58 protein-coding genes and 1 tRNA gene (2 of these 59 running past the window's edge) are annotated in these 55,524 nt (G+C 63.3%); 17 read left to right on the top strand and 42 right to left on the bottom strand.

Features of this window, described 5'->3' with window-relative positions; genetic code table 11:
• The 17 genes from DZK26_RS01715 to DZK26_RS01635 form a co-directional block, all read right to left on the bottom strand.
• A protein-coding gene (locus tag DZK26_RS01715; protein WP_116897185.1) for an NADH-quinone oxidoreductase subunit M crosses the window boundary here: on the bottom strand, positions 1 to 352 show its 5' end (the start). 1,160 nt of this gene lie to the left of the window's left edge; the window shows 352 of its 1,512 coding nt (coding positions 1–352); its start codon is at positions 350 to 352; its stop codon lies beyond the left edge, outside the window.
• 11 nt (positions 353 to 363) lie between these two features.
• A complete protein-coding gene (nuoL, locus tag DZK26_RS01710) occupies positions 364 to 2,325 on the bottom strand; it encodes an NADH-quinone oxidoreductase subunit L (RefSeq protein WP_116897298.1) in 1,962 nt (653 codons plus the stop codon).
• Positions 2,326 to 2,434: 109 nt separating this feature from the next.
• Positions 2,435 to 2,740 carry an NADH-quinone oxidoreductase subunit NuoK gene (gene nuoK / locus DZK26_RS01705; RefSeq protein WP_116897184.1) on the bottom strand — a complete coding sequence of 102 codons (306 nt, stop codon included), beginning with the start codon at positions 2,738 to 2,740 and terminating at the stop codon, positions 2,435 to 2,437.
• Positions 2,740 to 3,342, bottom strand: coding sequence for an NADH-quinone oxidoreductase subunit J (locus DZK26_RS01700; protein WP_116897183.1), 603 nt, complete (start codon positions 3,340 to 3,342; stop codon positions 2,740 to 2,742). Before DZK26_RS01700 ends, nuoK begins: the two co-directional genes overlap by 1 nt.
• Positions 3,343 to 3,355: 13 nt before the next feature.
• A complete protein-coding gene (nuoI, locus tag DZK26_RS01695; protein WP_116897182.1) occupies positions 3,356 to 3,844 on the bottom strand; it encodes an NADH-quinone oxidoreductase subunit NuoI in 489 nt (162 codons plus the stop codon).
• Positions 3,845 to 3,855: 11 nt separating this feature from the next.
• Complete coding sequence (nuoH, locus tag DZK26_RS01690) at positions 3,856 to 4,875, bottom strand: NADH-quinone oxidoreductase subunit NuoH (RefSeq protein ID WP_116897181.1); 1,020 nt, start codon at positions 4,873 to 4,875, stop codon at positions 3,856 to 3,858.
• Positions 4,872 to 7,235, bottom strand: coding sequence for an NADH-quinone oxidoreductase subunit NuoG (gene nuoG, locus DZK26_RS01685; protein WP_116897180.1), 2,364 nt, complete (start codon positions 7,233 to 7,235; stop codon positions 4,872 to 4,874). Before nuoG ends, nuoH begins: the two co-directional genes overlap by 4 nt.
• Before the next feature lie 53 nt (positions 7,236 to 7,288).
• Entirely contained in the window at positions 7,289 to 8,584 is a 1,296-nt protein-coding gene (gene nuoF / locus DZK26_RS01680) for an NADH-quinone oxidoreductase subunit NuoF (RefSeq protein ID WP_116897179.1), read from the bottom strand.
• A 174-nt stretch (positions 8,585 to 8,758) separates the two neighbouring features.
• On the bottom strand, positions 8,759 to 9,286 hold the full coding sequence (gene nuoE / locus DZK26_RS01675; protein WP_116897178.1) for an NADH-quinone oxidoreductase subunit NuoE: 528 nt from the start codon (positions 9,284 to 9,286) through the stop codon (positions 8,759 to 8,761).
• Positions 9,283 to 10,536: an NADH-quinone oxidoreductase subunit D gene (locus DZK26_RS01670; RefSeq protein ID WP_116897177.1), complete on the bottom strand. Its 1,254-nt coding sequence runs from the start codon at positions 10,534 to 10,536 to the stop codon at positions 9,283 to 9,285. Before DZK26_RS01670 ends, nuoE begins: the two co-directional genes overlap by 4 nt.
• Positions 10,533 to 11,258: an NADH-quinone oxidoreductase subunit C gene (locus DZK26_RS01665; protein WP_116897176.1), complete on the bottom strand. Its 726-nt coding sequence runs from the start codon at positions 11,256 to 11,258 to the stop codon at positions 10,533 to 10,535. The genes DZK26_RS01670 and DZK26_RS01665 overlap by 4 nt, the downstream gene beginning before the upstream one ends.
• A complete protein-coding gene (locus DZK26_RS01660) occupies positions 11,255 to 11,800 on the bottom strand; it encodes an NADH-quinone oxidoreductase subunit B family protein (RefSeq protein WP_220337005.1) in 546 nt (181 codons plus the stop codon). The genes DZK26_RS01665 and DZK26_RS01660 overlap by 4 nt, the downstream gene beginning before the upstream one ends.
• Positions 11,791 to 12,147, bottom strand: coding sequence for an NADH-quinone oxidoreductase subunit A (locus DZK26_RS01655; protein WP_116897174.1), 357 nt, complete (start codon positions 12,145 to 12,147; stop codon positions 11,791 to 11,793). The genes DZK26_RS01660 and DZK26_RS01655 overlap by 10 nt, the downstream gene beginning before the upstream one ends.
• A 93-nt stretch (positions 12,148 to 12,240) precedes the next feature.
• Positions 12,241 to 12,327, bottom strand: a tRNA-Leu gene (locus DZK26_RS01650).
• A 34-nt stretch (positions 12,328 to 12,361) separates the two neighbouring features.
• Complete coding sequence (gene secG / locus DZK26_RS01645; protein ID WP_116897173.1) at positions 12,362 to 12,793, bottom strand: preprotein translocase subunit SecG; 432 nt, start codon at positions 12,791 to 12,793, stop codon at positions 12,362 to 12,364.
• A 28-nt stretch (positions 12,794 to 12,821) separates the two neighbouring features.
• The gene (gene tpiA / locus DZK26_RS01640) at positions 12,822 to 13,571 is read right to left on the bottom strand and encodes a triose-phosphate isomerase (protein ID WP_116897172.1); all 750 of its coding nucleotides are present in this window, start codon (positions 13,569 to 13,571) and stop codon (positions 12,822 to 12,824) included.
• Positions 13,572 to 13,656: 85 nt separating this feature from the next.
• Positions 13,657 to 14,229 (bottom strand): DUF2845 domain-containing protein, encoded by a 573-nt coding sequence (locus tag DZK26_RS01635; RefSeq protein WP_116897171.1) that lies wholly within the window; start codon positions 14,227 to 14,229, stop codon positions 13,657 to 13,659.
• Positions 14,230 to 14,365: 136 nt separating this feature from the next.
• Here DZK26_RS01635 and DZK26_RS01630 point away from each other — a divergent pair, with 136 nt between their 5' ends.
• Entirely contained in the window at positions 14,366 to 14,947 is a 582-nt protein-coding gene (locus DZK26_RS01630) for a YceI family protein (RefSeq protein ID WP_116897170.1), read from the top strand.
• Positions 14,948 to 15,052: 105 nt separating this feature from the next.
• On the opposite strand, the gene pmbA is transcribed toward DZK26_RS01630, so the two are convergent.
• From pmbA to DZK26_RS01560, 14 genes are all read right to left on the bottom strand, one after another.
• Positions 15,053 to 16,438 (bottom strand): metalloprotease PmbA, encoded by a 1,386-nt coding sequence (pmbA, locus tag DZK26_RS01625; RefSeq protein ID WP_116897169.1) that lies wholly within the window; start codon positions 16,436 to 16,438, stop codon positions 15,053 to 15,055.
• Positions 16,435 to 17,865, bottom strand: coding sequence for a metalloprotease TldD (tldD, locus tag DZK26_RS01620; protein ID WP_116897168.1), 1,431 nt, complete (start codon positions 17,863 to 17,865; stop codon positions 16,435 to 16,437). Before tldD ends, pmbA begins: the two co-directional genes overlap by 4 nt.
• A gap of 34 nt (positions 17,866 to 17,899) precedes the next feature.
• Complete coding sequence (locus DZK26_RS01615; protein ID WP_116897167.1) at positions 17,900 to 21,682, bottom strand: YhdP family protein; 3,783 nt, start codon at positions 21,680 to 21,682, stop codon at positions 17,900 to 17,902.
• Positions 21,679 to 23,151, bottom strand: a complete 1,473-nt coding sequence (gene rng / locus DZK26_RS01610) for a ribonuclease G (RefSeq protein WP_116897166.1) — start codon at positions 23,149 to 23,151, stop codon at positions 21,679 to 21,681. The genes DZK26_RS01615 and rng overlap by 4 nt, the downstream gene beginning before the upstream one ends.
• A gap of 84 nt (positions 23,152 to 23,235) precedes the next feature.
• Complete coding sequence (locus DZK26_RS01605; RefSeq protein ID WP_116897165.1) at positions 23,236 to 23,826, bottom strand: nucleoside triphosphate pyrophosphatase; 591 nt, start codon at positions 23,824 to 23,826, stop codon at positions 23,236 to 23,238.
• Between the two features lie 314 nt (positions 23,827 to 24,140).
• The gene (rlmH, locus tag DZK26_RS01600; protein ID WP_116897164.1) at positions 24,141 to 24,602 is read right to left on the bottom strand and encodes a 23S rRNA (pseudouridine(1915)-N(3))-methyltransferase RlmH; all 462 of its coding nucleotides are present in this window, start codon (positions 24,600 to 24,602) and stop codon (positions 24,141 to 24,143) included.
• Between the two features lie 3 nt (positions 24,603 to 24,605).
• Positions 24,606 to 24,980, bottom strand: a complete 375-nt coding sequence (gene rsfS, locus DZK26_RS01595) for a ribosome silencing factor (RefSeq protein WP_116897163.1) — start codon at positions 24,978 to 24,980, stop codon at positions 24,606 to 24,608.
• A gap of 60 nt (positions 24,981 to 25,040) precedes the next feature.
• Complete coding sequence (nadD, locus tag DZK26_RS01590; RefSeq protein WP_116897162.1) at positions 25,041 to 25,676, bottom strand: nicotinate-nucleotide adenylyltransferase; 636 nt, start codon at positions 25,674 to 25,676, stop codon at positions 25,041 to 25,043.
• Positions 25,673 to 26,692: a DNA polymerase III subunit delta gene (holA, locus tag DZK26_RS01585; protein WP_116897161.1), complete on the bottom strand. Its 1,020-nt coding sequence runs from the start codon at positions 26,690 to 26,692 to the stop codon at positions 25,673 to 25,675. The genes nadD and holA overlap by 4 nt, the downstream gene beginning before the upstream one ends.
• Entirely contained in the window at positions 26,689 to 27,186 is a 498-nt protein-coding gene (gene lptE, locus DZK26_RS01580) for an LPS assembly lipoprotein LptE (protein ID WP_116897160.1), read from the bottom strand. The genes holA and lptE overlap by 4 nt, the downstream gene beginning before the upstream one ends.
• Positions 27,186 to 29,774: a leucine--tRNA ligase gene (gene leuS / locus DZK26_RS01575; RefSeq protein WP_116897159.1), complete on the bottom strand. Its 2,589-nt coding sequence runs from the start codon at positions 29,772 to 29,774 to the stop codon at positions 27,186 to 27,188. The genes lptE and leuS overlap by 1 nt, the downstream gene beginning before the upstream one ends.
• Positions 29,775 to 29,859: 85 nt before the next feature.
• Complete coding sequence (locus DZK26_RS01570) at positions 29,860 to 30,390, bottom strand: hypothetical protein (RefSeq protein ID WP_116897158.1); 531 nt, start codon at positions 30,388 to 30,390, stop codon at positions 29,860 to 29,862.
• A gap of 141 nt (positions 30,391 to 30,531) precedes the next feature.
• Positions 30,532 to 31,890 (bottom strand): M17 family metallopeptidase, encoded by a 1,359-nt coding sequence (locus DZK26_RS01565; protein WP_116897157.1) that lies wholly within the window; start codon positions 31,888 to 31,890, stop codon positions 30,532 to 30,534.
• 73 nt (positions 31,891 to 31,963) lie between these two features.
• A complete protein-coding gene (locus DZK26_RS01560; RefSeq protein WP_116897156.1) occupies positions 31,964 to 32,443 on the bottom strand; it encodes a DUF2937 family protein in 480 nt (159 codons plus the stop codon).
• Positions 32,444 to 32,647: 204 nt separating this feature from the next.
• On the opposite strand from DZK26_RS01560, the gene DZK26_RS01555 reads away from it, so the two are divergent.
• Positions 32,648 to 33,757 carry a response regulator gene (locus tag DZK26_RS01555; protein WP_181918262.1) on the top strand — a complete coding sequence of 370 codons (1,110 nt, stop codon included), beginning with the start codon at positions 32,648 to 32,650 and terminating at the stop codon, positions 33,755 to 33,757.
• A 333-nt stretch (positions 33,758 to 34,090) separates the two neighbouring features.
• Here DZK26_RS01555 and DZK26_RS01550 read toward each other — a convergent pair whose 3' ends face one another.
• From DZK26_RS01550 to DZK26_RS01535, 4 genes are read right to left on the bottom strand one after another with little or no spacing between them, the layout of a single operon-like run.
• Positions 34,091 to 34,720 (bottom strand): ABC-type transport auxiliary lipoprotein family protein, encoded by a 630-nt coding sequence (locus DZK26_RS01550; protein WP_116897154.1) that lies wholly within the window; start codon positions 34,718 to 34,720, stop codon positions 34,091 to 34,093.
• Positions 34,717 to 35,685 (bottom strand): MlaD family protein, encoded by a 969-nt coding sequence (locus DZK26_RS01545; RefSeq protein WP_116897153.1) that lies wholly within the window; start codon positions 35,683 to 35,685, stop codon positions 34,717 to 34,719. The genes DZK26_RS01550 and DZK26_RS01545 overlap by 4 nt, the downstream gene beginning before the upstream one ends.
• Position 35,686: 1 nt before the next feature.
• Positions 35,687 to 36,481: an ABC transporter ATP-binding protein gene (locus DZK26_RS01540; RefSeq protein ID WP_258870813.1), complete on the bottom strand. Its 795-nt coding sequence runs from the start codon at positions 36,479 to 36,481 to the stop codon at positions 35,687 to 35,689.
• Between the two features lie 2 nt (positions 36,482 to 36,483).
• On the bottom strand, positions 36,484 to 37,596 hold the full coding sequence (locus tag DZK26_RS01535; protein WP_116897151.1) for an MlaE family lipid ABC transporter permease subunit: 1,113 nt from the start codon (positions 37,594 to 37,596) through the stop codon (positions 36,484 to 36,486).
• Between the two features lie 136 nt (positions 37,597 to 37,732).
• Between DZK26_RS01535 and DZK26_RS01530 the strand changes: the two genes are divergently transcribed.
• Both DZK26_RS01530 and DZK26_RS01525 read left to right on the top strand, forming a co-directional pair.
• Positions 37,733 to 38,245, top strand: coding sequence for a hypothetical protein (locus tag DZK26_RS01530; protein ID WP_147306591.1), 513 nt, complete (start codon positions 37,733 to 37,735; stop codon positions 38,243 to 38,245).
• Positions 38,242 to 39,255: a hypothetical protein gene (locus tag DZK26_RS01525; protein WP_147306590.1), complete on the top strand. Its 1,014-nt coding sequence runs from the start codon at positions 38,242 to 38,244 to the stop codon at positions 39,253 to 39,255. The genes DZK26_RS01530 and DZK26_RS01525 overlap by 4 nt, the downstream gene beginning before the upstream one ends.
• A gap of 4 nt (positions 39,256 to 39,259) precedes the next feature.
• Here DZK26_RS01525 and DZK26_RS01520 read toward each other — a convergent pair whose 3' ends face one another.
• Positions 39,260 to 40,615 carry a Do family serine endopeptidase gene (locus tag DZK26_RS01520; RefSeq protein WP_116897148.1) on the bottom strand — a complete coding sequence of 452 codons (1,356 nt, stop codon included), beginning with the start codon at positions 40,613 to 40,615 and terminating at the stop codon, positions 39,260 to 39,262.
• A 227-nt stretch (positions 40,616 to 40,842) separates the two neighbouring features.
• On the opposite strand from DZK26_RS01520, the gene DZK26_RS01515 reads away from it, so the two are divergent.
• Positions 40,843 to 41,442: an HNH endonuclease gene (locus tag DZK26_RS01515; RefSeq protein ID WP_116897147.1), complete on the top strand. Its 600-nt coding sequence runs from the start codon at positions 40,843 to 40,845 to the stop codon at positions 41,440 to 41,442.
• On the top strand, positions 41,442 to 42,356 hold the full coding sequence (locus tag DZK26_RS01510; protein ID WP_116897146.1) for a 5'-3' exonuclease H3TH domain-containing protein: 915 nt from the start codon (positions 41,442 to 41,444) through the stop codon (positions 42,354 to 42,356). The genes DZK26_RS01515 and DZK26_RS01510 overlap by 1 nt, the downstream gene beginning before the upstream one ends.
• Before the next feature lie 37 nt (positions 42,357 to 42,393).
• On the opposite strand, the gene DZK26_RS01505 is transcribed toward DZK26_RS01510, so the two are convergent.
• Positions 42,394 to 43,836: an SMP-30/gluconolactonase/LRE family protein gene (locus tag DZK26_RS01505; protein WP_116897145.1), complete on the bottom strand. Its 1,443-nt coding sequence runs from the start codon at positions 43,834 to 43,836 to the stop codon at positions 42,394 to 42,396.
• 86 nt (positions 43,837 to 43,922) lie between these two features.
• Between DZK26_RS01505 and DZK26_RS01500 the strand changes: the two genes are divergently transcribed.
• Positions 43,923 to 44,450, top strand: a complete 528-nt coding sequence (locus DZK26_RS01500) for an NUDIX hydrolase (RefSeq protein WP_116897297.1) — start codon at positions 43,923 to 43,925, stop codon at positions 44,448 to 44,450.
• Positions 44,451 to 44,848: 398 nt separating this feature from the next.
• On the opposite strand, the gene DZK26_RS01495 is transcribed toward DZK26_RS01500, so the two are convergent.
• On the bottom strand, positions 44,849 to 45,256 hold the full coding sequence (locus tag DZK26_RS01495; RefSeq protein ID WP_116897144.1) for an MAPEG family protein: 408 nt from the start codon (positions 45,254 to 45,256) through the stop codon (positions 44,849 to 44,851).
• 100 nt (positions 45,257 to 45,356) lie between these two features.
• Between DZK26_RS01495 and DZK26_RS01490 the strand changes: the two genes are divergently transcribed.
• From DZK26_RS01490 to DZK26_RS01480, 3 genes are all read left to right on the top strand, one after another.
• Positions 45,357 to 46,349, top strand: a complete 993-nt coding sequence (locus DZK26_RS01490; protein WP_116897143.1) for an isoaspartyl peptidase/L-asparaginase family protein — start codon at positions 45,357 to 45,359, stop codon at positions 46,347 to 46,349.
• 84 nt (positions 46,350 to 46,433) lie between these two features.
• Positions 46,434 to 47,135 (top strand): alanyl-tRNA editing protein, encoded by a 702-nt coding sequence (locus tag DZK26_RS01485; protein WP_116897142.1) that lies wholly within the window; start codon positions 46,434 to 46,436, stop codon positions 47,133 to 47,135.
• 23 nt (positions 47,136 to 47,158) lie between these two features.
• The gene (locus DZK26_RS01480) at positions 47,159 to 47,350 is read left to right on the top strand and encodes a CPXCG motif-containing cysteine-rich protein (protein WP_116897141.1); all 192 of its coding nucleotides are present in this window, start codon (positions 47,159 to 47,161) and stop codon (positions 47,348 to 47,350) included.
• A gap of 28 nt (positions 47,351 to 47,378) precedes the next feature.
• Here DZK26_RS01480 and metF read toward each other — a convergent pair whose 3' ends face one another.
• The 4 genes from metF to metK all read right to left on the bottom strand — a co-directional run bounded on the left by metF (position 47,379) and on the right by metK (position 51,675).
• On the bottom strand, positions 47,379 to 48,260 hold the full coding sequence (gene metF, locus DZK26_RS01475) for a methylenetetrahydrofolate reductase [NAD(P)H] (RefSeq protein WP_116897140.1): 882 nt from the start codon (positions 48,258 to 48,260) through the stop codon (positions 47,379 to 47,381).
• An 82-nt stretch (positions 48,261 to 48,342) separates the two neighbouring features.
• Positions 48,343 to 48,738 carry a four helix bundle protein gene (locus DZK26_RS01470; RefSeq protein ID WP_258870812.1) on the bottom strand — a complete coding sequence of 132 codons (396 nt, stop codon included), beginning with the start codon at positions 48,736 to 48,738 and terminating at the stop codon, positions 48,343 to 48,345.
• A gap of 98 nt (positions 48,739 to 48,836) precedes the next feature.
• Positions 48,837 to 50,297, bottom strand: coding sequence for an adenosylhomocysteinase (gene ahcY, locus DZK26_RS01465; RefSeq protein WP_116897138.1), 1,461 nt, complete (start codon positions 50,295 to 50,297; stop codon positions 48,837 to 48,839).
• A 160-nt stretch (positions 50,298 to 50,457) separates the two neighbouring features.
• Positions 50,458 to 51,675: a methionine adenosyltransferase gene (gene metK / locus DZK26_RS01460; RefSeq protein WP_116897137.1), complete on the bottom strand. Its 1,218-nt coding sequence runs from the start codon at positions 51,673 to 51,675 to the stop codon at positions 50,458 to 50,460.
• Positions 51,676 to 51,903: 228 nt separating this feature from the next.
• On the opposite strand from metK, the gene DZK26_RS01455 reads away from it, so the two are divergent.
• The 7 genes in view from DZK26_RS01455 to DZK26_RS01425 are tightly spaced (at most 49 nt apart) and all read left to right on the top strand, a layout consistent with a single transcriptional unit that may run on beyond the window.
• Complete coding sequence (locus DZK26_RS01455; RefSeq protein WP_404976173.1) at positions 51,904 to 53,286, top strand: phospholipase D-like domain-containing protein; 1,383 nt, start codon at positions 51,904 to 51,906, stop codon at positions 53,284 to 53,286.
• A gap of 49 nt (positions 53,287 to 53,335) precedes the next feature.
• On the top strand, positions 53,336 to 53,818 hold the full coding sequence (locus tag DZK26_RS01450; protein ID WP_116897135.1) for a Na+/H+ antiporter subunit E: 483 nt from the start codon (positions 53,336 to 53,338) through the stop codon (positions 53,816 to 53,818).
• Complete coding sequence (locus tag DZK26_RS01445) at positions 53,819 to 54,112, top strand: monovalent cation/H+ antiporter complex subunit F (RefSeq protein ID WP_116897134.1); 294 nt, start codon at positions 53,819 to 53,821, stop codon at positions 54,110 to 54,112.
• Entirely contained in the window at positions 54,105 to 54,434 is a 330-nt protein-coding gene (mnhG, locus tag DZK26_RS01440) for a monovalent cation/H(+) antiporter subunit G (RefSeq protein WP_116897133.1), read from the top strand. The genes DZK26_RS01445 and mnhG overlap by 8 nt, the downstream gene beginning before the upstream one ends.
• 29 nt (positions 54,435 to 54,463) lie before the next feature.
• Positions 54,464 to 54,988 carry a DUF4040 domain-containing protein gene (locus DZK26_RS01435; RefSeq protein ID WP_309545066.1) on the top strand — a complete coding sequence of 175 codons (525 nt, stop codon included), beginning with the start codon at positions 54,464 to 54,466 and terminating at the stop codon, positions 54,986 to 54,988.
• Complete coding sequence (locus tag DZK26_RS01430) at positions 54,985 to 55,431, top strand: Na(+)/H(+) antiporter subunit B (RefSeq protein WP_116897132.1); 447 nt, start codon at positions 54,985 to 54,987, stop codon at positions 55,429 to 55,431. Before DZK26_RS01435 ends, DZK26_RS01430 begins: the two co-directional genes overlap by 4 nt.
• Positions 55,431 to 55,524, top strand: the 5' portion of a protein-coding gene (locus DZK26_RS01425; RefSeq protein WP_181918261.1) for a cation:proton antiporter subunit C. The gene runs 278 nt beyond the window's last position; 94 of the gene's 372 nt are visible here — the first part of the coding sequence; its start codon is at positions 55,431 to 55,433; its stop codon lies off the right edge, out of view. The genes DZK26_RS01430 and DZK26_RS01425 overlap by 1 nt, the downstream gene beginning before the upstream one ends.

Here is a 55,524-nt window from a genome sequence, read left to right as displayed (position 1 = left end):
GGAATGCGGCCATGTACTGATGCGGCCGATCCTTGATACCCCAGCCGCCGACGATCACCAGCACGCAGATCAAGGTATTGAGCAGGATCAGCGGTAGTGAAAGACCGTCGATACCAAGGTGATAGTGAATATTGAAGGCCTCGATCCAGACCGTCTTCTCGACGAACTGCATCTGGGCGGTCGAGGCATCGAAACCGACATACAGTAGCAGCGACAGACCGAAGGTGACCAGCGCGACGATCAGCGCCAGCGGGCGAACCATGTCGGGCGAACGCTGGCCCAGCGCGGCCACGACGACGGCGCCGGCGATCGGAATCCAGGTCAGCAGACTCAGCAGTGGCCAATCCAACATCGAATCAATCCTTACCGGAGCAGAACGAACGACGCCACGAGCGCGACCAGCGCGACCACCATGACGAAGGCGTAGTGGAAGAGGAAACCGGACTGCAGCTGGCGTAGCGCGCCGGACATGCGGCCGACCATTCGGGCCGAGCCATTGACCAGCCAGCCGTCGATCACCGTGCGGTCACCGCCCTTCGAAAGGCCCGAAGCGATACCCAGGCCGGCCCCGGTCAATGTCTTCTGGTACAGCGTATCGAAGCCGTACTTGTTGTCGAGAATTTTCCAAATGGCGTGGAAACGCCGCTTGAGTGTATCGGCCAGGCCCGGGTTGAACAGATAGATATACGTGGAGATACCGACACCCAGCATCGCCAGCCAGAACACCGGCGTCAGAAAGCCGTGCAGAGCAAAGGCGAGCACACCGTGATCGAACTTGCCGGCCAGGTCGTTGGCGACCACGTCGTTGGCCGAACGCACCACGATCGAATCCGACAGGGCGCCGCCGAACAACAACGGCTCGACCGTGAAGTAGCCGATGGCCAGGGACGGGATGGCCAGAAGGATCAGCGGAATCGTGACCACCGCCGGTGTTTCATGCGCATGCGAACGGGTTTCCTCGTCCATACGCGTCGGCCCGTGGAAGGTCAGATACAGCATGCGGAAGGTATAGAGCGCGGTAATCAGCACGCCCGCCATGACCGCGAAATAGGCGAAGCCGGCACCGGGGCGATCGGCGTAGTGCACCGCCTCGATGATCAGATCCTTGGAGAAGAAACCCGAGAAGAACGGAAAACCGATCAGCGCCAGCGAGCCGACCCAGGCGGTCGCGGCCGTGATCGGCATGTATTTCCGAAGGCCGCCCATCTCGCGCATGTCCTGCTTGTGGTGAAGCGCGATGATGACCGAGCCGGCAGCCAGGAACAGCAGCGCCTTGAAGAAGGCGTGGGTCATCAGGTGGAAAATCGCCACCGAATAGGCCGACGCGCCCAGCGCGACGGTCATGTAGCCGAGCTGCGACAGGGTCGAGTAAGCCACGACACGTTTGATGTCGTTCTGGACAATGCCGACCAAGCCCATGAACAGGGCCGTGATCGCCCCGATGACCAGGATGAAGCTCAGTGCCACCTCCGAGGACTCGAAGATCGGCGACAGGCGCGCGACCATGAAAATGCCGGCGGTGACCATGGTGGCCGCGTGAATCAGCGCCGAAATCGGCGTCGGGCCTTCCATGGAATCCGGAAGCCACACGTGCAACGGCACCTGTGCCGACTTGCCCATCGCGCCGATAAACAGGCATATGCAAATGACCGTCATGAGCGACCACTGCGTGTCGCCGAACAGGCTGATGGTGGTGCCCTCCACGGCCGGCACCTGCGCGAACACCTCGGCGTAGTTGAGCGATCCCATGTAGGCCAGGATGGCGGCAATACCGAGCAGGAAACCGAAGTCGCCAACGCGGTTGACCAGAAAAGCCTTGAGGTTGGCCTTCACCGCCGTGTCCTTCTTGAACCAGAAGCCGATCAGCAGGTAAGAGACCAGGCCCACGGCTTCCCAGCCGAAAAACAGCTGCATGAAGTTGTTCGCCATCACCAGCATCAACATGGCGAAGGTGAACAGGTTGATGTATGAAAAGAATCGCTGGTAGCCGGGATCGTCGTGCATGTATCCGATGGTGTAGATGTGCACCATCAGCGACACGAATGTCACGACCGTCATCATCAGCGCGGTCAGGCTGTCGACCAGGAACCCGACCTCGAAACGGATACCGTCGGCCACAGCCCAGGTATAGACGGTGTAATCCATCGTCGGCAGGCCGTTGAAAAACACCTGCCAGGCCACCCAGGCCGACAGCAGGGCCGAACCGGCCACCGCGAGAATGGTGATCCAGTGTGCGCCCGCTCTACCGACCTGGTGACGCAACAACCCGGCCACGGCGCTGCCGACAAGCGGCAGCAGCGGTATCAGCAACAGTACGGTTTCAATGCTCACAGCCAGTTATTCCATTCTCTATTTTGAAACCTTCCACAGAATTTTTTCTTTTTCATCCGTGTGTATCTGTGTTCATCTGTGGACATATTGATTTTTTTCGGACTTATCCCTTCAGGTCGGCAATATCCTCGACGCTGATCGAACGGCGGTTTCTGAACAGCACCACCAGCAGCGCCAGGCCGATGGCGGCCTCGGCCGCGGCCACGGTCAGGATGAAGAACACGAACACCTGCCCGTCAAGCACATCGAGAAAACGCGCGAAGGCGATGAAGTTCATGTTCACCGCCAGCAGCATCAACTCGATGCACATCAAAAGGATGAGCACGTTCTTGCGGTTGAGGAAGATGCCGGCGACGGAAATGCAGAACAACACCGCGCCGAGGGTGATGAAGTGGGCCAGTGTCAGCATCAGCCTTCCTCCCCTTCGCTTTTCATCTTGATAATGCGCAGGCGCTCCTCGCGCTTGACGCGCACCTGGCGGCTGGGATCCTGGTACTTGGTTTCCGGACGGCGGCGATGCGTCAGCGAGATGGCGGCGATAATCGCCACCAGCAGCAGCACGGCCGCGATCTCGAAGGCGTAGAGATACTCGCTATAGAGTAATTCACCGATCGCGCTGGTATGACTGTAGTCTTCGCCCTCGGCCGCGGGCATCGGGACGGTTTCCATCCCGCGCGTCCAGATAACGAGAAAGAGTTGCACGGCCATCGCCAGTGAAACAAGCACGCCGGCCGGCAGGTATCGGGCAAAGCCTTCCTTGGCTGAGGTGACGTTGATGTCGAGCATCATCACCACGAAAAGGAACAGCACCATCACGGCGCCTACGTAGACGAGCACCAGCGTAATGGCCAGAAACTCGGCCTGCAGAAGTATCCAGATGCAGGCGGCCGAGAAAAAGCTGAGTATCAGGAACAGAACCGCGTGGATCGCGTTGCCCACCGTGATGACACTCAGGGCCGACAACACGAGAACGGTACTGAACAGGTAGAAGATGATTTCGATGATTGGCATACCAGTCAGACCCCTAGCGGTAACGAGCGTCTTGCGCGCGGTTGGCGGCGATGCTTTCCTCGAACCGATCACCGATGGCCAGTAGTTGCTGCTTGTCGACCACCTTCTCGGATTTGTCCTCCATGTGGTATTCGCCGATATCGGTCAGGACAATCGAGTCGACCGGGCATGACTCCTCGCAGAATCCGCAATAGATGCACTTGAACAGGTCGATGTCGTAGCGGGTGGTGCGCCGGGTGTTGTCGTCGCGGTTGTGCGACTCGATGGTAATCGCAAGCGCCGGGCAGACCGCCTCGCAAAGCTTGCAGGCAATGCAGCGTTCCTCGCCGTTGGGATAGCGGCGCAGGGCGTGCAGGCCGCGATAGCGCGGCGACGTGGGCGTCTTCTCCTCCGGATAGTTGAGCGTAATTTTCGGCGCGGTTCCGAAGCGCCAGGTCACCGCCAGGCCTTGGAACAACTCCAGCAGCATCAGTGAACGAAGATATCGGGTGACAGCTTGCATAAAAACCTCGATCAGCCTCCGAACCAGCCCATCACGCGGAAAACGCCGGCGACCATGATCCAGACGATGGTAATCGGGATGAACACCTTCCAGCCCAGGCGCATGATCTGGTCATAGCGATAGCGGGGGAAGGTCGCCCGGAACCACAGGAACAGGAAACAGAATACGACCGTCTTGAGCAGGAACCAGTGCACCCCGCCCTCGCCCAGGATGGTCTCGCCGACGACCGGAATGCCGGCGAACGGCGAAAGCCAGCCGCCCATGAACAGCAGGGCGGCGATTGCCGAAACCAGGATCATGTTGGCGTATTCGGCCAGGAAGAACACCGCGAAGCCGGCACCCGAGTACTCCACATGGAAGCCGGCGACGATCTCCGACTCGCCTTCGGCGACGTCGAAGGGCGCGCGATTGGTCTCGGCCACGCCGGAGACGAAATAGATCACGAACAGCGGCAGCAACGGCAGCCAGTACCAGGTGAAGATGTTACCCGCCTGGGCCTCGACGATGGCTGTTAGGTTGAGCGTGCCGGAGAGCACGATCACGCCGACCAGGGCAAACCCCATGGCGATCTCATAGGAGACCGTCTGCGCGGCCGCTCGCAGGCCACCGAGCAGCGCGTACTTGGAATTCGAGGCCCAGCCGCCGAGCAGGATGCCGTAGACGCCCAGGGAGGTCAGCGCCAGAATCATCAGGAGTCCGGCGTCGATATCGGCCAATACCAGCCAGTCATCGAAGGGCACGACCGCCCAGGCCGCCAGCGCCGGCGCCAGCGACAGTAACGGCGCAAGCAGAAACAGGAACTTGTTGGCGTTGGTCGGGACGATGACTTCCTTGAACAACATCTTGAAGACATCGGCAAACGGCTGCAGCAGACCCAGCGGCCCGATGCGGTTGGGGCCCCGGCGCGAGTGCATGTAACCGAGCACCTTGCGCTCGAAGTAGGTGAAGTAGGCCACACCGATGGTCACCGGCAGGACGATCATCGTGATCTTGGTCATGGTCCACAGCAAAGTGGTGAGCTGTTCGATCATGACAACACCTCCAGGCTGATCTCGCCGCCGCCGGGGCCCAGAGTCGACACCGGGCAAGTGGCCACCGGCAGCCCGACAGCGCCCGGCGCCACGCGGGCGTCAATGGCCAGCTCCAGCTCCGCGCTCGCCTCACCCTGGCGGACGCGAACCCGCTCTGCGTTCTCCAGGCCATGGCGACGGGCGGTCGCCGGATGGATTGCGCAGACTGTGGCCGCTGCATGCGTGGTCTGCTGCAAGGCGGGTGCGCGGCGCAGGACACTGTCGCCGGAATAGATCGGTACCTCGCCCGTGCGCCACAGCGTATCGCCCTCGGCAACGATGGGGTCGGCCGGGTCGTCGCAGGCGGCTTCGACGGCGTCGGCCGCCAGCGATTTTTCCGTAACGGCATCCAGGGTGGCGAAATCGAAACCTTCGGCTCCGACCAGTTCGCCGAGCTTGCGCAGAATCTTCCAGCCGGCATGCGCCTGTTCGGGCGGGCGCCCGATCGCTTGCAGCGACTCGCGATGACCGTCGGCGTTGATCCAGGTGCCGTCGACTTCCGGCACCGGGGCGAGCGGCAGCAGCACCTCGGCCGTTTCGCGCAAGACACTGTTGTCGTAGGTCGTGGCCGCCACGACCGAGGCGGCGCCGTCGAGTGCCCGGCGCGCAGCGGCCGGATCGGCCAGGTCGAAATCGGGTTCGATATCCCAGAGCAGGTAGGCCTGGCGCCCCTTGTCGATCATGCTGCGGGCATTGAGCCCGCCGGAACCGGGCACATTGCCGGCCTGCCAGGCACCCATGCTGTTGGCCGGCCCCGGCAACACCACGAGCGCGACCTCGAGCGTCTCGGCCAGCCATTCGGCGATATTCCGCAACCAACCGGCTTCCGGGTGATTGAGCGCCTGGTCGCCCAGCAGCAGCACGCCCGAATCGGCGTCCTTGAGCATGCTGGCGACCTGCTGGACTTCCTGCTCGGGCTGACGCTCGGCAATGAATTCACCCGGCTTGCCTTCGGGCAGGTTTGCGCCAGTCAGATCAGCAGCGGCCTTGGCCAGGCGAGCGAAGGTGTCGACCATCGCCTGCGGCGGCACGATCATTCGTTCGGCCAGCTCGAAATGGAATTCCCAGGCCACGCTGTTGAGATCGGCGATCTTCGCGCCGTTGAGACGCCAGGCCGTCCGGACGCGATGACCCAGGATCGGCTGTTCATGCCGGATATTGCTGCCAACCAGCAGAATGGCGTCGGATTCGGCAATTTTCGCTGTGGGCACGTCGAGCTGCCCTCGCCCGGCCTGCGGGTGAGAGAAATCGAGCAGGCGCAGTCGGTGATCGACGTTTTCACTGCCCAGCGCACGCGCCATGGACGCGGCGAGATAGTGTTCCTCGGTCGTCGCGCGCGGCGAGACCAGCACACCCAACTCGTTTCCGCCGTGCGTCTCGACGGCGCCCTTTAGTGCACCGGATGCGGCCGCCAGGGCGTCTTCCCAGCTTGCCTGCCGCCATTGACCGTCGACCTTGATCTGCGGTGCGGTCAAACGGTCGTCGGCGCGCAGGCCGAAATGGCTGTAACGGTCGCGGTCGGCGAGCCAGCATTCGTTGACCGCCTCGTTGTCGCGCGGAACGGCGCGCATGATCTTCGCGCCACGCGTGTGATAGAAGAGATGCGAGCCCAGGCAGTCGTGGGTGCCGATGTATTTCCTCGCACGCATTTCCCACGGCCGCGCGGTGTGGCGGAACGGCTTGTTGGTCAGCGCGCCGACCGGACAGAGGTCGATCACGTTGCCCGACAATTCGGAGTTGATATTGCGCTCGACGAAGGTGCCGATTTCAAGATGCTCACCGCGGCTCATGCCGCCGAGCTCGCAGGTGCCGGCAATCTCCTCGAGGAAACGGACACATCGCGTGCAGTGGATGCAGCGCGTCATGTCGGTTTCGATCAGCGGGCCGACGTTCTTGTCGCGCACCACGCGCTTGCGCTCGGTAAAGCGGGAAACCGAACGGCCGTAGCCCATGGCCAGGTCCTGTAGCTCGCATTCGCCGCCCTGGTCGCAGATCGGGCAGTCGAGCGGATGATTGATGAGGAGGAACTCCATCACTCCGCGTTGCGCATCGACGGTCCGGCGCGACTCGGTGAACACCTTCATGCCGTCGGCCACCGGCGTGGCACAAGCGGGCAGCGGCTTGGGCGCCTTCTCGACATCGACCAGGCACATGCGGCAGTTCGCCGCGATCGAGAGCTTGTGGTGATAGCAGAAACGCGGAATATCGATCCCGGCCCGGTCGGTGACCTGGATGATCATTTCGCCCTTCTTCGCCTCGAGCGCATGCCCGTCGACTTCGATCGTGACGGTGTCGTCCTGTTTGTTTTCGGCAGTAGCCATCAATCTATTCCGATGGAATGCTTGTGAAATTCGCCCACGGATGAACCATTCATTTAGGCCGCCTCGCCGATCTTGTCGGCCACCATCGAACGGCCGTGCTCGACGTAGTACTCGAACTCTTCCCGGAAGTGCTTGAGGAAGCCCTGCACCGGCCAGGCGGCGGCTTCGCCGAAGGCGCAGATGGTGTGGCCCTCGATCTGGGTGGTGACCGAAGCGAGCGTATCCAGGTCTTCCATCCTGCCCTGCCCGACCATGATGCGGTGCAGCATGCGGTGCATCCAGCCGGTGCCTTCGCGGCAGGGCGTGCACTGTCCACAGGATTCGGCATAGTAGAAACGCGCGATGCGCTTGCAGGCCGCGACCATGTCGGTGGTTTCGTCCATGACGATCACCGCTCCCGAGCCCAGCCCTGAACCGGCCTTCTGGAGATCGTCGTAATCCATGGTCAGTTCCATCATGGTGTCACCCGGCAGTACCGGCATCGACGAGCCGCCGGGAATCACGCCCTTGATCTTGTTGCCGTCACGCATGCCGCCGGCCATCTCCAGCAGTTCGGAAAACGGTGTGCCCAGCGGCACCTCGTAGTTGCCGGGCTTGTTGACGTGCCCGGAAACCGAAAAGATCTTCGAACCGCCATTGTTGGGCTTGCCCAGTTCGAGGAACCAGTCCCCGCCGTTGCGCATGATCGCCGGCACCGAGGCGAGGGTTTCGGTGTTATTGATCGTGGAGGGGCGGCCGTAGACACCAAAATTGGCCGGGAACGGCGGCTTGAACCGCGGCATGCCCTTCTTGCCTTCGATCGACTCCATCAGTGCGGTTTCCTCACCGCAGATGTAGGCGCCGGCACCGAGCAGGTTATGAATATCCATGTCGATGCCCGAGCCCTGGACATTCCGGCCCAGGTAGCCGGCCTCGTAGGCCTCCTTCAGGGCCGCCTCGACACGCTCGAAGGGCTCGTGGTGGAACTCACCGCGCAGATAGTTGAAGGCCACCGTCGCACCCATCGAATAGGCAGCAATGGCCATGCCCTCCAGCAGCGCATGCGGGTTGTAGCGCAGAATGTCGCGATCGTGACAGGTACCCGGCTCGGACTCGTCGGAGTTGCACACCAGATACTTCTGCCCCGGCGCGGATCGCGGCATGAACGACCACTTCAGGCCGGTCGGAAAGCCCGCCCCACCGCGACCGCGCAGGGCGGACTTCTTGACCGTCTCGATGATCTCTTCCGGCGGCGTCTTGTCCTCGAGGATCTTTTCCCAGGCCTGCCAGCCACCGTGCTTGCGATAGGCCTCCAGCGTCCAGCAGTTCTCCTCATCGAGATGCGTAAAGCAAATATTGTGTTCAGCCATGATGGATTACCTTGTCCACAGATGAACACAGATCAACACAGATAGAAGCAGTCATTTCGGAGCTTGTGTTTTCACGAACAAGGCTGAAGCCATCAACATGCAAAGATGCTCTACCCAATATCGAGAACTCGGATCCCAATCTGTGTTCATCTGTGTTCATCTGTAGATGCCTTTTCATTCAAGCCCGTCGAGAATCTCGTCCACTTTTTCCGGTGTCAGGTTCTCGTGATAGTGGCCGTCGACGATCATCATCGGCGCTCCCGTGCAGGCGGCCAGGCATTCTTCCTCGCGCTTGAGAAAGATGCGTCCGTCCGGCGTGGTCTCGCCGATGCGCGTGCCCAGCTTCTTCTCGACGTGATCGACGATCTTGTCTGAACCGCAGAGCATGCAGGAGATGTTGGTGCAGATCGAGATCGAGTGCCGGCCGACCGGCTCGGTCTCGATCATGGAGTAGAAAGTCGCAACCTCGTAAACCCACACCGGCGGCACTTCCAGGTAATCGGCCACGCCGTCCATCAGGTCGACGCTCACCCAGCCGCCGTTCTGGTGCTGGGCGGCGACCAGGGCCTGGATGATGGCCGAGCGCCGGCCCTCGATGCCCTCGGGGAACTTGGCGCGCCAGTGATCGATCTCGCGACGCGTTTCCTCGCTCAACAGTTCGGCCTTGCCGGCGACCGCGCTTGTGGTGGCTTGATCCGTCATCGATCAATCTCTCCGAAAACGATGTCCTGCGTGGCGATGAGTGCCGCAATATCCGCCAGCATGTGCCCCTTGGCCATTTCATTCATCGACGACAGGTGCGCATACCCGGGTGCGCGCAGATGGACGCGGAAGGGCTTGTTCGCGCCGTCGGAAACCAGGTAACAGCCGAATTCACCCTTGGGCGCTTCCACCGAGGCGTACGTCTCGCCTTCGGGCACGCAGTACCCCTCGGTGAACAGCTTGAAGTGATGAATGAGCGCTTCCATGTCGTCCTTCATCTCCTCGCGCGTCGGCGGAGCCACCTTGAAGTTGCGCACGATCACCGGGCCGGGATTTTCGCGCAGCCAGGCAATGCATTGCTTGATGATTCGTGCCGACTGGCGCATCTCCTCGACGCGCACCAGGTAGCGGTCGTAGCAATCGCCATTGGTACCGACCGGGATGTCGAAATCGACCTCGCGGTACTTGGCGTAAGGCTGCTTCTTGCGCTGGTCCCACTCGACGCCGCAGCCCCTGAGCATCGGGCCAGTGAAGCCCAATTGCAGGGCGCGGTCGGGATTCACCGCACCGATGCCGACCGTGCGCTGCTTCCAGATACGGTTGTCCGTCAGCAGGGTTTCGTAGTCGTCGACGCGATCGAAGAAATCATCGGTAAACGCCTCGATGAAATCGAGCATGCTGCCCTGGCGCCACTCGTTCATCCGTTCGAGATCCTTGCCCTTGCGCCACGGCGACTCCGCCAACTTGGGCATTTCCTCCGGCAGGTCGCGGTAGACACCGCCCGGGCGGTAATAGGTGGCGTGCATGCGCGTTCCCGAGACGGCCTCATAGACGTCCAACAGGCTCTCGCGCTCGCGGAAGGCATAGAGAAAGACCGCCATGGCGCCCAGGTCGAGCGCGTTCGAACCGATCCACATCAGGTGATTGAGGATGCGGGTGATCTCGTCGAACATGGTGCGGATCCACAGCGCCCGCTCCGGCGCCTCGATGTTGAGCAGCTTTTCGATCGCCATGACGTAGGCGTGCTCGCTGCACATCATCGAGACGTAATCGAGGCGATCCATGTAACCGATGGAGTGATTGAACGGCTTGGATTCAGCCAGCTTCTCGGTGGCGCGATGCAACAGGCCGACATGCGGATCGGCACGTACGACCGTTTCGCCATCGAGTTCGAGAATCAGGCGCAGTACACCGTGGGCGGCCGGGTGCTGCGGCCCGAAGTTCATGGTGAAGTTGCGAATCTCGCTCATGAGCCGGTTCCTTCCAGCTTGTCGTCGACATAGCGGCTGTCGCGGCGAACCACACGGGCCACGGTCACGCGCGGCTCGATCTCGACCGGCTCGTAGACCACGCGGCCCTTGTCCTCGTCATAGCGCACGGTGACATTGCCGATCAGCGGGAAATCCTTGCGGAAGGGATGACCGATGAAGCCGTAGTCGGTCATGATGCGCCGCAGATCCGGATGGCCCTCGAAGACGATACCGAAGAGGTCAAAGGCCTCGCGCTCGTACCAGTTGACCGAATTCCAGACCTCGATCAGCGACGGCAGCATCGGAAACTCGTTGTCCGGCGCATAGCAGCGCATGCGCAGGCGCCGGTTGTGCTTGAGGGAGAGCAGGTGGACCACCGCGGCGAAGCGGTTGGGGAACTCGCCCGCCTCGGGCCGTTCTTCCCAGGAAAAGCGGCCGGGTCCGAGCTCGTCTGCAGCACGCGAGTAGCCCTGGCCGGTCGCCTCGGCCGTCTCCCACTCGTCGTCGCCATAGCCCAGGTAGTCGATGCCGCACAAATCGAGCAGCTGCTCGAAAGCCAGTTCGGGCTCGTCGCGCAGCAGCCAGGCGGCATCGAGCCAGTGATCGCGCGGAATTTCGACGGTCAGCTGGCCACGGTGTTCGGACATCGACGCGATCCGCTCGCCGAGGATGTCGCTCAACGACTGGGCCAGCGCCTGATTGCGGGAAGAGTACTGGGTCATGAGCGGGCGATGGTGTTGGTGCGACGAATCTTCTTGTAGAGCTGCAGTACGCCGTAGACCAGGGCCTCGGCCGTCGGCGGACAACCGGGCACATAGATGTCGACCGGCACGATCCGGTCGCAGCCGCGGGTCACGGAATAGGAATAGTGATAGTAGCCGCCGCCGTTGGCGCACGACCCCATGGAGATCACCCACTTTGGATCGGGCATCTGGTCGTAGACCTTCCTGAGCGCCGGCGCCGTCTTGTTGACCAGCGTGCCGGCCACGATCATCACGTCGGACTGGCGCGGGCTCGGCCGGAAGATCATTCCGAAGCGGTCGAGGTCGTAGCGCGAGGCCGCCGAATGCATCATCTCGATCGCACAGCAGGCGAGACCGAAGGTGACCGGCCACATCGACCCGGTGCGGGCCCAGTTGATCAGCGCATCGGCGCTGGTGGTCACGAAACCCTTCTCGATCAGCGGGTTGTCGCCGCCGGGGCGCAGGATGTCGTCAACCTGGCCCTCGGGGACCGGGTTGTGCATGATTTCACTTATTCCCATTCCAGCGCTCCCTTCTTCCATTCATAGATGAAGCCGATGACCAGGATCAGCAGGAACACGCCCATCGCCACCAGGCCGGTCACGCCGACGGAATCCAGCGCCACGGCCCAGGGAAAGAGGAAGGCGATTTCCAGGTCGAAGATGATGAACAGGATGGCCACGAGGTAGAAGCGCACGTCGAACTTCATACGTGAATCCTCGAACGCCTCGAAACCGCACTCGTAGGGCGAGAGCTTCTCGCTCGAGGGACGCCGCGGCCCGAGAATGCCACCGACCAGAAGCAGCATGACCCCCATACCGAGGCCGACGGCCAGAAACAACAGAATCGAAAAATAGTCAGCCAGCATCCTTCTACCCTGCCAGTGCGTCGATTGTCGTGGCGACTCTTGTTGTCGCAGTCTTCGCCATGCCCCAGGTGGAAGGACACCGGCGTTGCAATATGGTGCCGAAGGCCGGACTCGAACCGGCACGGCCGTTAGGCCACTGCCCCCTCAAGACAGCGTGTCTACCAATTCCACCACTTCGGCATTTTCAATGATCGAGGAGCAACCGCAATTGACCTCAGTCAACCCTCGGCGGCTGCTCCGATTCGTCCTCGGTTTCTTCTTCCTCGACCGGCACCTCGAGAAACTCCTCGTCGCTCGACTCGGCCTCCGAAGCAGCCTCGCTCGACGCCTGCTCGCCCTCGGCCTGTTCCTCGGCCGCCGGCTGCGCCAGCTGGCCGGCGACGCCGAGATCTTCGGACTGGCCGCCGACGTTGCCCGAACGGGCCACCATCACGGCCATGGTGAGGCTCACGGCAAAGAAAGCCACGCCCAGCCAGCTGGTGAGCTTGGTCAGGAAGCCGGCCGCACCGCGCGAGCCGAACACCGTGCCGGAGGCACCGGAACCGAAGGCCGCACCCATGGTGGCGCCCGGGCCGCGCTGAACCAGCACCACGGCGATCAGGGCCGCGGCCAGTAATACATGAAAAACGATGAGAACCGTATACATCAAAAATCTCGTCTAGAAACTGTCGGGATCAGGCCGCCTGATAAATCGCCATGAATGTTTCGGCCTGCAGCGATGCGCCGCCGATCAGGCCACCGTCGATATCTTCACAGGTAAACAGATCAGCGGCATTGTCGGGCTTGACGCTGCCGCCATACAGGATCCTGATTCGGCCGGCTATTGTAGCATCCTCCTCGGCAAACTGCGCCCTGATCGCGGCGTGAACTTCCTGCGCCTGTTCGGGTGAAGCCGTCTGTCCGGTGCCGATCGCCCAGACCGGCTCATAGGCCACCACGGCACGAGCGAACGCCTGAATACCGGCTGTTTCGATAACGCTGGCGATCTGTTGACCGATGACCTCGCGCGTGCGTCCGGCTTCCCGCTCTTCGAGCGTCTCGCCGACACACAAAATCGGCTGCAGCCCGGCATCCTGGGCCGCGACGAACTTGCCGGCTACCACATCGTTGCTCTCGTCATGCAACGCACGCCGCTCTGAATGACCCACCAGCACGTAGGAACAATTCCAGTCGGCCAGCATGGCGCCGGAGACTTCACCGGTGTAGGCACCGCTGGCATGGGCGCTAAGGTCCTGAGCACCGAGCACGACCGGCGTGGCGTCCACCAGCGAATCGACCAGCGGCAGGTAGGGAAACGGCGGCAGCACCATGACCTCGGCGGTCCGGTTCGGGTCGAGGCGGGCGAGAATGCCGCCGATCAGGCTGCGGATCTCGGGCTTGCTGCCGTGCATTTTCCAGTTGCCGGCAATCAGCTTGGTACGCATGGTTTCACCATCGGGCAGTCAATGAAGGACGCAGATTCTACTGCTTTCGGGCAAGGGGGATAAAGTAGAAGATGAGCGAATCGATTCAGGGAATGGACATTCGCTGCAATCGCCCCTCGACAAACAGCAACTCACGCGGTTGCCGCCGGGGCCCGAATTCATAGGTCCAGACGTGATGCTCGCCCTGGCGATAAGCACTGCCGCCGAAGTACCCGTAGTGCTGCGCCGACGGGATCTCGTAGCTGTAATCGGGCAGCCCGCAGCGGGCGAAAACCTCCGCGGTCGTCTTTCCGGCCTGGGTCAGCTCGTGGGGGCCGCAGCGGCGGCTGCCGGGCTCGTAGTCGACGCCGTATCCGAGGTCTCGCACGCGGGAAAGTCGCCCATTGATGAACTCCAGTCGACGCATGAAGTGGTTCGCCCCGAAGTTCAGCGCCCAGACCTCGACTCGCGCCAGTCCCAGTAGACGGCCGTGACGATCAGCAGCCAGCGGGCGGTCGTAGGATTCCGTCCAGAAGGGCTCGGGGCATTTGCGCGCCACTTCCCAGATCCGGTCGCCGACGCTGACGATGCGCTGACCGCAGTAAAAACCGTCGTTGACGCCCAGGGCGAGCGAGGGCGCAAGCAAGAACAGCCCGAGAGCAATCGTCAGCACTTTCATACCTTGTCGAGCCTACTGGCCAGCCATGAACGCAAACTGAATTCCGTTCACGCCCCCTTGTCGGAAGCAAGAGATGATCCACCCACGATGCAATAATGACAATTCTGTCGTACCCGCACGGAGGAGTTTGCACTATATGAAACATCATCTGATGACCGCTCTTTTCGCCATGGCCCTGGCGCTGCCGCTACAGGCGGCCGAGCGCTACGAGATCGACACCGAGGGCATGCACGCCTTCGTGCAATTCAAGATTTCGCACCTGGGCTTTTCCTGGCTTTACGGGCGATTCAACGATTTCGAGGGCGAATTCACCTTCGATCCGGAAAATCCCGAGAACTCCGCCGTGCAGGCAACGATCCAGACCGCCAGCGTCGACACCAACCACGAGCGGCGGGACAAGCATCTCAGAAGCGACGATTTCCTGAATGTCGAAAACCACCCCGAAGCCACTTTCGAGTCCACGGACTTCGAGCCCCTGGGCGACGATCGCTACCGCTTGACCGGTGAATTCACGCTACGCGGGATCAGCCGGGAAATCGAAATCAACGTCACCGAAATCGGCGCCGGCGAGGATCCCTGGGGCGGCTTCCGCCGAGGCTTCCAGGGCCGCACCGAGCTGCCGCTGGAATTTTTCGGCATCGACTACGACCTGGGCCCGACGGCCGAGGAAGTCGAGATCATTCTCTCGATCGAGGGCGTGCGACAGGACGAAGACTGAGGAATCTGTGGTCTGTGGTCTGTGGTCGGTGGTCTGTGTGTCGTTTCGTCGTTTCGACTGACTACTGACTACTGACTACTGACAACCGACCACCGACCACCGACTTTAGCCGGCATCTTGGCCGGCGATAGTCATCTCGTCAACCAGCAGGGAGCCGGTGCGGATGTTGTGGCGCGGATCCACGTCCGTACCCGCCGCACGCAGCCCTGCGAGCATGTCGCGCAGGTTGCCGGCGATGGTGATTTCCTCGACCGCTGCGCCGACCTTGCCGCCTTCGACCCGGAAACCCGCCGCGCCCCGCGAGTAGTCACCGGTGACCAGGTTGATCCCCTGACCCATCAGCTCGGTAACCACCACCCCGTCGCCCATTTCGGCGATCAGTTCATCGAAGGAATGCGTCGCGCCGACGAATTCCAGGTTGTGAATGCCGCCGGCGTTGGCGGTGGTCTCCAGCCCCAGACGGCGCGCCGAATAGCTGCTGAGCACGTAGCGCGCGAGTACGCCCGACTCGACCAGCGGCGACTCGCGCGTGGCGACCCCGTCTGCGTCGAAGGCTGACGAACGCGGCCCCCGCGGCAGATGCGGGCGTTCGATCAACGAGGCCCACTCCGGCATCACGCGCTCACCGACGGCATCGAGCAGATAGCTGCTGCGCCGATACAGATTGCCGCCGGAGACGGCCGCGACCAGGTGGCCGATCAGACCGCGGGCAACTTCCGGCGCGAAAAGCACGGGCATGCGCCCGGTGCGAATACGCTTGGAATCCAGGCGACGAACGGCCCGACGTGCCGCACCGACACCCGTATGCTCCGGCGCAGCCAGGTCGGCCCAGCGTCGCTGTGTATCGTATTCGTAGTCGCGTTGCATGCCCGATTCATCCCGGGCAATCAGCACGCAGCTCTGGGAATAGCCCGTGCCACGCATGCGCCCGATAAAGCCGTGGCTGTTGGCATAAACCCCGAGATTGGCCTCGCTCGTCACGCTTGCCCCCTCGGAATTGGCGATGCGATCGTCGGCATCCCGACCGGCCTGCTCGATGGCCAGGGCGCGGGTAACCAGATCATCCAGCGCAATGTCGTCGGGATGCCACAGATCCAGGTCGGGTAACTCGCTCGCCATCAGTCGGGCATCGGCCAGGCCAGCGGCGCGATCGGGCTGGGTATTGCGGGCAATGGCCAGGGCGCGCTCGATCGTCTCGTCGATCGCTTCCGGGCGCAGATCGCCGGTACTGGCACTTCCCATGCACTGGTTGGTGTAGACGGTGACATCCACGCTGCGGTCACGCGCCTCCTCGAGGGTCTCGATTTCGCCCAGGCGTACGCTCGCTTCCCGCCCCAGGCTCGAGCCGAGGGAAACCTCGGCCTGGTCGGCGCCACCGGCACGGGCCCGGTCGAGCACGTGCTGGGCAATGCCGACCAGCAGTTCGGTTTCACGCTCGGGGTCGTGCAGCAGGGCGGTATTGTCGCTGTCGATCAACGGGCTGCGACTCATCCCGTACCTCCGACCGTGAGCCCGTCGATTCTCAGCGTCGGCTGACCCACCCCCACGGGTACGCCCTGGCCTTCCTTGCCGCACACACCCACACCGGAGTCGAGTTCGAGATCGTTGCCGACCATGCCCACGCGCGTGAGTACGTCCGGGCCGTTGCCGATCAGCGTGGCACCCTTGATCGGTGCGCCGACCTTGCCGTTCTTGACGCGATAGGCCTCGGAGGCGGCAAACACGAACTTGCCGGAGGTAATGTCCACCTGCCCGCCGTTGAAACCGACCGCGTAGATGCCGTCATCGACCGAAGCCAGGATTTCGCCCGGGTCGTGACTGCCCGGCAGCATGTAAGTGTTGGTCATGCGCGGCATGGGCAGGTGGGCGAAAGACTCGCGACGCCCGTTGCCGGTGGGCTTGCCGCCCATCAGGTGGGCGTTGAGCTTGTCCTGCATGTAGCCCACCAGGCGTCCGTTCTCGATGAGGGTATTGCAAGCCGACGGCGTGCCCTCGTCGTCAATGCTCAGCGAGCCGCGCCGGTCTTCAAGCGTGCCGTCGTCGACGACCGTACACTCGGGCGTCGCCACCATCTCGCCCATGCGATCGGCAAAGGCCGAAATGCCCTTGCGGTTGAAGTCTCCCTCGAGACCGTGGCCGACGGCCTCGTGCAGCAGCACGCCGGGCCAACCCGAACCCAGCACCACGGTCATGTAACCAGCGGGTGCGGCTTCGGCCGTCATGTTGACCGCGGCGATCCGCACGGCCTCGCGGGCATGTTCCTGCCAGAATTCCGGCTCCATGATCGATGCCATCCCCCAGCGACCGCCACCGCCGGACATGCCCTGCTCGCGCCGATCGCCCGATTCCATCAGTACCCGGATATCCAGCCGCACCAGCGGCCGGACATCCCCGGCGAGCAAACCGTCGGTGGCGGCCACCAGGATCGAATCGTGACTGGCGGCGATATTGACGCTGACCTGGCTGACGCGGTCATCGAGCGAACGCACATAGGCGTCTATGGTGCGCAGCAGCTCGACCCGATCCGACGATTCGCCGCCACCGACGGGATCATGCGCGCCGTAGCGCGCCGGTGCGTTCCGCGGCTGACCGACGTGCGCCATACCGTTGCCACCCGCACGGGCGATGGCCCGCGCGCTGCCGGCGGCATCGAGCAGGGCCGGCAACGCCATGGAATCGGCATACGCGAAACCCGTGCCGGCACCGGCCACGGCACGGACGCCCACGCCCTGATCGGAGTCGAAGCTGCCGCTCTTGACGGCGCCGTCCTCGAGCGACCAGCCTTCGCTGACGCGGCGTTGAAAATAAAGCTCGCCGAAGTCGATCTGCGAAGACACCAGCCGACCGAGCGCCAGCTCCATTTCCTGTTCGCCTACGCCGGCCGGGGCCAGGAGGCTGTCGAGTACTTGTTTATACATAGTGCACAGGATATTCGGTCGCGGGTGGATGGTTTCAATCGGGCGGCCGGGATGAAGTCTCGTTTTCGTCCCCATTATCGTCGCGGATGTAATCCGGTTCGGCGGCGCGGGCGTCGATCAGTTCGACGTTCGGATCTTCCCAGGGGCCCGTGACCCGGTACCGGGCTTCGCCGATGCCCTGTAGCGGGCGCTCGAGCAGACTGCGCAGGATCAGACCCGCGGCAGCGCCGGCCGGACCGCCCGCCAGGCCGCCGAGTACCGGCAACGTGCCGCTCACCCCGGGCTCGACCAGGACCGTCTGGTCGTAGGTCTGCCCGCCCAGATCGGTCTCGCCACTGACGGTGATATCAGCGGCCGGCGACTCGAGACGGAGCCCTTCGGTCCTGGCCAGGCCGTCGTCGATTTCGAAAGAACCCTCGATCCGATCGAATTTCAGCCCCTCGCCGAACACATCACGAAAGTCGAGCATCAGGCGCCGCGGCATGGCGCTGAAACTGATCAGGCCGACCAGCCGGCCGGCACCGGGCTGCGCTTCCGGGATGCGGCCGTCGCTCATGACCAGGTGCAGGTTGCCGCTGAGCCGGGCCAGGGCAAAATCAACCGGCGCGCCCGACCAGCGCCCCTCGATGTCCACCTGCGCACGGTCGACCATGAACTGCGATTCCTGACCGAAGCTCTCGAGCAGGGCCGGCAGGTCGGTGCTGATCATGCGTCCCTGGAACTCGGTCACCGGGCCGTCGTCCTCGAGAATCCAGCGCCCGTATCCGCTCAATTCCAGCTGCGGCCCGGCCACCTCGACCTGCTCGATCTCGATTCCGTCCCGGCGTGTGTGACTTTCGATCCGCACGCGCCCCAGCGGAAAATCCCCGAAATGCAGGTTTTCGACCAGCAGGTGGATGGGCGGAAAATCAGTCGGCACACGCACTCGCGTCTGCTCCGGCACCGGCGCCTGCGCCAGATCGTCGACCGGGCGTTCGGCCAGGCTGCGGGCCAGATCCAGGCGCTGGAGATCGATCGCCACGACCCGCCCGGAATCGATCGGCAGCGGAACGCTGATCACGCCCTCGATGGACTCGCCCGACAATCCCAGCTGCCACTCCGCCTTGCCGCGCTGTGCATCGAGCGCAACTTCACGCAAGCTCAAATCACCATAATCGAGACGCCCGAGTTGAAGCCGGATAACCCCCGATCCTGTCGCATCCGAGCCGGTTGGCGACATCGAAAGACTCGACAACCAGTCACTCCAGTCCTTCAAATCCAGCCGACCAATGCTTCCGGATACTTCAAATCCCCCCGCCGAAGGCAGTTCCGGTGCTGCCTGATCCAGACCGGCCGCCAGGCGCCAGCGACCGCCCATGTCCTCGGCCCTGAGGTCGAGCCAATCGCCCAGGCGGCCACTGACCGTCAGCCCACCATCCTGCCCAAGCACACGCAAATCCAGAGCCATCGATTCGTCGGCCGACTTGCTCAAAGGATGCGGAAAATCCAGCGAGAGTCCGCGCAGATCGGACTCGGCTTCCAGCTGCCAGCCGCCCGCCGGCTGGGCGCCGAGGCGCAACTGCCACTGGCTGGCACCAGCGATTCGATCGGCCAACGCGGAGAAAGGCGGACGATCGGGAAGCATGCGCGAAAGTGGCAGGTTACCGCTCACGCCCAGACGCACCGGCGATGAAAACCCGGCCTCGATTTCCAGGCTGCCGTCCTCCGCTCCGGCCATCTGCAGTTGCGCCGGCTCGATGCCACTGCGGTCGAAGGAAACACTGCCACGCAATTCGGGGCAACGCAGGTTGACATCCGGCAAGGCCAGCGTCGTTCCCGCCAGGGCCACGCGGCCGTCCAATTGCCACTCGGACATGCGACGCACCGGCAGGAAAAGATCCGTTTGCACCGACAGCGTGCCCGAAGCGGCGATGGGGTCGACGAAGCGCGACCAGCCTTCGATCGGAAAGGACGCGACCAGATCCCGCAGTGGCCCCGCCGCGACCCGGTCCGCGGCCAATGAAATATCGATCTCAGGCTCGGTCAAATCATCGATGACGACCCGCTCGGCAGAGACCGGCACGTCTCCGAATCGCCCGGCATCGACACGGGCGACCATGCTGCGGCCAACGAAATCGACCCGGCCACCGAGATCCCGGGCCAGCGGCCAGTCCTCCCAGAAATCCAGTTCGGCCCCGCGGAAATCGATCCAGGCCTGAAAATCGCCCGCATCCCAGGTAGGAAACTTGCGACCGGCGCGGAAATGGTAGTTGAGTCCACCGCTGGCCCCGGAAACACCCAGCAGAGCATGATCCAGCCAGGCGAGCGCCTTGGGCGGAATCTTTCCGGCCGGCAACCATGGACGTGGATCGACGGCGCCGACCCGGTCGGAAATGACAGTGAAGTCGAGGAAGGGCCGCTCGCCGCCGAGCCACACCCAACCGTTGGCCCGGCCCTCGGCCTCGGGCCGCTCACCCACGATATCGTCGAGTTGCACCGCGTCCGGCGAAACGATGATCCGGCCGGAAATCGTATCGATGGGAATCGTGCGGCGCATCCTGTCCGGCCAGTCGATCACGGGGCTGCCCGACAGCGACAAGGCGGCACGATCGCCGGCCACGCCCAGGTCGAGATCCAGATCGGCCAGGCCAAGCCGATCCCCCGGCAGATCGACCGTCAGGTCGTCGACCGCACCCTCGAGCCGGTGAAAAGACCCCGGATGCCGGTACAGCAACTCGAGACCACTGATCTGACCCGACATCGACTCCGGCCAGTGCCGCCAGCCGCCCAGCCAGCGCCCCGCCAGCTCGTGAAGGTCGGCAAGCGCCAGACTGGAAACGGACGCTGCCCATCGATTGTCTTCGTTGGCCAGCACGACATCCTCCACAAGCGTCCGCCCGCCGCTCGCCAGGCGGACCAGTTCGGCGTCGATTCGGCGGTCCGTGCGCTCCAGGCGCAGTTGCGCGCTGGCATTGAATCCGTCGCTGCCCGTCAGTTCGAAATCCAGGTCCGCCGAGCCGCCGCGCGCCTCGTGCCAGCCGAATACCAGGCCGGCATCGAGACGGTCCGGCGGCAGACGCAGGAAATCGGGAAGAAGACGGTCGAGCCCGGGCGCGGTCAAGCGCAGTCGCCTCATGTCCACGCGGCCCGACAGGGAGCGCAGACGGCCGTCGACATGGCGGCCCAGCAGTGTCAACGACAGTTCCGCCTCCGGGGCGGCGGCCGGGTGTGCCCGCGCCACCAGCGTCGTGCGGTCGCCGCGGCGCCGAATATCGCCTTCGCTGATGACCAGATCGAGCCGCGGACCGTCATGCGGGCGTACCCGAACGCTCACATCCCGCAAGATCAGGTCACCGGCGAGCGCCTCATCACCGCCGGACGCTGCGCCGAGTTCGCCGCCGTCTTCCAGGCGCAGGCCCCAGCGACCGGTCTCGTCCTCGGCCAGCACCAGGTCGAGGCCGAGCAGTACAAGGCGAAAGGGATTGCGATCCGGTCGCACCAGGTCCGGCAGATGCAGTTCCAGCCGGGCCCGGGCAACCTCGAGCAGCGGCGCGTCGCCGGGACCGGCCTCGAGACCGTTGAGCGTGATCTGCGGTGTCAGGCGCGGCCAGCGCGCCTCTACACGCTCGATCGTCACCGGCTGGTCGAGCCGCTCGGACAGCTGCGTCTCCAGCCACGGCCGAAGCTCGTCGGCGTAGGGGATGAGCAATCGCCCGATGCCGACGATCACCGCCGTGGCGATGATGAGCACCGCCGCGATCGCGGCCAGCCATTGCCGCACCCGTTTCAGGGCCGTTCGCGTCTTCGATGCCGGGTTGTGGGCGCTGCGTTCGCTCAAAGCAAGACCACGTCGAACTGTTCCTGGTCGTACTGCTCTTCCGGCTGGAACTGGATGCTGGTTCCCAGTTGCTCGGTCAGCTCGGCAATCGAGCGGTGGTGTTCCTCGAGCATGCGATCGACCACAGCCGGGCAGGCCATCACCCGCATTTGCCCGGTCTCGAACTGGCGCACGGCCCGCATGATCTCGCGGAAGATTTCCGAGCAGACAGTGTCAACACTCTTGACCCGGCCGCTGCCGTCGCAGGACGGACAGGATTCGCACAGGCGATGCTCGAGGCTTTCGGTGGTGCGCTTGCGCGTCATCTCCACCAGACCCAGCGGCGAGATTTCCGACACGGTCGTGCGCGCATGATCGCGTGACAACGCCCGTTGCAGCGTCCGCAGTACCTGGCGCTTGTGATCGTCCTCGCTCATGTCGATGAAATCGATGATGATGATGCCGCCGAGGTTGCGCAGCCGAAGCTGGCGCGCAATCGCCTGGGCCGCCTCTAGATTGGTCTTGTAGATGGTTTCCTCGAGGTTGCGATAGCCCAGGTAGGAGCCGGTGTTGACGTCGACGGTGGTCATCGCCTCGGTCTGGTCGATGGTCAGGTGCCCGCCGGATTTCAACGGCGTGCTGCGATCGAGCGCGCGCTCGATCTCGGTCTCCACACCATAGAGATCGAACAACGGCCCTTCACCGTCATAGAACTCGATGCGATCGGCCCATTCGGGAAAGAATTCGCCGGCGAAACGCACCGCCCGCTGAAAGGTTTCGCGTTCGTCGATGCGCACCTTCTCGATGCCGGCGTGCATGAGATCCCTGAGTGAGCGGTACGGCAAGGACAGGTCCTCGTAGACCAGCTGCCCGGCGACTGCCTGGTCGGCGTCGGCCTCGATTCTCGGCCACAGTCGCCGCACGTATTTCAGATCCCGGGCCAGGGCGTCGCTCTCGATGCCCTCGGCATTGGTGCGAATGATGAAACCGTGCTCGGGCTCCTCGCCGGTCAATTCGCGCAGCAGGCCGCGCAGCCGCTCACGCTCGATTTCGGCCTCGATTCGAACCGACACGCCCAGGCTGGTCACGCCCGGCAGCAACACCAGGTAGCGCGACGGAATGCTTAGTTGGGTGGTCAGACGCGCACCCTTGGTGCCGAGCGGATCCTTGATTACCTGGACCAGCAGCTTCTGTCCCTGGCTGACCAGTTCGGTAATCAGAGGAATAGGTCGAGCTTCGCCCTCTTCGTCCAGTTCGGGCTGGCGCGGCACGATGTCGGTCGCATGCAGGAAGGCCGTGCGCTCCAGGCCGATATTGACAAAGGCCGCCTGCATGCCCGGCAGCACCCGCTCGATCCGGCCCATGTAGATGTTGCCCACGTAGCTGGTATCGCCGCTGCGCTCCAGGTAGAGCTCCTGCAACAGGCCGCTTTCGACGACGGCCACGCGCCGCTCCGTCGGCGAGACGTTGATCAGTATTTCATCACTCACGGCCGAGAAGTCCGCTCAAGCTATTTGGTATTGGGCAAGAATAGCACCAGCGCCATCCGGGAAGCCTCCAGACACGGCGCCGCGTCAGTCGGCAAGCCGGGCTTCGCGCAACAGTTCGCCGGTTTCGAACAGTGGCAACCCGACCACGCCGGTGTAGCTGCCCGAAAGCGATCGTACCCAGATGCCGGCCGCCCCCTGGATGCCGTAGGCGCCGGCCTTGTCGTGCGGCTCGCCGGAAGCGACGTAGCGATCGATCCAGGCGGCGGGCAGCTGGGCGAATTCGACCCGTGTGACGCTCAAGCGTTCATCAATCCCGCCATCCGTCGCGGCCAGGGCGACCGCCGAAAGCACGCGATGTTCACGGCCGGACAGGCGCTCGAGCATTTCGCGTGCCTGTTCGTCATCGCCCGGCTTTCCCAGGCATTCGTCATCGAGGACAACGGCAGTGTCCGAGCCGAGCACGAAGCAATCGTCGACTTGCCCGTGGATCGCCATCGCCTTCTCGCGCGACATGCGCCGCACATAATTCTCCGGCGGCTCCCCCTCACGCACTGTCTCGTCAATATCCGCGGGCTGAACGTCGAAGTCGATCTCGAACAGCGACAGGAGTTCGCGGCGGCGGGGCGAGGCGGAAGCCAGAATGAGGCGGGTTCGTATATTCGTTCTTTCGTTCATTGGTTGTTTCGTTTTTCGGTTCGCGAGATTGTGCGATAGAGGGGGCCAAGTAGGGCCTGAGAAAACGGCGAAGTTTCGGGCCCCAGTCGCCTTGTTTGGGGAGGCTTCGCTTCAGTTCGACGCAGTGGCGAGGCCCTCAGCGAAGCCTCCCCAAACAAGGCGACGTCGACACCCCGGCCGGTGTGCAGCCATTCGCTGTCGGCCCGGCCCGGGATGCTTTGCTGAAGGCCTCGCCACCGCGTCGAACTGAAGCAAAGCATCCCGGGCCGGGCCGACGTCGGAGCCACCATAACCAGCCAGTGAAGGGCCCCCGTTCAGGCTCGATGGTAAGGATGCCCGCTCAGGATCGTCGAAGCGCGGTATAGCTGCTCGGCCACCAACACGCGCACCAGCATGTGGGGCAGCGTCGCGGGGCCCAGTGACCAGCGTTCGTCGGCACGTTCGAGCGCCGATGAATGGAGCCCGTCGGCGCCGCCGATCAGGAACCAGACCGGATCGCCGTCGAGCTGCCATTGTTCCAGCCGGGAGGCCAGCTTTTCAGTCGACCAGGGTCGCGCCGTGATCTCCAGGACCACCACGCGGACACGCTCGGGCAACTTGCCGAACAGGCGTTCGGCTTCCAGGGAAGACTCGCGGCCTGCACCGGCCTTGCCGGCCACCGGCACCTCGACCAGTTGCAGCGGCAGATGGGGCGGCATTCGCCGGGCGTATTCCCGCCAACCGTCGGCCACCCAGGCGGGCATGCGGGTGCCCACACCGGCGACCACCAGGTCCATGGTTCAGGCCTGGGCGCGTGTTGCCGGTGGTGCCGCCCAGAGTTTCTCGAGGTTGTAGAAAGCGCGCGTCTGGGGCTGCATGACATGAACGATGACGTCGGCCAGGTCGACCAGCACCCAGTCCGCGTCGTCGGCTCCTTCCACACCCAGCGGCTGAATGCCGAGCGACTTGACGCGCTGTACCAGCCGGTCGGCCGCGGCCTTGACCTGGCGGGAAGAAGTCCCCGAGGCGATGACCATGTAGTCGGCGAAGCTGCTGCGCTCGGACAGATCGATAACCTGGATGTCCTGGGCCTTGGCATCTTCCAGAACGGCGACGGCGAGATCCCGCAAATCCTGCGGGCCGGTCAATTCCTTTTCGCTCAACGAATTACCCATGATTGAACACGCTGCGTATTTTACGCCCGTTGCGCCACGCTTTCAGCAAGCGTGATGCGGTCATTGATAAAGGCCGTGTTTACGGATATAGGCCAGCACGGTCGACGGCAGCAGAAAACGCGGGTCCCGGCCTTCGGCCACTTGCCGGCGAATGTCGGTCGAGGAAATGGCCAGCTGGGTCACACCCAGGTAGCAGACCCGGCCGGACTCGACTTCCATCAACTGGGCGGGACGGCGTATGCGACGTTCGCGCAGCACCTTTTCCACTTCGCCCGTGTACTTCGGCCGGCTGCGGGGACGCTTCATGACCAGCAGGTGGGCCAGTTCGAGCAGTTCGCGCCAGCGATGCCAGCCGCTGAGCTGGTTGGCGGCATCCTGCCCCAGGCAGAGAATGATCGGGCGCGGCCCGACCTCGTCGCGAATGGAAGCCAGAGTCTCGACCATGTAGGAGGGGCCATCGCGACGCACCTCGCGTTCGTCGACAGTCAGGTCGGGATAGGGCGCCAGTGCCAGTTCGAGCATGGCCAGGCGATGATAGGCCTCCGCCCCGGTATAGTCACGATGCGGCGGGATGCCTGCTGGCAACAGGCGGAAATCGTCGACGGCCAGCTTCTCGCAAACCTCGGCGGCCGCGCGCAGATGGCCGTAATGCACCGGGTCGAAAGTGCCGCCGAAGATGACCGTGGCGTGATTCATGCCGCGCTGTACTCCGGGCGATTGGTGGCGAGCGCCACGCACAGGCGCTCGAGCCTGAGCCAGAACATTTCGCGACCGGTCGACTTCGACAGCAGATCGAGTTCGGAGAGCCGGGCCAGGGTCTGGCGCACCAATTCGGGCGAAATGCGGCGGGCAGCGTCGGCCACCGGTTGCTGCCGGCTCTTCCAGATCCCCAGGGTCTTGAAAGCCTGCCCGGCCGATTGCGTGCGCGTGAGCAACTGGAAATTGCCGATGGTCTGGAGCTCGCGCGCCAGCGCCCCGACGATCATCGGCATCGGCGTATCGGCCTCTCTGAGCCCTCGGATGCAGCGCACAGCCGGGCCGGCCTGTCCGGCCAATACCAGTTCGATCAGGCGAAAACTGTCGAAGCGTGCGCTGTCGGCCACCGCCGCTCGCACCTCTTCGAGACCGATCTGCCCGCCCGGATAAAGCAGGGCCAGGCGCTCGATCTCCTGCGCGGCGGCCAGCAGATTGCCTTCCAGCCGCTCGGCCAGGAAACGGCATGCAGGCTGGTCGGCCTGGATACGCCGACTGGACAGACGCTGGGCGATCCACTGCGGCAACCGCTGCGGCTTGACCTTCCAGCAAGGCACGTACACGCCGGCCGCGTCCAGGGCCTTGGCCCAAGCGGTCTTCTCACTGCCCATGTCCCAGGCATCGCACTTGACCAGCAGGATGTCGTCGCCATCCTGTTCCACGAACTCGCGCAACGCCGCGCCACCTTCACGCCCGGGCTTGCCCGAGGGCAGGCGCACTTCCACCAGACGCTGGGTGGCGAACAAAGATCCGGTTTCGGTGGCGCTGCCGAGCTGGCTCCAGTCGAAGCGTGCATCGGCCTCGAGCACCAGGCGTTCACCCACGCCGGCCTCCCGTGCGCCGGCCCTGAGAGCGTCGCAGGCCTCCTCGATCAGCAAGGGCTCCTGGCCGGCGATCAGGTAGACCGGGTCCAGGCCTTGCTTGAGGCGCTGTGGCAGCTTTTCGGGAAACAGTTTCATCCGCTGGTCCCGGCGAGCGCCTCCAGGCGCCGGACCAACTGGGTCGCCATCGCCCGGCCGAGCTCGTCGCGCAGGAATTCTTCCTCGCGCTGGGCGGCCAGGATTTCGCCTTCGTCGAAGCTGTAATCGCGCGTGAGCCGGAGCGTGGAACGCTCGAGCGCTACCTCGCCCTGGGTATCTTCCAGCCGCCAGGTGACTTCGAACACGATCAGGTACTCGCGCACCCGCGCCTGGCCAGTCACCGACAGCGCTTGGCGCCAGATGTTCTGCGAATCGATGCGGAGCGTGGCAGCGCCCGGCCCCGGTTCTTCGGTGACCTCGACGCCGTTGGCCTCGAGCAGCAGCCCGAGTTCCCGCATGAACACGGTACTGTCGTCGGCCACCGCCACGAAGGTCCGATCCATGAACGCCGGCAGGCGAGCCTCGCCCCGCAGCTGAAAACCGCAGGCGGTCAGCATCGCAGCGACGACAATGACGAGGATGGCGCGAGGCATCAGCCGACCACGATATTGAGGAGCTTGTCGGGGACCAGGATGACTTTTCTAATCGTCTTGTCCTGTACGTGGCGAGCGACATTGTCGTCGGCCATGGCCGCGGCCTGCACCGCCTCCTTATCCGAGCCCGGCGCCACCTGGACGCGCCCGCGCACCTTGCCGTTGACCTGCACCACCACGGTCACGGCGGCACGCGTCAGGGCCGATTCGTCGACCGCCGGCCAGCCCGCCTGGAACACCGAACCTTCGCGGCCCAGGTCGCGCCAGAGCGCTTCGGCAATATGCGGCGTGACCGGCGCGATCAAGCGAACCACCGATTCCCAGGCCTCCTGAACCAGTTCCCTTCCGGGCTCGTCCCCGGGCTCGAAGCGCTGCAGTTCATTGCAGAACTCCATGATCGCGGCAATCGCCGTATTGAAGGTCTGGCGCCGACCCATGTCGTCGCCCACCTTGGCGATGGTCTCGTGCAACCGGGTGCGCAACTCGCGGGCCTCGCCGTCGAGCTTTTCGGGCTTGCGGCCCGGCAACGTACCTTCGGCGACATGCGCCTTCACGCCCGCGTGCAGCCGCTTGAGAAAGCGCCAGGCGCCTTCAACCCCCGCCTCCGACCACTCCAGCGACTGCTCGGGCGGGGCGGCGAACATCGAAAACAGGCGCACCGTATCGGCGCCATAGGTATCGACCAGTTCCTGAGGATCGACGCCGTTGTTCTTTGACTTGGCCATCTTCTCGATACCGCCCGGCTCGACCGGCCGCCCATCGGATTCGAGCACGGCACTGAGAATTTCGCCCTTGCCGTCGCGCTGCACCTCGACGTCGGACGGATTGAACCAGATCCTGCGACCGGCTTCATCCTCGCGGTAATAGGTTTCGGCCAGCACCATGCCCTGGGTGAGCAGGCGCCTGAAAGGCTCGTCGACATGGACCAGGCCCTCGTCGCGCATCAGCTTGGTCCAGAAGCGCGCGTAGAGCAGGTGGAGGATGGCGTGTTCGATGCCGCCGATGTACTGGTCGACCGGCATCCACTGATCGGCGCGCTTGTCGACCATGGCGTCGTCGTTGTCCGGGCCGGTGTAGCGCAGGAAATACCAGGACGAATCGACGAAGGTGTCCATGGTGTCGGTCTCGCGCTTCGCCGCCGTGCCGCATTCGGGGCAAGCGGTTTCGAGAAATTCCGGGTGGCGGTTGAGCGGGTTGCCCGAGCCGTCGGGCACGAGTTCCTCGGGCAAGATGACCGGCAGGTCCGCTTCGGGCACCGGTACGTCACCGCAGTCGGGGCAATGGATGATCGGAATCGGGCAGCCCCAGTAGCGCTGGCGCGAGATACCCCAGTCACGCAGGCGAAACTGCGTGCGGGCGCGGCCGAGGCCCTTCTTTTCCAGGTCGGCGACGATCGCCTCGAAGCCCTTCGACCATTCGAGGCCGTCGTAGGGCCCCGAATTGACCAGGCGGCCCTGCTTGGCGGCGTAGTCGTCGTGCCAGTTACGATCGTCGTATTCGCGATCGTCAGGCAGGCTGATGACCTGGCGGATAGGCAGGTCGTACTTGAGCGCGAACTCGAAATCGCGCTCGTCGTGGCCGGGCACGGCCATGATCGCGCCCTCGCCGTAAGTCATCAGCACATAGTTGGCCACCCACACCGGCAACTCGTCGCCGGTGAGCGGGTGGACGGCCTTCAGGCCGGTGTCCATGCCCTTCTTTTCCTGTACGGCGATATCGGCTTCCGACACGCCGCCTTTCTGGCATTCGGCGATGAAATCGGTCAGCGCCGGGTTGCCCTCGGCGGCCTGCCTGGCCAGCGGGTGCTCGGCGGCGACGGCCATGAAGGTCGCGCCCATCAGGGTGTCGGGACGGGTGGTGAAGACCTTGATCGTCTCGCCCTCGCAGGCGAACTCGATCTCGGCGCCTTCGCTCTTGCCGATCCAGTTGGCCTGCATCGTGCGCACCCGCTCCGGCCAGCCGTCGAGCGTATCCAGACTTTCGAGCAGCTCGTCGGCATAGTCGGTGATGCGCAGGTAATACATCGGAATTTCACGCTTTTCCACCGGGGCCCCGGTGCGCCAACCGCGCCCGTCGATGACCTGCTCGTTGGCCAGTACGGTCTGATCGACCGGATCCCAGTTGACCGAGCCGGTTTTCTTGTAGGCAATGCCGCGCTTGAGCAGACGCAGGAAGAACCACTGGTTCCAGCGGTAATACTCGGGATCGCAGGTGGCCAGTTCACGCTCCCAGTCGATGGCGAAGCCGAGCTGCTTGAGCTGACTGCGCATGTGCTCGATGTTGTCGCGCGTCCACTTTGCCGGCGGCACCCCGTTGGCCATGGCCGCATTTTCGGCCGGCAGGCCGAAGGCATCCCAGCCCATGGGCTGGAGTACACGCTGGCCCTGCATTCGGTGATAGCGGGAAATGACGTCACTGATGGTGTAGTTGCGCATGTGGCCCATGTGCAACTTGCCCGATGGATACGGAAACATGCTCAGGCAATAGAAACGCTCGCCTTCGCCGGATTCGGCCTGGTGAGCGTCGTGTTCTTCCCAGTAGCGGCGAATCTCGGGCTCCAGTTCGCCTGGGTGGTAGCTGTCAGACACCGTTGAAATGGTTCCTGCTGGTTGTCGCTTCTAAAACGCACGCCGCCCCGGGGCGGGGCGGCGCGCTCGGGGACGTCATGGAAACTTACTGCTCGCCGCCTTCCTCGCCGTCGTCGGACTCCTCGTCCATACGCTCGGCCAGGCGATCCCAGGCAGACTGGGCTTCCTGCCAGGCTTCCCGCGCCTCGGCGCTGGTGCCTTCCCAGGTATCACCGGCGAATTGGCTGGCTTCTTCCCAGGCATTCTTGGCCTGCTTGCGGGACCGTTCGGCCGCTTCACGCGCCTCTTCCCAGGCATCACCACTTCCTTCCTCGGCAGCCGCCAGCGCCTCTTCAGTCTTGACTCGGGCCTCTTCGGCCAGTTCGCGAGCGCGCTGCCAGACCTGCTCATGCAGCGCTTCTTCGTCGGTCGTTGGACCTTCTTCGACGAATTCCTCGATCTCCTCGCGGGCCTCCTCGCCTTCTTCCTGGGCCTCTTCGTAGGCTTCGGCCGCTTCCTCGCCGGTTTGTTCGACCTGCTCGGCCGCTTCGTCACCGGCCTCCTCGATTTCACTGGACTCTTCGGACTGGCAGGCCGCCAGCGCCAGGATGATCGTCAGAATCAACAGATAACGCATCGTATTCCTCCTAGAAGCGCATATACCGCGCACTTGTCCGCCAACGCTTATCGTAACGCCATTGTCCGCCCTCGACACCTGTTTTTTGGCGCTGCTGGCACCGATCAAAAGGTCGCCGGGGAGAGCAGGCGACTCGGAAAATCACTCATAGAGCGACGCCAGCCACTGCCACATGCTGCGCAGCCCCTGGGCCTCGCCCCCGGCCGGTCGTCCGGGGCGGTCGGACAGGTTCCACGCATAGATATCGAGGTGGTACCAGTCGATACCTGCATCGACGAAATGGTCGAGGAACAGTGCCGCCGTGAGACTGCCGCCGAAGCTGGAAGTGCCGGTATTGGAAATGTCGGCGATCGCCGGCTCGATCTGCTCGCGATAGGGTTCGAACAGGGGCATGTGCCAGAGCGGATCCTCGAGCTCGAAACTCAGATCCTGGATGGTGCGGGCCTTCTCGGTGTCGCGGCCGTAGATCGGCGGCAGATCCTCACCCAGCGCGATGCGGGCCGCACCGGTCAGCGTGGCGAAATCGATGATGCGCTCGGCGCCCTCCTCCGAGGCCAGGGTCAGGGCATCGGAAAGCACCACCCGTCCCTCGGCATCGGTATTGCCGATCGCCACGCTGGTGCCCTTGCGCGTATTGATGATGTCCGAGGGCCGGTAGGCGTTGCCGGAGATGGCGTTTTCCACGGCCGGAATGTAGACGCGCAGGTTCACATCGAGCCCCAGCGTCATGATGATCTTCGCCAGGCCCAGGACGTGCGCGGCCCCGCCCATGTCCTTTTTCATCAGCAGCATCCCCGCGCCGGGCTTGATGTTGAGCCCGCCGGAGTCGAAGATCACGCCCTTGCCCACCAGGGCCAGGGACGGGGCATCCTCGCGCCCCCACTGCATGCGAATCAGCCGCGGTGCGCGGCTGGCGGCCTGGCCAACCACGTGGATGGCGGGGAACTCCTTTTCCAGTCGCTCGCCCTCGATGACCTCGCAATCGGCGCCGTGTTCCGAGGCCAGGGTGCGCGCGGTATCGGCCAGCTCGCCCGGACCGAGATCGATGGCGGGGGTGTTGACCAGGTCGCGAACAAAAGCCGAGGACTCCGCTAATGTGCGAACACGCTGTTCACTCCCCGGTTCCAGAACCAGCCGGGCGCCGGGCCTTTCCATTTCCTTGTAACGATCGAAGCGGTAGCAACCCAGAGCCCAACCGATGGCGGCGCGTTCCTGTTCCTCGGCCGGCCAGTCCGTCTGGAGATGGTAGTCCCCCTCGGGCAAGTTGGAAGGCAGGTGGGCGAGGGCCCACAGGCGATCACTGGGCTCTCTCCCGGCCAGCACCTCGCCAATACTGCTGTGTTCGTCGGGCACGAGCAGGAGTTCACCGGGCTTCGCCCGGAACCCGCTGGCTTCGACCCAGCGGCGGGTCCTTTCATCGGCGGAACTTTTCCAGGCTTCCAGGCCTTCGGAATCCAGGGAATGAACGGGAATGGACCGCTCGGGGGAAACGCTGAACATGACGACTCCAGATTGTTATCAAGAAGCCGTCTAGGATAGCGTAGCGCCAGCCTCGTCAGGCGCCCACTCCGAATCAACCGGTGCGCAGCCGGCGCCGGCGCCGAACGACGGCCGCCGGCGACTTGAACAGCTCATAGATCACGAGTGCAACCAGCACGCCGAGACCGGTCCAGATCAGGGAAGTCGCATCGATGGGCACCGCCGGCGTAAACGTCTCCCAGGCTCGACGGGCAATCTCCGAATCGCCATGCCGCATCACGAGAATGGGCTGCATCAGGGGTGTGGCCTCGGCAATGGACGCATAGGTTGCCTCCAGTTCGGCCACACGATCGGCGAAGCCCGCCACGGCCTGGCTCCGCTCAGCTGCCGTCAATTCGGGTACCAGAATCCCGCGCTCGACCAGGTCGAGCGTCCGCCGTGCCTCGTCGAGATGGCCACCCAGGCGCTGCAGATACGCCTGGGTAAAGGCGGGGGCCTGGGATAGCCCCATGCCGCCGCCGGCACCGGACACGGCGCTGCCCAGATTATCGAACTTTCGGCCCATCCAGCTCATTGCAGCCAGTCTCCGGCGCGGTCACCGGCAAGTCAAGCCAGGGCGCCGGGCGTTGCCGGTGTGTGCCGTCAATTGACCCCTATTGTCACCCGAGGCCGGGCCTCGAATTTTTCGAGGGGCTTTCAAGCGGCCTGTTGAGCGCCATTTCAACAGGCTGCAGCAAGTTCCTGAAGAACATGGCACGCCAATTGCATGATTGATCGCATGAACGCCGCCACACACACCAGTCCGTCTTCATCCCGACCCCGCATCCTGTTCGTGGATGACAGCCGGCTCATGCGCGCCTGCGCCACCCGCATTCTGGGCCAGCAGTTCGACCTGGTACTGGCCGAATCGGCGGAGCAGGCCTGGGAGCTGCTGCAGACCGACTTGCGCATCGAAGCGCTGTTCAGTGATCTGCACATGGGCGGCAAGAGCGGTCTTGACCTGCTGCAGCAGATCCGCCACGCCCAGAAACCGCACCTGGTCGACCTGCCGGTGGTGCTGATCACGGGCGAAGAAGATGGTGAGCGCAAACGCAAGCACGCCCTGCTGCTCGGCGCCACGGACTTCATTTCCAAGCCCTTCCAGGCCAGCGAACTGACCGCACGCGCCTCGGCCTACGCACACAGCGGCCAGTCAGCCAGGCGCCTGCGCCTGCTCGAGCAGGACCATCACATCGACCCGGAAACCGGGCTCGGCAACCGTCGCTACTGCGAGGAACGGTTGATGCAGGCGATGAGTTTCGCCCATCGTCATCAGCAAGCGCTGACGATCATGCACCTGCGCCTCGACGGCCTCTCGGCATTGCTCGAGGAACTGGGCGAAACGCATGCCTCGCGAGCGCTCAAGCGCATCGGCACTACCCTGAGCCGCAGGGTCCGGCGTGAAGACACGGTATTTCGATCCGACAGCGAAACCTTTTCCTTCCTGCTTCCGGCCACCGACGCCGAGGGCGCCGAAATGCTGCAGGAACGCTTCATGCCCGACCTCGACGAACTGGGACTGCGCCCAGCCGGCGAAGTACTCGATGTGGAAGCCGGATTCATCATCCAGACGCCGCCCCCGCCGAACGGTCGTGACGGAGCGCATATTCTTGAAGAAGGCCTGGCCGGTCGCGCCAGCCCCGTCGCGCCAGGGACGAGGCGCGAGCCGGGTCTCGGCATCGAACAGGCACTGCGCATGATCGAGCGCGGTCAGGGCGATCGGATCAAACCACACCTGGCGTCGCTGAAAGTGCGACTGCATCCCCTGCTCGTCATGCTCGAGGAAGCAGACCGTAGCAGCGGCAGAGACGACGATCCCTCAGGCCGCCGGCCCTGGCGCTCTCACTAAGGCACCTGCGCAACTGCCACCGGCTAAAGCCGCTGGCTTGATGTTACGGCTCGAAGCCGGATTGATCGGCCATACGCCGATTGGTTTAAGTACCAAATCACAAGCACCAAATTTCAAACAATTTCCAATGAACGAAATTCCAATGACCCAAATCACGACTGGGGTCAGATTACACCAGGAGTGCCTTCACCCGCCCATATGCGTATACCTGTCACTTCGGCTCCATGGCCATTTCGGTCTTTAAGAATTCGGTTCTTGGAGATTTGTTTGGGCATTGGCGCTTGGAACTTGGAATTTTTCAAGCTCGAAAAGGCGAGCGGTTTACGGAACGAGTTATTCAGGTGCTACTTGAGCATCACCCCTCGCCATCTTCGGCCGCAGCCAGTCGGCAAGATCGCTAAATACCTCGCCCATGGCCGTTTCCATGGCCGTCACGGAAGCATCCAGCGAATCGCCGCCTGCCGGTTCCCGACCTTCCAGGGTATTGACGGCCAGTAACCGCCCAACCGCATCGAACAACCGCACCACCACAATCACTTCGGCTTCGAGCCCGCCGGAGCGCTCGGCCATTTCGAACCGGCGCATGACCAGTTCCAGGCGAAATTCCGCCGGCAGGCTTCCGGTGCGACCGACCGTGGCGACGCGACCATCGAGAAACCGGACCAGCAAGTCCTGCAGCAGGTCCGGGGCGCGGTCGATCCACGCCGTTCCTTTCCAGGGCATCAGCGTGCGATCGCGCCGGACCAGAATGCGCGTCGAGTCCCGGGTCTGGTCGGCTTCGGGCCTGGAAACGGCAAGCGTCCGCTCGGCAGGATCGGCCTGTGCCGGCTGCGGGGCATCCACCTCCGGCGCGATCAGCCGGTAAGCCGTCTTGCCACCGCCGAGCGCGCAGGCTGAGAGAAACACCACGGCGATCGTTACGACAATCGGCACGATCGCCAGTCTGTTGAGGGAAGACATCATTTCGGATCGTACTCCTCGGGTCGTTCGTCGCCGAGCAGGAAACCGGCCGGACTGCGTTCGAACTTCTCGGTCATGGCGGAAAGCTCGTCGATGAGCTGGCGAAACTCCTGGACCGCCGGTCCGAGCGGCGTGATGACCTGGTCACCGAAACCGCCCACGGCGGCCTCGTTACGAGCCACCATTCGATCAATCCGCTCGGCCGTGACCGACAATTGTTCCATGGTATCGCGCAACTGATCGGCGGCCTGCGGCAAGGTCTCGACCAGTGCCGGCTCGAGGCGCTCCAGCGAAACCGAGATTTCCGCCACGGTGGCCCGGAATTCCTCGAGCAACGGCAGCAACTCCTCACTGCCCCGATGCAGATTCTGCACGATCTCACCGACGCGCTCGCCTTCACCATTCAATGTATTTACGAACGCATCGATGTTGTTCAGTGTGGTATTCACGCGCTGCGCATTTTCTTCGTTCAGGAAGTCCAGCAGGCGCAGCATGACCTCGCTGGCGGTGCTGGCGATGTCCTCGGAGGTTTCGATCAGTCGTTGCAGGCTCGATTCCTCGGCAATGATGATCGGCCGCTCGCGCCCTGGCTCCGCCTCGAGCACAGGGCTGTCCGACGTACCACCGCGAAGCTGGATGGTGGACACGCCCGTCAATCCCGAGACCGACAGCCGCGCGGTCGTGTCCTCGCGCAAGGGCACCTGGGATTCGATACGAATGACGGCGATGACCCGGCCGGGGTCATCGGGGGAAAGCCGCAGGTCACGTACGCTGCCCATGCTGATGCCGTTGTACTGCACGGTCGAACCCACGTTGAGGCCGCTGACCGGCTGCAGGAAATGCACCTCCACTTCCCGCCAGGCCTCGTCGCTCGCCCACTTGGCCGACCACAGGCCGCCGAGTACCAACAGAATGGCGCCCGCCAGCGTGAACGCTCCGATCAGTACGTGATTGGCCCGCGGTTCCATGTCAGTAGTTTTCCTGCGCCTGTTGCGCCTGCTTTGCCTGTCGTGCCCGCGGGCCGTGGAAGTAGTCCCGGACCCAGGGATGGTCGAACGCCTCGACGACGTCGCGTCGCCCGCTTACAAGGATACGCTGGTCTCCGATGACGGCGATGCGGTCGCAGATACCGTAAAGCGTATCAAGATCGTGCGTGATCAGGAATACGGTCAATCCCAGCGCATCGGCCAGGGTGCGCAGCAGTTCGTCGAACGCCGCGGCCCCGATCGGGTCCAGGCCGGCCGTCGGCTCGTCGAGGAAAAGCAGCTCGGGGTCCAGCGCCAGGGCCCGCGCCAGGCCGGCGCGCTTGCGCATGCCGCCGGAAAGCTCGGCGGGATACTTGCCGCAGGCATCCAAATTCAGTCCGGTGAGCAGGATCCTGAGCCGGGCCAGTTCACAGCGCAGCTCGTCACCGATTTCCGGATGGTGTGTGCGAATCGGCACTTCGACATTCTCGCGCACGGTCAGCGAAGAAAACAGCGCGCCGTCCTGGAAGAGCACGCCCGTGCGACGCCGCAGAGCCTGCAGCGACTGGCCGCTGCCGTCCACCTGCCGGCCCAGCACCTCGATCATGCCGCCCTGCGGCTCGAGCAGACCGAGAATGGCGCGCATCAGCACCGACTTGCCGCTGCCCGAACCACCGACCACGCCCAGGATCTCACCGCGATAGACGTCCAGGTCCAGGCCCTGGTGGACGGTCTGTGTGCCGAATCGGTTGACCAGGCCGCGGACCCGGATCGCGATGTCTTCGTCCGAATCCGTCACCTTCACCATCCCATTTCCATGAAGAAAATGGCCGCCAGCGCGTCGATGACGATGACCAGCGTGATGCTCTGCACCACCGCCGATGTCGTGTGCTCACCCACCGACTGGGCCGTTCCGGCCACCTTGAAGCCCTCCAGGCAGCCGATCAGTGCAATCGTGGCGGCAAACAGCGGCGCCTTGACCAGGCCGACCAGGTAGTGCTGAAGGGTAACGGCTTCCTGCATGCGCGTCAGGAACATGTTTGGCTCGATACCCAGTGCCAGCACCGATACCGCCAGGCCGCCGAGAAAACCGGCCACCGTAGCCAGCAGCGCCAGGATCGGCAGCATGACCAGCAGGGCCAGCAGGCGCGGCAGCACCAGCAGCACCACGGGATCGAGCCCGAGGGTGCGCATGGCGTCGATTTCCTCGCGCGATTTCATGGTGCCGATCTGGGCGGTGAACGCACTGGCGGTTCGCCCGGCCAGCAGGATGGCAGTCAGCAACACCCCGAACTCGCGCAGGAACGCGTAGGTGATCAGGTCGACGACGAACAGCTCGGCACCGAAGTCGCGCAGCACGGTCGCCCCCAGGTAGGCCACGACGGCCCCCACCAGGAATGCCAGCAGCGCCGTCAGCGGCAGGGCATTGAGCCCGGTCTGCTGCATGTGAAAGACGGTGGCGGTCACGCGCCACTGCGAGGGACGGAACAGGGTCGTCGCCCATCGACTCAACGCCAGCCCGAGGAACCCGACCAGCAGGCGGAAATTGCCGCCCGCCCCGGTAACGACCAGCCCGATGCCCCCCAGCCACTCGCGCCAGAGCGGCGGTGGTTCGGTCTCCCGCTCGCCCTCGCCTTCCAGCGCGGAGACGATCACATCGAACAGCGGCCGGTGCTCGTCGCGCAACTCGATATCACCGGGTTCGAGGGAAAGCCGGCGCGCGGCACGCAAGAGCAGAAAGGCGCCGGCCGCGTCGAGATACTCGATCCCGCTGGCATCGACGACGCGAGCTTCACCGCTAACACCGGCAACAATGCGTTCCAGGTTGGAAGCATGATCGAGTCGCCAGTCGCCCGAAGCGACAAGCCGTTCAGGCTGCTCGGAATCTCGATTGAATTGGAGGCCTTCGGACATTGCGCCAAAACGGTAGCGACGGATAAACGCCTACAAGTTAGCAGAAACCCGGGTCGCCGGAGCGCGATTTCGACGGTGGAAGTAGCGAATGCTAGACTTTCATGGCATGACAGTAATCGCTCAAGGAGCGAGCGCCATGAAGATGAAAATTCACCTGGTCGTTATGTTCCTGGTGCTCGGATGCGCCGAAGCACCCTCAGCCGCAGAACCTCTTATTCAGTATGAGCGAACCCACTCACAGGTCGCTCATGAAGACAACACGTACAGTCTCACCGTCTACGACGATGGGACTGTAGAGGCCCACTTCCCCCGCCATTCTCCCCAGGCCGGAACATATCGCTGGACCCTGCCCCCGGAGGAGATCCGGAATCTTCTCGATCTGGTGGCGCCTATCGGAGACATCGAGTCGGAAAGCCTGCTTACGAGCATACAAACGACGCGCTCTCAGGGACTGATCGAGGTTGCCGATACCGACCGCGTTGTTCTGGAGATCAATGACGCGACTCGCGGCCAGAACCAAATTGTTGTCCCGTCACCCGAAATCTGGCAGAAACATCTTCCCGAAGGGCATGACATGGGCACCGTAGCGACGATCGCAAAGGAGCTGGCGGCCTGGATGCGTGATCAGGCAAGGGAGCGTGCGCAATGAAAATGAACAGATTCATAACCGCATCGATTCTCGCTATCGCTCTGGCGTCCCCGGCATACGGGGGCACGTTCATGTTTGCGGAAAGCCAGGAAGATCCGGATATCATCACCCACCCGATCGGTTACAACGGCACCGGAGAAACGCTGGAAGTATCAGTCTGCATCGCCACAGATTCAGAGAGTCAGTCCGAACTGGAAATTCCGGTCCAAAATGCTGCGGCTACCTGGACGACATTACAGCCAACCAATTCCAATGTCACACGCTCCGACAGCGAATTGGGTCCGAATCAGTTCGATGTGGAAAGCGTACTGCTGCATGAACTCGGTCACTGTATTGGACTGGCCCACCCGAACCTGGGCAAAAAGTCAGAGCCTAATCTTACAAATACCGAGCAAGAGTTCGCCATGGCGCTGAACGGTAGCAATGGCGCCTACGATCTCGATGCCGGTGGTGACGGCATCCCCGGCAGCCGCGATGATGTGCGCGGTGACGACGTCAACCTGAACTGGTTCCGGATCGGCAAAAACGATCCCTTCCTGTACGAGTCGGAAATCGACCTCGACACCTATTCCAACGACAAAAACGACCTGCCGTCGGGACATACCTGGATCGAGATCGCCTCATTCGACGTGTCGCAGGATCTTGGCCAGGGCTCCGGCGAAGGCGTCATGAATCAAGGCACGTTTCCACAGGAAACCCAGCGCAAGATCCACAACGAAGACGCCACCACCCTGCGCATTGGTATGGCGGGGTTGGACGAGGATCAGGGCACCGGGGACGACTATGGCATCCAATTAACCTACGGTGGAATTGCCGACGACTGCGACATCACCATCAGGATGAAGGATGATGGGTTTGGACTCTGCGAAATAGGCGGCGACCCTACAAATTCGCCCCACATCTCGATTACATCGGGCACGATCACACTGGGATCCACCAGTGCCGTCAACTGGTACTTCAACAGCACACTGTCGGGTCTCATCTTTCGGGATCGCTTCGAACAACAGTGAGAATCTACTCGTCGAAGCGAACAATATAGCCCCTGCCCCGGCGGCGGATCTGTAGCGCGAAGCTACCATCGACCGGGAATTGCTCGCGCAGTTCGCCCAGGTCGGCGATTTCCCCGCGGTTGAAGCCGACGATCACATCGCCCGGCCGCAGTCCGGTATTCCACGCCGCGGAATTACGGCGAACATCCTCGATCAGCACGCCCTGTGCACGGACGCGCTCGGGAATGCGCGCCAGCGCCGCGCCCTCGAGCCGTTCGTCGAGGCGCTGGCCGGAGATGCGTTCGTCCAGGTTCTCCTCGATGACCACGCGTACCGAGTCGCGCTCGCCGTCACGCAGGTATTCGACCCGCACGCGGCTACCCACGGCCAGCAGGCCCTCGATATTGCGCAGGCCCTGGGCGTTCTCGACCGGCCGTCCATCGACCGAAACGATCACATCACCGGCCTCCAGCCCCGCGGCTCGCAGGGCCGAATCCTCCTTCAGACGGGTGACGACCGCACCCTGGGTCGATTCGAGACCCAGCGCCTCGCGCAGTTCCTCGTCGAGGTCCTGAACCTCGACGCCGAAGGAACCGCGGCGCACTTCGCCATGTTCGATCAGCTGTTCCATGACGTGCGTGGCGGTGCTGACGGGAATGGCAAAACCGATGCCGACATTGCCGCCCGAGGGTGTGAAGATGGCGGTGTTGATGCCGACCAGTTCACCGCGCAGGTTGATCAGCGCCCCGCCGGAGTTGCCGGGGTTGATCGAGGCGTCGGTCTGGATGAAGTTCTGATATTCGAGCCCGCGCAGGCCCTGCCGGCCCAGGGCCGAGACGATGCCCGAGGTCACGGTCTGGCCCAGGCCGAAGGGATTGCCCACGGCCACCACGAAATCGCCCACACGCAGGCGATCGGATTCATCCAGCGGCAGTTCGGCCAGGTCGTCGGCCTCGACGCGGATCACCGCCAGGTCGGTATCCCGATCCGAACCGACGAACTCGGCATCCAGTTCGCGCCCGTCCTCGAGGCGCACGGCGATGTCGTCGGCACCGTCGATGACATGGTTGTTGGTCAGCACGTAGCCGTCCTCGCCGTCGACGATCACGCCCGAGCCCAGGCTCTGCTGTACCCGTTCGCGCGGCATGCTGGGAAAGTCGAAAAAGCGACGGAAGAACGGGTCGTCGAAAAACGGGCTGGTGCGCACCTGCACGCGGGTTCGGGTATGCACATTGACCACCGCCGGCATGACGTCCTCGAGAATCGGCGCCAATGAGGGCAGCGGTTCGCCGTCGACGGCGGCCGGCAGCGCCGCCGGTACGGCACGCAGCATGAATAGCAGGACGATGGCGAGCGAAATCCGGAATGCGTTTTTCATCATTGACCTGTAAGCTCGAAGTGGCAATTGATTGATCGAACGATGCCGCGTTTGACTGGTGTGGTCGACAACAGTTTCACCCGAATCCGCCCAACAGCGCGGAAGAATGATCGTGCGGCCTTCAACGCGGCACCAAAGGGTTGCATTTGCACGCAAAACCCGGATGATATAGGCGCAACACAGGTTTCGCGACCCAGCATCTTGGGTAGGTAGGGCCTGGAGAGCACAATATGCTGAACCTGGACCAGCAAGTACTGCGAACCGACGTGACCGGCATGCCGCTCGAATGGATCGGCTACCAGGATGCGGTTCGCCTTATCGTTCTCGATCAGGTCTGCTACGCCCTGGGCAGTGTGCTCTACCGTCTGCACGGCGGCATCAACGCCAGCAGTGGCCGGCGCACTGAAATTCCGGTCAATGCCATCATCGCCACGCACGGCTCCCACCCGGACGCCCATCGTTTCTACGATCGCTACACGCCGCCGCTTTCCAATCGCGCCCTGTTCCGGCGTGACGAAAATCTTTGCCTGTATTGCGGCGAGCAGTTTCGCGAACGCGATCTGTCGCGCGATCACGTGCATCCGCTCTCGCAAGATGGCGTGGACACCTGGGCCAACGTGGTCACCGCCTGCAAGCGCTGCAACAATCACAAGGGTTCGCGAACACCCGAGCAAGCGGGCATGCAATTGCTGGCCATTCCGTTCACCCCCACCCATGCCGAATACGTGTACCTGCAGGGTCGCCGCATACTGGCCGACCAGATGGAGTTCCTGCTCGCGCACTTCCCGCGCGACAGCGTGCTGCGCAAGCGCCTGACCGCCACGTTCTGATGGCGGTCTCACCCGAAACGCCGGGGGGCCAGCCGGCCTACCTGGTCGACGCAAGCGTCTATATCTTTCGTGCCTGGTACAGCAGGCCAGACCGTTTCGCCGACCCGGCCGGGAATCCGACCAACGCCGTCTACGGCTTTGCCCGCTTTTTGTGCGAGCTGCTCGAGCAAACGCAGGCCGGCCACGTGGCGGTGGCCTTCGACGAGTCGCTGACCACCTCGTTTCGCAACGAGATCTATCCGGACTACAAGGCCAATCGCGAGCCCGCCCCGGAGGAACTCAAACGCCAGTTCGCCTGGTGCCAGGATCTCGGCCGGGCGCTGGGGCTGTCGGTCTGCGCCGACAGCTACTACGAAGCCGACGACCTGATCGCCACCCTGGCCGGCCAGTGTCGTTCACGTCAGCAGTCGGTGTGCGTGGTCACCGGCGACAAGGATCTCGCCCAATTATTGGTCGACGACGATCACTGGTGGGATTTCTCGCGCCGGCGGCGCCTGGACCGCCGCGGGGTATTCGAGCATTTCGGCGTGCATCCGCACCAGATGGCCGACTTCCTGGCGCTGACCGGCGACCCGGTCGACAACATCCCCGGCGTGCCCGGCGTGGGTCCCAAGACGGCGAGCGCATTGCTGGCTCGTTTCGGCAGCCTGGATGCGCTCTACGAGCGGCTCGACGAGATCGCCTGGCTGAAAATTCGCGGCGCAAAGACGCTGGCGGCAAAACTGCGGCAACACGAACCGGCGGCGCGGCTGGCGCGCCGCCTGACCGGACTGCATTGCGAGGTGCCGTTGCTCACCGAGATCGGAGAACTGGAGCGCACCGGCGGGGATGCCGATGCACTCGATGCCCTGCTCGACAGCCTGGGATTCGGCCGCCCGCTACGCGAACGGCTGCATCGGCTCAGGAACCTCTGACTAATCTCTGCGCGGGCGCGACGGTGTCTACGCCAGTTCAACCGTCCTGGTCGTCCGGAACTTCCCGGTTCTGTTTCTTGAGCTCTTCCAGGATCTCCTCGCCCACGACCCGCACCGAGGCCGCGTCGACATCGAGCTGCATGATCGGAACGTCCGGAAGGCCGTCGGCCGGATTGCCCTCCTGATCGACATGCCGCCAATGGCTGCCGGCCAGGAAATACAGCATTTGCCCGTCCATGGCGCCGAAGGTCGGGGTGTCGAACTCTTCCTTGGCGGCCGCCAGCGGCGCGACCGCGGTCACGCCCAGGCCGTCAGCGCCCAGTTCGAGACGGACGACTCGCTGCGGCGAGATGCCGTTCTGGATGGCGACCAGATGGTCATTCCACCAGTACAGACCGTCGATGCCGCCGGCATTGAAAGTCTCCGGAACGGCCAGTTGCCAGGCCTGCTGACCGCCCGTGGCATCCAGCACCAGGATGCCGAGTTCATAGTCGGCCACGTACAAGAGGCTATCGTCGTCGTTGAGGGCGATACCGCGCAGGCTGGTGAAATTGGGATGACCGAAGTAGGGCTTGAGCTTGTCCTGCCCGGGCTCGAGTCGATAGACGATGGGTGCCTGCGTGTCAGCGGCGAATACAGTACCGTCGCCGGCGAGGGCCAGGCTGCCGAGCAGGTTTTGCTGATCATCGCTACTGAGCGTGTACTGCTCCTGGAGCTCACCCGTCTCCAGGTCGAGCCGGAGCAGCGCGCTGTTGACGTCTGACTCGGATTCCGGCCCCTGGTAATGCGAGACACGGCCCACGGCGGCCCACAAGTGGCCCCGGTCCGTGTCCACGGCGATGTCGAAAACGGCAGCCAGTTCGGGCACGGTCTCGGATGAAGCGAATACATCCCAGGACTCGCCGTCTTCACTGACGAGAATCTCGCCGTCCCGGATCGTGCCGACGAAAACCCGCTCCGAGGCGCTGTCGATGGCCATTGCCTCAGGCATGGCGTGCTCACTGTCGAGCGTCGACCAGACGCTGGCATCTCCGAAGGGCTTGCCGGCTTCGGTCATCAGCTCGTTGAGATGGTCGTAGAGATCGTGCTCGCGCAGCGGGTCGACGGCATCGATTTCGTCCCAGTCGACCGACAGGCCCTGTTGCTGCATCTTGAGCATCATGTTGAAGGCTTCGCTGAGATTGCCGAGGCGGGCGTGGCCTTCCACCAGTTGACGCATGAAGTCCTGGTTGTAGGGCCTGAGCTTGTGCAACTCCCGGGTCGCCTCGACCCAGCCTTCGATGTCCTGGCGCCGGTAGGCGCTCGCCGCTTTCCGAAACCAGTGCGACATCTTTTGCCCGGGTGCCGGGCTGGCCGACTGTCCACTCCCGGAGCCAGCTTCGGAAGTCGACTGTTCGCCCTCGGCTTCGGACTGCGCCGCCGCAGCCGAACCCATCAGCAGGCCGACCAGAAGGCTCAGTACAATTGCGGAAATGCGCATAATTCTTATGTCCTGTTGGTGATTGTTCGCGGGCATTGGGACTGTCATCGACGCAATTCGTTCAGCCCGACAAGGATGCCGAAACCATGGCGCAAACGACAGACAACGACACACTATTGTACGCCGGTCGCTACCTGACACTGGTTGACCGCCGCGGATGGGAGCTGGTTTCGCGCAAGCATCGCGTGGCCGTGCTCGTCGCCTGGACGCCCGCCGACGAGCTGCTGCTGGTCGAGCAATACCGCGTTCCGCTCGAGCGGCCCACCATCGAGCTGCCGGCCGGGCTGGTCGGCGACACGGCCGGCCTGGAAGACGAAGCGATCCTGGAAGCGGCGGCCCGCGAACTCGAGGAGGAAACCGGCTGGCGAGCCGGCCGGGTTGCCGAGATCATGCCCTGCCCCACCTCGGCGGGTATGACCGACGAGATGGCCGTGTTCGTTCGGGCAACGGAACTCGAACGCGTCAGCGACGGTGGCGGCGACGCCAGCGAGGAAATCCGCGTCCATGCCGTCGGTCGAGAGCGGGTCGATGCCTGGCTGGCCGATCGCCACCACGAAGGCCTCGCCATCGATCCCAAGATCTACACGGCGCTGTACTGGAGCCGAAAGGTTTAGCGTCCCCGATAAAGGGATCCGTAAATTCCTCGTCTTGAGGCGATGGGTCCAGCTTGAAAAATTCCAAATCTCAAGCACCAAATATCAAACAAATTCGAATGACCTAATTTTTAAATGGCCGAAACGGGCATGGCGCCGATGCGACAGACCTGTGCACTTTGGCAGGTGCAGGCGCCCAGCTGCAGGGTCGGTAGGCGGCCAACCGGCCCGGGATTGCGGCAAGGCGCATGCTCTGGCCGCCGCTGCGGTTTGGGTCATTGGAATTTCGTTCATTCGAATTTGTTTGAGAATTGGTGCTTGTAATTTGGTGCTTTAATCCATCGACCGTTAGCCAATCAATCCGGCTTTGCGCCGTTACAGCCGGTCCGTTACAGCCACCCACCGACTTGAGCCGGTGATCACATCATCCAGCGTCCCACGGCAGTGGCGACGAGCATCAGGGCCGCGACGAAGATGACCAGCCAGGTCAGGCCGGTACCCCAGAGTCGACCCACGGAATAGCCGGCACTTCGATTGAGGCCGACAAATCCGTGCATCAGTCGCCCGACCAGCAGGCCCGCTCCGAGCAGGTGCAATGCCCATGCGGGCGCGGCGGTCCCGGCTTCGACCAGGACCAGCAAGACAAGTGCCAGGGGAACGTACTCGGCGAAATTGGCGTGTGTACGTATCGCCAGATTGAGTGAATCGTGGCCGCCGCTGCCAATTCCCACTTTCAGGCTGCGGCGCAGATACACCACGCGCAGAGCCAGCCCCAGGTACGCCAATCCCAGCAGACCAGCATAGAACATCGTGATCGTGAATGACATCAGACGCTTCCCTCGAGGATCAAAACAGGCAGTATAGTGCCGATGCTAGACTTGACCAATCCAATGAAAATCCAGCCAAACAAAAACGGACTGCACCGATATGCTGCGAATCACCTTCCTCACGGCCGTACTTCTGGCCGCCAGCCTTGCCGTGGCTGAATCACCGGTCGCCATCGCCATCCACGGCGGCGCCGGCACGATCCTGCCGGAGAAAATGACCGCCGAGCGCGAGCAGGCCATACGCGCCGCGCTCGAGGAGTCGGCTCACGCCGGACACGAGGTTCTCGAATCCGGTGGGCCGGCCCTGGACGCCGTCGTGGCGGCCATCCGCATTCTCGAGGACTCACCCGAATTCAACGCCGGACGAGGCGCGGTATTGACCAACACCGGCACTGTCGAGATGGACGCCTCGATCATGAACGGCGCCGACCTCGAAGCCGGCGCCGTCGCCTCCGTCAAGCGCATCCGTCACCCGATCGACGCGGCCCGGCTGGTAATGCACGACTCGCCGCACGTCATGCTGATGGGCGAAGGCGCCATGAGCTTCGCCGAAGACCACGGCCTGGAATTCATGGACGAGGACTGGTTCATCACCGACTTCCGGCGCCGGCAGCTCGAGACCATCCAGGCCGACGAGCAGGCCGGAATGCAGCTTTCCGAGAGCTGGCACTCGACGGTAGGGGCCGTGGCGCTCGACGCGCACGGCAACCTGGCCGCGGCCACCTCGACCGGCGGCATGGCGAACAAGCGCTGGGGCCGCGTCGGCGACTCGCCCATCATCGGCGCCGGCACCTATGCCGACAACCGCGCCTGCGCGATTTCGGCGACCGGCCACGGGGAATTCTTCATTCGCCATGTGGCCGCACACAGCATCTGCAGCCTGGTACGCATGGCCGGCATGACCCTCGACGAGGCTGCCAACCAGGTCATCAATGAAACGCTCAAGGAAGCCGGCGCCGACGGCGGTGTGATCGCCGTCGATCCGCAGGGCAACGTCAGCATGCCCTTCAACACGCCCGGTATGTACCGCGCCTCCGTCGACGGCGACGGCAAGCTGCAGGTCCTGATCTATCGCGAAGACTCAGAGGGCTGACATGCCGGTGGGCTGGATCATCGTCCGGCATCAGCACAGAGCCGGCGCGAAGCTTGCCGAGTCACGCCACAGGAGTCCGGATTCATGACCGAACCCCTGTTCCGCGACGATGCCTACCGCCGCGAATGCTCCGCCCGAGTGGTCGCCGCAGACGATGATGGCGTGGTACTCGACGAAACCGTTTTCTACGCCCGCGGCGGCGGCCAGCCAGGCGATACCGGCCGCCTGGTTGTCGACGGCGGCGCCGCCGAGGTGATCGACACCCGCTACGGCCCGGACGGCGAAATCGTGCACGTGCTGTCCGAAAACGCACCGCGGCCCACGCCGGGGACAGAAGTCCGTGCGGTAATCGACTGGCCGCGACGCCACCGCCTGATGCGCATGCATACCTGCCTGCACCTGCTTTCGGCCGTGCTGCCCTACCCGGTGACCGGCGGCCAGGTCGAGGACGGCCGCGGCCGGCTCGACTTCGATCTGGCCGAACCGCCCGACCGGGAACGCGTGGAGCTAGAACTCAACGCCCTGATCGAAGCCGATCATCCCGTGCATTCGCGCTGGATCGACGAAAGCGAACTCGACGCGCGCCCCGAGCTGGTCAAGACGCTGTCGGTCCGTCCGCCCCGCGGCGTTGGGCGGATTCGGCTGATCGAGGTTCCAGGCGTGGACCTGCAGCCCTGTGGCGGCACCCACGTGGCGGCCACCGGCGAAATCGGGCCGGTGCGGGTGCGCAAGATCGAGAAGAAGGGGCGCCGCAACCGGCGCGTCAAGCTAGCGCTGAGCGAATGAAAGCGGGCAGCGGGGGCGAATCAATGACGGAACCCGGGAGTGAAGACTGGACGTTCGCCTGCCCCTGCTGCGGCGAGCCCAACGAAGTGTTCATCGATCCCGATGAACGCGGCCAGGTGGTGGTTATGGACTGCCGCGTGTGCTGCCGGCCGATCGAGATCGTCTCGCCGCTCGATCCGAACCTGCCGCCGGACGTGCGGGCGGAGGATCAGTAGTCGGCAATCGGCAATCGGTAATCGGTGGTCAGGCGATGTTGCGCTTGGCTTCGTTGCCTTTGCCCAGCCCCAGATTGCGGCACAGCGCCGTCGAAGCTTTCCAGCGGTTGAGGGTGTAGAAATGGATGCCGGGCGCGCCGCCTTCGAGCAGGCGCCGGCACAGGTCGGTAATGACCTCCTCACCGAAAGCGCGCAACGAAGTCATGTCTTCGGCCTCTTCCCAGGCCTCGATGCGCTTGGCGATCCACAGCGGGATTTCAGCGCCGCACATGCGCGAGAAACGCGCCAGGCCCGAGTAGTTGGTGATCGGCATGATGCCCGGCACGATCGGAACATCCACGCCGCGCGAACGCACGTCCTCGACGAAACGAAAGTAACTTTCGGCGCTGAAGAAGTACTGCGTTATGGCACCGTCGGCGCCGGCGTCGACCTTGGCGCGGAAATGCTTCATGTCGGCCTCGGGCGTCTTCGATTCGGGATGGTGCTCGGGATAGCAGGCAACTTCGATGTGAAAGCGGTCACCGTAGTACTCGCGAATGAATCGCACCAGGTCGACGGCATGATCAAAAACCCCCGTCCCGCCGCCCGAGGGCCGGTCGCCGCGCAATACCACGAGCCGGTCGATACCGTTGTCGCGGTAGTCGTCGAGCAGGTCGCGGATACTGTCGATGTCTTCGGACATGCACGAGATATGCGGTGCCGCCGGCACACCGGTCGCCTCGATGATATTGCGCACGGTCTCGAAGGTACGCGTACGCGTCGAACCGCCGGCACCGAAAGTCACCGACATGTAATCCGGGCCGAGCTCGGCCAGCTGATCACGCGATCGTTCGAACGTTTCCTGCTGCTTGTCGTTCTTCGGCGGGAAGAATTCGAAGGATAGTTGGGGGTACTCGGTGGTTGTTGCCATTTGTTTCGTCCGGGGGCTTTATCAGGATTGTCAACGTTAGTGACAAGAAAATAGATAATAGAAAAAAGAAAATAGAAATGGCTCAATCAGGTGCGGGGGTTACCCTTCGGTTTCTGATCAAGCCATTGAGCATGGCCAGGATTTCGTGAAACTCGGATTGAAGCGAGGCAACTTCCTCAGCGATATAACCGAGATCCTTTGCAATCCAGGTTTGTGTATCAAGCTCCATCAGAGATCCTCTGGCCATTATCAGATAGCGAACGAATTCCTTGTTGCCTGATCGGGCAGCGCCTTCAGCGATATTTGAAGGCACACTGATCGCACAGCGTCGCATCTGTGCCGTCAGACAATAACGCTCCTCATCAGGGAATGACGCTGTGACCTCATACACCGCACGCACCATCCGCATAGAGCGCTTCCAGACTTCCAACTGATAATGCTGCGGCTTTGTGGTCACATCCAAACCCTCGACCAGCACACTCTATTTTCTATTCACTATTTACTATTTACTATTTTCTCCCACGCTGGCCAAAGCCCCGGAGCCGTAGACCGACTCCGGAACCTCCGAAGCTACCGTCAATAGCGATAATGCTCCGGCTTATACGGCCCTTCGACCGTGACGCCGATGTAGTCGGCCTGCTCGGGCCTGAGCTCGGTCAGGCGAACGCCGATGCGTTCCAGGTGCAGGCGTGCGACCTTTTCGTCGAGATGCTTGGGCAGCACGTAGACCTGGTTGCCGTAGCGGTCGCCGTGCTTGAACAGCTCGATCTGGGCCAGGGTCTGGTTGGTGAAGCTGTTCGACATCACGAAGCTCGGGTGGCCCGTGGCGCAGCCCAGGTTCACCAGGCGGCCGCGGGCGAGCAGGATGATCTTGTTGCCGTCGGGGAAGGTGATGTGGTCGACCTGCGGCTTGATTTCGTCCCACTCGTACTGATCGAGGCTGGCCACGTCGATTTCGTTATCGAAGTGACCGATGTTGCAAACGATTGCCTCGTCCTTCATGCGACGCATGTGGTCGTGATTGATCACGTTGTAGTTACCGGTAGCGGTGACGAAGATGTCGGCTGATTCGACCACGCCTTCGTCCTCGAGATTGACCACCTTGTAGCCTTCCATGGCCGCCTGCAGGGCACAGATCGGATCGACTTCCGTGATCCAGACGTTGGCTGACAACGCCCTCAGCGACTGGGCCGAACCCTTGCCGACGTCACCGTAGCCACAGACGATGGCGGTCTTGCCGGCAACCATCACGTCGGTGGCGCGCTTGATGGCGTCGACCAGCGACTCGCGGCAGCCGTAGAGGTTGTCGAACTTCGACTTGGTGACCGAATCGTTGACATTGATGGCCGGGAATTTCAGCGTACCCTCGCGCTCCATCCGGTAGAGGCGATTGACACCGGTGGTGGTTTCCTCGGTCACGCCCTGGATGTTCTCGAGCGCTTGGGAGTACCAGCCGGGGTTGGACTCGAGACGCTTCTTGATGGCGGCGAACAGCGCCGTCTCTTCCTCGCTGCCCGGATTCTCGAGGACGCTCGGATCCTGCTCGGCCTGGGCGCCCAGGTTGAGCAACATGGTGGCATCGCCGCCGTCGTCGAGAATCATGTTGGCCGTCTGGCCGTCGGGCCACTGGAAGATGCGGTGGGTGAACTCCCAGTATTCGTCCAGGGACTCGCCCTTGAAGGCGAAAACGGGGATGCCGCGTTCGGCAATGGCGGCCGCGGCGTGATCCTGCGTCGAGTAGATGTTGCACGAGGCCCAGCGCACTTCAGCGCCGAGCTCGATCAGGGTCTCGATGAGCACGGCGGTCTGGATCGTCATGTGCAGCGAACCGGCGATGCGCGCGCCCTTGAGCGGCTGGTCGTCGGCATACTCGGCGCGGGTCTGCACCAGACCCGGCATTTCCGTCTCGGCAATCTTCATTTCCTTGCGACCGAAGTCGGCCAGGCTCGGATCGGCGATACAGAAGTCCTTGTCGGTGGGGGCCAGCTGCTCGTCGAAGAGTACGCTCTTTCTCACGTCTTCGGGATTAGCGTTCATAAGTTATTTCCTCGTTACTATTTGAATTCGTTGCAATTAGAGTTGAGTGTGAAGTGGGAAGTGTGAAGTGTGAAGAAAAGAAAAACCCAGCAGGATGCCCGCCTCTTAACACTTCACACTTAACACTTCACACTTTTATTGCCACTTCACACTTTGTCATTCAGATTCCCGCATCCTTGCGCAGCGCCTCGGCCTTGTCGGTCTTTTCCCAACTGAAGGTCGTGAAGTGCTCGGTCGTTTCGTGGCCGTCGCGGATGACCTTCGCCGAGGTTTCCTGCGGATGACGACCAAAATGACCGTGGGTCGCCGTCTGCCTATACATCGGGTGGAGCAGGCCCAGCGACTTGAGAATGCCGTAGGGCCTGAGATCGAAATGTCCACGGATGAGTTCTTCGATCTTCTCTTCGGGAATCTTGTTGGTGCCGAAGGTGGTCACCGACACGGAGGTCGGTTCGGCCACGCCGATGGCATAGCTGACCTGCACCTCGCACTTGTCGGCCAGGCCGGCCGCGACCACGTTCTTGGCCACGTAACGTCCGGCGTAGGTGGCCGAACGGTCGACCTTGGACGGATCCTTGCCGGAAAAGGCACCGCCACCGTGGCGCGCCATGCCGCCATAGGTGTCGACGATGATCTTGCGGCCGGTCAGGCCGGCATCGCCCACCGGACCGCCGATGACGAACTTGCCGGTGGGATTGATGTGGAAATGTGTATCGCTGTGCAGCCATTCGGCCGGCAGCACCGGCTCGATGATGTGCTTTTTCACGCCGTCCCGGAGCTCCTCCAGGTCGACACCTTCGTCATGCTGGGTCGACAGCACGACCGTGTCGATGGCCACCGGCCGACCGTCTTCGTAGCGCAGCGTGACCTGGCTTTTGGCGTCGGGCCTGAGCCAGGGCAGCGGATTGTCGCGGTGCTTGCGCACCCGCGTCTGCTGCTCGACCAGGCGATGCGCGTAGAAGATAGGCGCAGGCATCAACTCCTCGGTCTCGTTCGAGGCGTAACCGAACATCAGGCCCTGGTCCCCGGCGCCCTGGTCTTCGGGAATCTCCCGGTCGACGCCCTGGGCGATATCCGGCGACTGCTTGCCGATCATGTTGATCACCGAACAGGTGTGACCGTCGAAACCCACGTCGGAGGAGTCGTAGCCGATATCGACCACGACCTGCCGGATCAGCTCCTCGAGATCGATCCAGGCGGTCGTCGTGATTTCACCGCCGACGATGACCGCACCGGTCTTGAGGAAAGTTTCACAGGCGACTCGGGCATGCGGATCCCGGGTCAGGATGGCATCCAGAATGGCGTCGGAAACCTGGTCGGCCATCTTGTCCGGATGACCCTCGGACACCGACTCTGAAGTGAACAGGTAGGATCTCATTGCTCTATTTATCTCTTAATCGGGATAGAAAGATAAGTAGTCTAACGCAGATCCATCGGGGATGCATCCAGGGCTATGGCCGGTGGTCTGTGGTCTGTGGTCCGTAGGCCGTGGTCAGACGCACAAACCACTGACCACCGGCCACAGAGTCCGTATCATGACCCCAGGCACCTCGCATAGGCCACGCCCCTGAGCCCGGAGACCTTCTTCCTGCTGCTTTTCCACGCCGTGCTGGCACCGGCCACCGCGGTGCACGCCCTTTTGTACAAGCGAGAGTCGCGCGGGGCCTTCGGCTGGATTGCCGTGTGCATCGTCACGCCGCTGGCCGGACCTTTGCTCTACCTGTTCTTCGGCCTCAACCGCACGCGCAACCGCGCCCAAAACTTCAGCATGCCGCCGTTGCGTTCCGGTGAGCGTGGTGAGGTGGTAGCCCATGTCCATCCCTTGCCGGAGGACCTGCCGGCCACCTTTACCGAGCTGGCGCGCAGCGGCCAGGCACTGAGTCGGCATGCACTCGTCGGACAAAACGCGGTGGAACCGCTTTTCAACGGCGAACAGGCTTATCCGGCCATGCTCGATGCCATCGAGCACGCCCGCCACCACATCTGCCTGACGACCTACATCTTCGACCACGACCGGACCGGCCATTCGTTCTGCACGGCCCTGGCCGAGGCGGCCAGGCGCGGCGTGGACGTGCGCGTTCTCATCGACGGCGTGGGCGAATGGTACTCACGACCGCGCGCCAGCCAACGCCTGCGCCGGGCCGGCATTCGAACCGCCCGCTTCCTGCCGCCCCGCCTGGTGCCACCCTCACTTTCGATCAACCTGAGAAACCATCACAAGATCCTGGTGGTCGACGACCGCGTCGCTTTTACCGGCGGCATGAACATTTCCGACCGGCATTGCGTCGACAGCCCGGGCGAGGCACAAGCGACGGCCGACGTGCAATTTCAGCTGCAGGGCCCGGTGGTGGGCCAGCTGACACTGGAGTTCTACCGCACCTGGGAATTCGCCACCGGCGAAGCGGTGGATCATCAGCCAGATGTCGACACGAAATGCGGCGAAGCGGCCTGCCGCGTGCTGACCGACGGCCCGGACGAGGACCTCGACCGCATGACCATGTTGCTGGCGGCCGCCATTGCCAGCGCCCGCGACTCGATTCGCATCATGACGCCCTACTTTCTGCCGCCACGCGAGCTCATCGGGGCCCTGCAGGCAGCGGCCGTTCGCGGCATCGACGTGCAAGTGGTACTGCCGGAACGAAGCAACCTTCGCTACATTGACTGGGCGACGCGCAACATGCTTTGGGAGCTGCTTTTCCGCGGCGTGCGCGTAAACCTGCAGCCGGCCCCCTTCAATCACGGCAAACTGTTCGTCGTCGACGACTTCTACAGCCTGGTGGGCTCGGCCAACTGGGATCCGCGCAGTCTGCGCCTGAACTTCGAACTGCAGGTGGAAGCCTACGATGAAAGCCTGGCGCGGAATCTCGGCGAATACATCGATCGCTCGGCCGCCGCCGGCCGCGACCTCACGCTGGCCGAAGTCGACGGCCGACGATTCCCGGTGCGCCTGCGCGACGCGGCATGCTGGCTGTTCACGCCCTACCTTTGAGCACGATTCAGTTGCCGCGCTCCCCGAACTTGGTAGAATTTCCGCTCTTATGCGTTACTTCCTGTCGCTCGCAATCATCCTCTCTGCCCTGTGGCTCGGCATTTCAGGCGTCTACAAGCCGGTCATCCTGGCGCTGGGGGCGGCCTCCGTGCTGCTGGTGGTCTGGCTGTCCGCGCGCATGGAAGTCGTGGGCACCGAACACAACCCAGCCGTCTATTCCTGGCGGCTACCGGTGTACTGGGGCTGGCTGGTGTGGCAGATCGTCATGGCCAACGTGCACATCGCCCGGCTGGTGCTTCAACCGCAGCGCATCCGGCCGCGGGTGATCCGCGCGCCGGTGCCGCACAAGACGCCGGTGGCGAAGGTCACCTACGCCAACTCGATCACGCTGACGCCCGGCACCATCACGCTGCGGCTGGAAGCGGATTTTGTCGACGTACATGCCATCGACGATCATTCGGCAGCCGGCATCGAGGGCGGCGGCATGGCCGCGAAGGTCAGCTGGCTCGAGCGCGGCCGGGAGATCGACTGAATGAACACGGTACTTCTCATCACGATCCTGGCCGTTTTCCTGACCATGGCGCTGTCGCTGGTTCGTGCTTTTCGCGGGCCGACCAATTACGACCGCATTCTGGCCGTCAACGTGTTCGGAACCAAGACCGTACTCGGCGTGGCCCTCATCGTTTTCATCACCGGCCACGACGACCTCATCGATGTCGCCCTGGTCTATGCCCTGATCAACTTCATCACTGTCGTCGCCGTGCTCAAGCTGGTCAAGATGCGCGACCTGGCGACCTCCGGCGAGGGAGATATCACCGATGGTTGATATCGTGCTCGACTGGGTTTCGTGGCTGATGCTGCTGAGCGGCGGCCTGGTGGCCGTCATCGGTGGCATCGGCCTGCTGCGCTTTCCCGATATCTACACGCGCCTGCATGCCGGCGGCATGACCGACACGCTGTGCATGCTGCTGATCATCGGCGGGCTGATCCTGCAGTCCGGCCTGAGCATTCTGTCGATCAAGCTCGCGCTGATCCTGCTGTTCATGCTGTTCACCGCGCCGACGGCCGCGCATGCGCTCGCGCGGGCAGCCATGGTCGATGGCGTGGAACCGCAGACCGGCGAGGGAGAGCCGTCATCGAATACCTGATCGACATCGCCCTGCTGGGCCTGCTGGCGGTGGTGGCCGTGGCGGTGGTGCGCATGCGCAACCTGTTCGCCTCGGCCATGCTGTTCGCCATTTACTCGCTGCTGTCGGCCGGGCTGTTCGCGGTTCTCGACGCCGGCGACGTTGCGCTGACGGAGGCGGCCGTGGGCGCGGGTATCAGCACACTCCTGATCCTGGCGGTGCTGACGGTCGCGCGCCGCGACGAGAAACCGGTGCCGGGACACAAACTGCCGGCGCTGATCGTGGTCGTGGTCACCGGCGCGGCCCTGATCTGGGCCACGCTCGACCTGCCTGAGTTCGGTGCGCCGGACAATCCGGTCCACACGCACGTCGCGCCCTACTACATCGAGCAGTCCTATCCGGACATGGGCGTGCCCAACATGGTCGCGGCCGTGCTCGCCAGCTATCGTTCCATCGATACCATCGGCGAGGCCTTCGTGATTCTCACGGCCGGCCTGGCGGTGTGGGCCCTGCTGTCCGTTCCTCCACGCCGGCGGCGCCGCAAGTTGCCGACCGAAGGGGAGGACGCACGATGAGGGAACACGGCATCCTGCGCATCGTCGCCCGTCTGCTGATTCCGCTGATCATGCTGTTCGGGCTCTATATCCAGTTCCACGGCGACTACTCGCCCGGCGGCGGTTTCCAGGCCGGGGTCGTGTTTGCCTCGGCCTGGATCCTGTTCGTGTTGATCTACGGCCTGGATGACGCACTCAAGGTCATCCCCGAGCGCGCCATGTTCGTCCTCATGCTGCTGGGCGTTCTGTTGTACGCCGCGGTGGGAATTGCCGGCGTCCTGCTGGGCGGGCACTTTCTGAACTTCTACCCGCTGTTGCCCGGCAAGCACGCCGCCCAGCAGTTCGGCATCATCACTGTCGAACTGGGCGTAGGCGTGACCGTCGCCACCGTCATGATGCTCATCTTCACGCAATTTGCGCGGCGCCGGCAGCTGCTCGCCGAAGTCAACGAGGAGGTCGACTGATGGCGGCACTCGGTCACTTCAACTACTGGATCGTTGTCATCCTGATGATGATCGGCTTCTACTGCGTGATCGCGCGCGGCAACATGGTCAAGA

The sequence above is a fragment of the Wenzhouxiangella sp. 15190 genome, assembly GCF_003417465.1.
In the GTDB taxonomy this organism is placed as follows: domain Bacteria; phylum Pseudomonadota; class Gammaproteobacteria; order Xanthomonadales; family Wenzhouxiangellaceae; genus Wenzhouxiangella.
Note: the sequence above shows the minus strand (reverse complement) of the source record. Positions and strands in the feature narration are given on the sequence as shown.

What these genes read in the sequence shown, in the direction of transcription:
- ahcY (WP_116897138.1), bottom strand. Translation starts at nt 50,297, where the DNA reads ATGAACGCTAATCCCGAAGACGTGAGAAAGAGCGTACTCTTCGACGAG.
- DZK26_RS01605 (WP_116897165.1), bottom strand. Translation starts at nt 23,826, where the DNA reads ATGAACGAAAGAACGAATATACGAACCCGCCTCATTCTGGCTTCCGCC.
- DZK26_RS01570 (WP_116897158.1), bottom strand. Translation starts at nt 30,390, where the DNA reads ATGCGTTATCTGTTGATTCTGACGATCATCCTGGCGCTGGCGGCCTGC.
- DZK26_RS01555 (WP_181918262.1), top strand. Translation starts at nt 32,648, where the DNA reads ATGAACGCCGCCACACACACCAGTCCGTCTTCATCCCGACCCCGCATC.
- DZK26_RS01665 (WP_116897176.1), bottom strand. Translation starts at nt 11,258, where the DNA reads ATGACCCAGTACTCTTCCCGCAATCAGGCGCTGGCCCAGTCGTTGAGC.
- DZK26_RS01490 (WP_116897143.1), top strand. Translation starts at nt 45,357, where the DNA reads ATGCTGCGAATCACCTTCCTCACGGCCGTACTTCTGGCCGCCAGCCTT.
- secG (WP_116897173.1), bottom strand. Translation starts at nt 12,793, where the DNA reads ATGTATACGGTTCTCATCGTTTTTCATGTATTACTGGCCGCGGCCCTG.
- DZK26_RS01660 (WP_220337005.1), bottom strand. Translation starts at nt 11,800, where the DNA reads ATGGGAATAAGTGAAATCATGCACAACCCGGTCCCCGAGGGCCAGGTT.
- DZK26_RS01655 (WP_116897174.1), bottom strand. Translation starts at nt 12,147, where the DNA reads ATGCTGGCTGACTATTTTTCGATTCTGTTGTTTCTGGCCGTCGGCCTC.
- DZK26_RS01560 (WP_116897156.1), bottom strand. Translation starts at nt 32,443, where the DNA reads ATGAGCTGGATGGGCCGAAAGTTCGATAATCTGGGCAGCGCCGTGTCC.
- tldD (WP_116897168.1), bottom strand. Translation starts at nt 17,865, where the DNA reads ATGTATAAACAAGTACTCGACAGCCTCCTGGCCCCGGCCGGCGTAGGC.
- DZK26_RS01505 (WP_116897145.1), bottom strand. Translation starts at nt 43,836, where the DNA reads ATGCGCATTTCCGCAATTGTACTGAGCCTTCTGGTCGGCCTGCTGATG.
- nuoG (WP_116897180.1), bottom strand. Translation starts at nt 7,235, where the DNA reads ATGGCTACTGCCGAAAACAAACAGGACGACACCGTCACGATCGAAGTC.
- lptE (WP_116897160.1), bottom strand. Translation starts at nt 27,186, where the DNA reads ATGCCTCGCGCCATCCTCGTCATTGTCGTCGCTGCGATGCTGACCGCC.
- nuoI (WP_116897182.1), bottom strand. Translation starts at nt 3,844, where the DNA reads ATGCAAGCTGTCACCCGATATCTTCGTTCACTGATGCTGCTGGAGTTG.
- DZK26_RS01450 (WP_116897135.1), top strand. Translation starts at nt 53,336, where the DNA reads ATGCGTTACTTCCTGTCGCTCGCAATCATCCTCTCTGCCCTGTGGCTC.
- DZK26_RS01670 (WP_116897177.1), bottom strand. Translation starts at nt 10,536, where the DNA reads ATGAGCGAGATTCGCAACTTCACCATGAACTTCGGGCCGCAGCACCCG.
- nuoF (WP_116897179.1), bottom strand. Translation starts at nt 8,584, where the DNA reads ATGGCTGAACACAATATTTGCTTTACGCATCTCGATGAGGAGAACTGC.
- nadD (WP_116897162.1), bottom strand. Translation starts at nt 25,676, where the DNA reads ATGAATCACGCCACGGTCATCTTCGGCGGCACTTTCGACCCGGTGCAT.
- DZK26_RS01535 (WP_116897151.1), bottom strand. Translation starts at nt 37,596, where the DNA reads ATGTCCGAAGGCCTCCAATTCAATCGAGATTCCGAGCAGCCTGAACGG.
- DZK26_RS01445 (WP_116897134.1), top strand. Translation starts at nt 53,819, where the DNA reads ATGAACACGGTACTTCTCATCACGATCCTGGCCGTTTTCCTGACCATG.
- DZK26_RS01515 (WP_116897147.1), top strand. Translation starts at nt 40,843, where the DNA reads ATGCTGAACCTGGACCAGCAAGTACTGCGAACCGACGTGACCGGCATG.
- metF (WP_116897140.1), bottom strand. Translation starts at nt 48,260, where the DNA reads ATGGCAACAACCACCGAGTACCCCCAACTATCCTTCGAATTCTTCCCG.
- DZK26_RS01485 (WP_116897142.1), top strand. Translation starts at nt 46,434, where the DNA reads ATGACCGAACCCCTGTTCCGCGACGATGCCTACCGCCGCGAATGCTCC.
- DZK26_RS01700 (WP_116897183.1), bottom strand. Translation starts at nt 3,342, where the DNA reads ATGCCAATCATCGAAATCATCTTCTACCTGTTCAGTACCGTTCTCGTG.
- nuoE (WP_116897178.1), bottom strand. Translation starts at nt 9,286, where the DNA reads ATGACGGATCAAGCCACCACAAGCGCGGTCGCCGGCAAGGCCGAACTG.
- DZK26_RS01545 (WP_116897153.1), bottom strand. Translation starts at nt 35,685, where the DNA reads ATGGAACCGCGGGCCAATCACGTACTGATCGGAGCGTTCACGCTGGCG.
- nuoK (WP_116897184.1), bottom strand. Translation starts at nt 2,740, where the DNA reads ATGCTGACACTGGCCCACTTCATCACCCTCGGCGCGGTGTTGTTCTGC.
- DZK26_RS01635 (WP_116897171.1), bottom strand. Translation starts at nt 14,229, where the DNA reads ATGAAAGTGCTGACGATTGCTCTCGGGCTGTTCTTGCTTGCGCCCTCG.
- DZK26_RS01520 (WP_116897148.1), bottom strand. Translation starts at nt 40,615, where the DNA reads ATGATGAAAAACGCATTCCGGATTTCGCTCGCCATCGTCCTGCTATTC.
- pmbA (WP_116897169.1), bottom strand. Translation starts at nt 16,438, where the DNA reads ATGAGTCGCAGCCCGTTGATCGACAGCGACAATACCGCCCTGCTGCAC.
- DZK26_RS01630 (WP_116897170.1), top strand. Translation starts at nt 14,366, where the DNA reads ATGAAACATCATCTGATGACCGCTCTTTTCGCCATGGCCCTGGCGCTG.
- holA (WP_116897161.1), bottom strand. Translation starts at nt 26,692, where the DNA reads ATGAAACTGTTTCCCGAAAAGCTGCCACAGCGCCTCAAGCAAGGCCTG.
- DZK26_RS01550 (WP_116897154.1), bottom strand. Translation starts at nt 34,720, where the DNA reads ATGATGTCTTCCCTCAACAGACTGGCGATCGTGCCGATTGTCGTAACG.
- DZK26_RS01430 (WP_116897132.1), top strand. Translation starts at nt 54,985, where the DNA reads ATGAGGGAACACGGCATCCTGCGCATCGTCGCCCGTCTGCTGATTCCG.
- DZK26_RS01510 (WP_116897146.1), top strand. Translation starts at nt 41,442, where the DNA reads ATGGCGGTCTCACCCGAAACGCCGGGGGGCCAGCCGGCCTACCTGGTC.
- DZK26_RS01525 (WP_147306590.1), top strand. Translation starts at nt 38,242, where the DNA reads ATGAAAATGAACAGATTCATAACCGCATCGATTCTCGCTATCGCTCTG.
- DZK26_RS01565 (WP_116897157.1), bottom strand. Translation starts at nt 31,890, where the DNA reads ATGTTCAGCGTTTCCCCCGAGCGGTCCATTCCCGTTCATTCCCTGGAT.
- rsfS (WP_116897163.1), bottom strand. Translation starts at nt 24,980, where the DNA reads ATGGGTAATTCGTTGAGCGAAAAGGAATTGACCGGCCCGCAGGATTTG.
- DZK26_RS01530 (WP_147306591.1), top strand. Translation starts at nt 37,733, where the DNA reads ATGAAGATGAAAATTCACCTGGTCGTTATGTTCCTGGTGCTCGGATGC.
- DZK26_RS01495 (WP_116897144.1), bottom strand. Translation starts at nt 45,256, where the DNA reads ATGTCATTCACGATCACGATGTTCTATGCTGGTCTGCTGGGATTGGCG.
- DZK26_RS01480 (WP_116897141.1), top strand. Translation starts at nt 47,159, where the DNA reads ATGACGGAACCCGGGAGTGAAGACTGGACGTTCGCCTGCCCCTGCTGC.
- mnhG (WP_116897133.1), top strand. Translation starts at nt 54,105, where the DNA reads ATGGTTGATATCGTGCTCGACTGGGTTTCGTGGCTGATGCTGCTGAGC.
- rlmH (WP_116897164.1), bottom strand. Translation starts at nt 24,602, where the DNA reads ATGGACCTGGTGGTCGCCGGTGTGGGCACCCGCATGCCCGCCTGGGTG.
- DZK26_RS01500 (WP_116897297.1), top strand. Translation starts at nt 43,923, where the DNA reads ATGGCGCAAACGACAGACAACGACACACTATTGTACGCCGGTCGCTAC.
- nuoH (WP_116897181.1), bottom strand. Translation starts at nt 4,875, where the DNA reads ATGATCGAACAGCTCACCACTTTGCTGTGGACCATGACCAAGATCACG.
- metK (WP_116897137.1), bottom strand. Translation starts at nt 51,675, where the DNA reads ATGAGATCCTACCTGTTCACTTCAGAGTCGGTGTCCGAGGGTCATCCG.
- tpiA (WP_116897172.1), bottom strand. Translation starts at nt 13,571, where the DNA reads ATGCGTACCAAGCTGATTGCCGGCAACTGGAAAATGCACGGCAGCAAG.